The 54576-nt window shown below is 70.0% G+C and carries 55 protein-coding genes and 1 riboswitch (2 of these 56 running past the window's edge); of the genes, 32 read left to right on the forward strand and 23 right to left on the reverse strand.

Features of this window, described 5'->3' with window-relative positions; translation table 11 throughout:
* Window positions 1-82: the final stretch of a nuclear transport factor 2 family protein gene (locus ACQHIV_RS33335; protein ID WP_427888002.1), read on the forward strand. It extends 347 nt beyond the left edge of the window; the window shows 82 of its 429 coding nt (coding positions 348-429); its start codon lies off the left edge, out of view; its stop codon occupies window positions 80-82.
* A complete protein-coding gene (locus ACQHIV_RS33340) occupies window positions 79-627 on the forward strand; it encodes an AAA family ATPase (RefSeq protein ID WP_427888004.1) in 549 nt (182 codons plus the stop codon). Before ACQHIV_RS33335 ends, ACQHIV_RS33340 begins: the two co-directional genes overlap by 4 nt.
* On the opposite strand, the gene ACQHIV_RS33345 is transcribed toward ACQHIV_RS33340, so the two are convergent.
* The gene (locus tag ACQHIV_RS33345) at window positions 565-1881 is read right to left on the reverse strand and encodes a Gfo/Idh/MocA family protein (RefSeq protein ID WP_427888006.1); all 1317 of its coding nucleotides are present in this window, start codon (window positions 1879-1881) and stop codon (window positions 565-567) included. The two genes, ACQHIV_RS33340 and ACQHIV_RS33345, sit on opposite strands and share 63 nt — an antisense overlap.
* Window positions 1882-1959: 78 nt before the next feature.
* On the opposite strand from ACQHIV_RS33345, the gene ACQHIV_RS33350 reads away from it, so the two are divergent.
* Entirely contained in the window at window positions 1960-2919 is a 960-nt protein-coding gene (locus tag ACQHIV_RS33350) for a LacI family DNA-binding transcriptional regulator (protein ID WP_427888008.1), read from the forward strand.
* Here the strand turns inward: ACQHIV_RS33350 and ACQHIV_RS33355 are convergent.
* On the reverse strand, window positions 2916-3404 hold the full coding sequence (locus ACQHIV_RS33355) for an Lrp/AsnC family transcriptional regulator (RefSeq protein WP_380194899.1): 489 nt from the start codon (window positions 3402-3404) through the stop codon (window positions 2916-2918). The genes ACQHIV_RS33350 and ACQHIV_RS33355 overlap by 4 nt on opposite strands.
* Window positions 3405-3522: 118 nt before the next feature.
* Between ACQHIV_RS33355 and ACQHIV_RS33360 the strand changes: the two genes are divergently transcribed.
* Genes ACQHIV_RS33360 through ACQHIV_RS33370 form a run of 3 tightly spaced genes read left to right on the forward strand, consistent with a single transcriptional unit; the run spans window position 3523 to window position 6919 of the window.
* Entirely contained in the window at window positions 3523-4614 is a 1092-nt protein-coding gene (locus ACQHIV_RS33360; RefSeq protein WP_427888011.1) for a thiamine pyrophosphate-dependent dehydrogenase E1 component subunit alpha, read from the forward strand.
* Between the two features lie 2 nt (window positions 4615-4616).
* On the forward strand, window positions 4617-5603 hold the full coding sequence (locus ACQHIV_RS33365; RefSeq protein ID WP_427888013.1) for an alpha-ketoacid dehydrogenase subunit beta: 987 nt from the start codon (window positions 4617-4619) through the stop codon (window positions 5601-5603).
* The gene (locus ACQHIV_RS33370) at window positions 5600-6919 is read left to right on the forward strand and encodes a dihydrolipoamide acetyltransferase family protein (protein WP_427888015.1); all 1320 of its coding nucleotides are present in this window, start codon (window positions 5600-5602) and stop codon (window positions 6917-6919) included. Before ACQHIV_RS33365 ends, ACQHIV_RS33370 begins: the two co-directional genes overlap by 4 nt.
* Here the strand turns inward: ACQHIV_RS33370 and ACQHIV_RS33375 are convergent.
* Entirely contained in the window at window positions 6916-7617 is a 702-nt protein-coding gene (locus tag ACQHIV_RS33375) for a TetR/AcrR family transcriptional regulator (RefSeq protein ID WP_427888017.1), read from the reverse strand. The genes ACQHIV_RS33370 and ACQHIV_RS33375 overlap by 4 nt on opposite strands.
* Window positions 7618-7722: 105 nt before the next feature.
* On the opposite strand from ACQHIV_RS33375, the gene ACQHIV_RS33380 reads away from it, so the two are divergent.
* Complete coding sequence (locus ACQHIV_RS33380) at window positions 7723-7935, forward strand: hypothetical protein (RefSeq protein WP_427888019.1); 213 nt, start codon at window positions 7723-7725, stop codon at window positions 7933-7935.
* A gap of 72 nt (window positions 7936-8007) precedes the next feature.
* Window positions 8008-8811 (forward strand): hypothetical protein, encoded by an 804-nt coding sequence (locus ACQHIV_RS33385; RefSeq protein ID WP_427888021.1) that lies wholly within the window; start codon window positions 8008-8010, stop codon window positions 8809-8811.
* On the opposite strand, the gene ACQHIV_RS33390 is transcribed toward ACQHIV_RS33385, so the two are convergent.
* Together ACQHIV_RS33390 and ACQHIV_RS33395 are read right to left on the reverse strand one after the other, a co-directional pair.
* Complete coding sequence (locus ACQHIV_RS33390; RefSeq protein WP_427896618.1) at window positions 8808-9629, reverse strand: aldo/keto reductase; 822 nt, start codon at window positions 9627-9629, stop codon at window positions 8808-8810. The two genes, ACQHIV_RS33385 and ACQHIV_RS33390, sit on opposite strands and share 4 nt — an antisense overlap.
* Window positions 9626-10804 (reverse strand): MFS transporter, encoded by a 1179-nt coding sequence (locus ACQHIV_RS33395; protein ID WP_427888023.1) that lies wholly within the window; start codon window positions 10802-10804, stop codon window positions 9626-9628. Before ACQHIV_RS33395 ends, ACQHIV_RS33390 begins: the two co-directional genes overlap by 4 nt.
* Before the next feature lie 124 nt (window positions 10805-10928).
* Between ACQHIV_RS33395 and ACQHIV_RS33400 the strand changes: the two genes are divergently transcribed.
* A complete protein-coding gene (locus ACQHIV_RS33400; protein WP_427888025.1) occupies window positions 10929-11378 on the forward strand; it encodes a MarR family winged helix-turn-helix transcriptional regulator in 450 nt (149 codons plus the stop codon).
* 1 nt (window position 11379) lies between these two features.
* Window positions 11380-11568 carry a DUF3099 domain-containing protein gene (locus tag ACQHIV_RS33405; RefSeq protein WP_427888027.1) on the forward strand — a complete coding sequence of 63 codons (189 nt, stop codon included), beginning with the start codon at window positions 11380-11382 and terminating at the stop codon, window positions 11566-11568.
* On the opposite strand, the gene ACQHIV_RS33410 is transcribed toward ACQHIV_RS33405, so the two are convergent.
* Window positions 11553-12425: a LysR family transcriptional regulator gene (locus tag ACQHIV_RS33410; protein ID WP_427888029.1), complete on the reverse strand. Its 873-nt coding sequence runs from the start codon at window positions 12423-12425 to the stop codon at window positions 11553-11555. The two genes, ACQHIV_RS33405 and ACQHIV_RS33410, sit on opposite strands and share 16 nt — an antisense overlap.
* Window positions 12426-12496: 71 nt before the next feature.
* On the opposite strand from ACQHIV_RS33410, the gene ACQHIV_RS33415 reads away from it, so the two are divergent.
* From ACQHIV_RS33415 to ACQHIV_RS33445, 7 genes are all read left to right on the forward strand, one after another.
* Complete coding sequence (locus ACQHIV_RS33415) at window positions 12497-13549, forward strand: SDR family oxidoreductase (RefSeq protein WP_427888031.1); 1053 nt, start codon at window positions 12497-12499, stop codon at window positions 13547-13549.
* Between the two features lie 27 nt (window positions 13550-13576).
* A complete protein-coding gene (locus ACQHIV_RS33420) occupies window positions 13577-14161 on the forward strand; it encodes a helix-turn-helix domain-containing protein (protein WP_380195504.1) in 585 nt (194 codons plus the stop codon).
* 110 nt (window positions 14162-14271) lie between these two features.
* Window positions 14272-15432: an NAD(P)/FAD-dependent oxidoreductase gene (locus ACQHIV_RS33425; protein ID WP_427888032.1), complete on the forward strand. Its 1161-nt coding sequence runs from the start codon at window positions 14272-14274 to the stop codon at window positions 15430-15432.
* Entirely contained in the window at window positions 15429-17894 is a 2466-nt protein-coding gene (locus ACQHIV_RS33430) for a 2Fe-2S iron-sulfur cluster-binding protein (RefSeq protein ID WP_427888034.1), read from the forward strand. Before ACQHIV_RS33425 ends, ACQHIV_RS33430 begins: the two co-directional genes overlap by 4 nt.
* Window positions 17891-18793, forward strand: a complete 903-nt coding sequence (locus ACQHIV_RS33435; RefSeq protein ID WP_427888036.1) for a dihydrodipicolinate synthase family protein — start codon at window positions 17891-17893, stop codon at window positions 18791-18793. Before ACQHIV_RS33430 ends, ACQHIV_RS33435 begins: the two co-directional genes overlap by 4 nt.
* A gap of 7 nt (window positions 18794-18800) precedes the next feature.
* Complete coding sequence (locus tag ACQHIV_RS33440; RefSeq protein WP_427888038.1) at window positions 18801-19802, forward strand: proline racemase family protein; 1002 nt, start codon at window positions 18801-18803, stop codon at window positions 19800-19802.
* A gap of 31 nt (window positions 19803-19833) precedes the next feature.
* The gene (locus tag ACQHIV_RS33445) at window positions 19834-20430 is read left to right on the forward strand and encodes a nitroreductase family protein (protein ID WP_427888039.1); all 597 of its coding nucleotides are present in this window, start codon (window positions 19834-19836) and stop codon (window positions 20428-20430) included.
* Window positions 20431-20442: 12 nt separating this feature from the next.
* Here ACQHIV_RS33445 and ACQHIV_RS33450 read toward each other — a convergent pair whose 3' ends face one another.
* The gene (locus ACQHIV_RS33450; RefSeq protein ID WP_380194927.1) at window positions 20443-20790 is read right to left on the reverse strand and encodes a UBP-type zinc finger domain-containing protein; all 348 of its coding nucleotides are present in this window, start codon (window positions 20788-20790) and stop codon (window positions 20443-20445) included.
* Window positions 20791-21154: 364 nt separating this feature from the next.
* Here ACQHIV_RS33450 and ACQHIV_RS33455 point away from each other — a divergent pair, with 364 nt between their 5' ends.
* Window positions 21155-21352 carry a hypothetical protein gene (locus tag ACQHIV_RS33455; protein WP_427888041.1) on the forward strand — a complete coding sequence of 66 codons (198 nt, stop codon included), beginning with the start codon at window positions 21155-21157 and terminating at the stop codon, window positions 21350-21352.
* Window positions 21353-21401: 49 nt separating this feature from the next.
* Here ACQHIV_RS33455 and ACQHIV_RS33460 read toward each other — a convergent pair whose 3' ends face one another.
* Window positions 21402-22034, reverse strand: a complete 633-nt coding sequence (locus ACQHIV_RS33460; RefSeq protein WP_427888043.1) for an HD domain-containing protein — start codon at window positions 22032-22034, stop codon at window positions 21402-21404.
* A 66-nt stretch (window positions 22035-22100) separates the two neighbouring features.
* Here ACQHIV_RS33460 and ACQHIV_RS33465 point away from each other — a divergent pair, with 66 nt between their 5' ends.
* Both ACQHIV_RS33465 and ACQHIV_RS33470 read left to right on the forward strand, forming a co-directional pair.
* The gene (locus ACQHIV_RS33465; protein ID WP_427888045.1) at window positions 22101-23135 is read left to right on the forward strand and encodes a GlxA family transcriptional regulator; all 1035 of its coding nucleotides are present in this window, start codon (window positions 22101-22103) and stop codon (window positions 23133-23135) included.
* Window positions 23132-23623, forward strand: a complete 492-nt coding sequence (locus tag ACQHIV_RS33470; protein ID WP_427888047.1) for a VOC family protein — start codon at window positions 23132-23134, stop codon at window positions 23621-23623. The genes ACQHIV_RS33465 and ACQHIV_RS33470 overlap by 4 nt, the downstream gene beginning before the upstream one ends.
* Here ACQHIV_RS33470 and ACQHIV_RS33475 read toward each other — a convergent pair.
* From ACQHIV_RS33475 to ACQHIV_RS33485, 3 genes are read right to left on the reverse strand one after another with little or no spacing between them, the layout of a single operon-like run.
* Window positions 23616-24452, reverse strand: a complete 837-nt coding sequence (locus ACQHIV_RS33475) for a biotin-dependent carboxyltransferase family protein (RefSeq protein WP_427888049.1) — start codon at window positions 24450-24452, stop codon at window positions 23616-23618. The genes ACQHIV_RS33470 and ACQHIV_RS33475 overlap by 8 nt on opposite strands.
* Window positions 24449-25054 carry a 5-oxoprolinase subunit B family protein gene (locus ACQHIV_RS33480; protein WP_427896620.1) on the reverse strand — a complete coding sequence of 202 codons (606 nt, stop codon included), beginning with the start codon at window positions 25052-25054 and terminating at the stop codon, window positions 24449-24451. Before ACQHIV_RS33480 ends, ACQHIV_RS33475 begins: the two co-directional genes overlap by 4 nt.
* Window positions 25054-25806 carry a LamB/YcsF family protein gene (locus ACQHIV_RS33485; RefSeq protein WP_427888050.1) on the reverse strand — a complete coding sequence of 251 codons (753 nt, stop codon included), beginning with the start codon at window positions 25804-25806 and terminating at the stop codon, window positions 25054-25056. Before ACQHIV_RS33485 ends, ACQHIV_RS33480 begins: the two co-directional genes overlap by 1 nt.
* Before the next feature lie 79 nt (window positions 25807-25885).
* Here ACQHIV_RS33485 and ACQHIV_RS33490 point away from each other — a divergent pair, with 79 nt between their 5' ends.
* From ACQHIV_RS33490 to ACQHIV_RS33500, 3 genes are all read left to right on the forward strand, one after another.
* Window positions 25886-26620 carry a GntR family transcriptional regulator gene (locus tag ACQHIV_RS33490; RefSeq protein WP_427888052.1) on the forward strand — a complete coding sequence of 245 codons (735 nt, stop codon included), beginning with the start codon at window positions 25886-25888 and terminating at the stop codon, window positions 26618-26620.
* 40 nt (window positions 26621-26660) lie between these two features.
* Window positions 26661-28079: an aminopeptidase P family protein gene (locus ACQHIV_RS33495; protein WP_427888054.1), complete on the forward strand. Its 1419-nt coding sequence runs from the start codon at window positions 26661-26663 to the stop codon at window positions 28077-28079.
* Window positions 28080-28221: 142 nt separating this feature from the next.
* Window positions 28222-28449 carry a hypothetical protein gene (locus tag ACQHIV_RS33500; RefSeq protein ID WP_427888056.1) on the forward strand — a complete coding sequence of 76 codons (228 nt, stop codon included), beginning with the start codon at window positions 28222-28224 and terminating at the stop codon, window positions 28447-28449.
* Here ACQHIV_RS33500 and ACQHIV_RS33505 read toward each other — a convergent pair.
* Window positions 28407-29912, reverse strand: a complete 1506-nt coding sequence (locus ACQHIV_RS33505) for an alpha/beta hydrolase (RefSeq protein ID WP_427888058.1) — start codon at window positions 29910-29912, stop codon at window positions 28407-28409. The two genes, ACQHIV_RS33500 and ACQHIV_RS33505, sit on opposite strands and share 43 nt — an antisense overlap.
* 97 nt (window positions 29913-30009) lie before the next feature.
* Here ACQHIV_RS33505 and ACQHIV_RS33510 point away from each other — a divergent pair, with 97 nt between their 5' ends.
* The 4 genes from ACQHIV_RS33510 (at window position 30010) to ACQHIV_RS33525 (ending at window position 33549) form a co-directional block, all read left to right on the forward strand.
* Window positions 30010-30363, forward strand: a complete 354-nt coding sequence (locus ACQHIV_RS33510; RefSeq protein ID WP_427888060.1) for a DUF3817 domain-containing protein — start codon at window positions 30010-30012, stop codon at window positions 30361-30363.
* Window positions 30361-30453, forward strand: a riboswitch (glycine riboswitch). It overlaps the preceding gene by 3 nt.
* Before the next feature lie 79 nt (window positions 30454-30532).
* Complete coding sequence (locus ACQHIV_RS33515) at window positions 30533-31906, forward strand: L-serine ammonia-lyase (protein WP_427888062.1); 1374 nt, start codon at window positions 30533-30535, stop codon at window positions 31904-31906.
* Window positions 31907-31959: 53 nt separating this feature from the next.
* Window positions 31960-32790: a helix-turn-helix transcriptional regulator gene (locus tag ACQHIV_RS33520; RefSeq protein WP_427888064.1), complete on the forward strand. Its 831-nt coding sequence runs from the start codon at window positions 31960-31962 to the stop codon at window positions 32788-32790.
* Window positions 32791-32919: 129 nt separating this feature from the next.
* Entirely contained in the window at window positions 32920-33549 is a 630-nt protein-coding gene (locus ACQHIV_RS33525) for a hypothetical protein (RefSeq protein ID WP_427888066.1), read from the forward strand.
* Here the strand turns inward: ACQHIV_RS33525 and ACQHIV_RS33530 are convergent.
* Both ACQHIV_RS33530 and lysX read right to left on the reverse strand, forming a co-directional pair.
* Window positions 33546-34466: a hypothetical protein gene (locus ACQHIV_RS33530; protein ID WP_427888068.1), complete on the reverse strand. Its 921-nt coding sequence runs from the start codon at window positions 34464-34466 to the stop codon at window positions 33546-33548. The genes ACQHIV_RS33525 and ACQHIV_RS33530 overlap by 4 nt on opposite strands.
* A gap of 42 nt (window positions 34467-34508) precedes the next feature.
* Window positions 34509-37865, reverse strand: coding sequence for a bifunctional lysylphosphatidylglycerol synthetase/lysine--tRNA ligase LysX (lysX, locus tag ACQHIV_RS33535; RefSeq protein ID WP_427888070.1), 3357 nt, complete (start codon window positions 37863-37865; stop codon window positions 34509-34511).
* Between the two features lie 108 nt (window positions 37866-37973).
* Between lysX and ACQHIV_RS33540 the strand changes: the two genes are divergently transcribed.
* The 3 genes from ACQHIV_RS33540 (at window position 37974) to ACQHIV_RS33550 (ending at window position 39630) form a co-directional block, all read left to right on the forward strand.
* Window positions 37974-38717 (forward strand): DUF998 domain-containing protein, encoded by a 744-nt coding sequence (locus ACQHIV_RS33540; RefSeq protein ID WP_427888072.1) that lies wholly within the window; start codon window positions 37974-37976, stop codon window positions 38715-38717.
* Complete coding sequence (locus ACQHIV_RS33545; RefSeq protein WP_427888074.1) at window positions 38635-39387, forward strand: alpha/beta fold hydrolase; 753 nt, start codon at window positions 38635-38637, stop codon at window positions 39385-39387. The genes ACQHIV_RS33540 and ACQHIV_RS33545 overlap by 83 nt, the downstream gene beginning before the upstream one ends.
* A gap of 75 nt (window positions 39388-39462) precedes the next feature.
* Window positions 39463-39630 carry a hypothetical protein gene (locus ACQHIV_RS33550; protein WP_427888076.1) on the forward strand — a complete coding sequence of 56 codons (168 nt, stop codon included), beginning with the start codon at window positions 39463-39465 and terminating at the stop codon, window positions 39628-39630.
* On the opposite strand, the gene ACQHIV_RS33555 is transcribed toward ACQHIV_RS33550, so the two are convergent.
* The 4 genes from ACQHIV_RS33555 to ACQHIV_RS33570 form a co-directional block, all read right to left on the reverse strand.
* Window positions 39623-40852: an ROK family transcriptional regulator gene (locus ACQHIV_RS33555; RefSeq protein ID WP_427888078.1), complete on the reverse strand. Its 1230-nt coding sequence runs from the start codon at window positions 40850-40852 to the stop codon at window positions 39623-39625. The genes ACQHIV_RS33550 and ACQHIV_RS33555 overlap by 8 nt on opposite strands.
* 163 nt (window positions 40853-41015) lie before the next feature.
* A complete protein-coding gene (locus tag ACQHIV_RS33560) occupies window positions 41016-43940 on the reverse strand; it encodes a helix-turn-helix transcriptional regulator (RefSeq protein ID WP_427888080.1) in 2925 nt (974 codons plus the stop codon).
* A 100-nt stretch (window positions 43941-44040) separates the two neighbouring features.
* The gene (locus ACQHIV_RS33565; protein ID WP_427888082.1) at window positions 44041-44214 is read right to left on the reverse strand and encodes a hypothetical protein; all 174 of its coding nucleotides are present in this window, start codon (window positions 44212-44214) and stop codon (window positions 44041-44043) included.
* A gap of 14 nt (window positions 44215-44228) precedes the next feature.
* Entirely contained in the window at window positions 44229-47123 is a 2895-nt protein-coding gene (locus tag ACQHIV_RS33570) for a type 2 lanthipeptide synthetase LanM family protein (RefSeq protein WP_427888084.1), read from the reverse strand.
* Window positions 47124-47301: 178 nt separating this feature from the next.
* Here ACQHIV_RS33570 and ACQHIV_RS33575 point away from each other — a divergent pair, with 178 nt between their 5' ends.
* Both ACQHIV_RS33575 and ACQHIV_RS33580 read left to right on the forward strand, forming a co-directional pair.
* Window positions 47302-48276: an MsnO8 family LLM class oxidoreductase gene (locus ACQHIV_RS33575; RefSeq protein WP_427888086.1), complete on the forward strand. Its 975-nt coding sequence runs from the start codon at window positions 47302-47304 to the stop codon at window positions 48274-48276.
* A gap of 31 nt (window positions 48277-48307) precedes the next feature.
* Window positions 48308-49762, forward strand: a complete 1455-nt coding sequence (locus tag ACQHIV_RS33580) for an NAD-dependent succinate-semialdehyde dehydrogenase (protein WP_427888087.1) — start codon at window positions 48308-48310, stop codon at window positions 49760-49762.
* On the opposite strand, the gene ACQHIV_RS33585 is transcribed toward ACQHIV_RS33580, so the two are convergent.
* The 5 genes from ACQHIV_RS33585 to ACQHIV_RS33605 form a co-directional block, all read right to left on the reverse strand.
* Window positions 49749-50612 (reverse strand): polysaccharide deacetylase family protein, encoded by an 864-nt coding sequence (locus tag ACQHIV_RS33585; protein WP_427888089.1) that lies wholly within the window; start codon window positions 50610-50612, stop codon window positions 49749-49751. The two genes, ACQHIV_RS33580 and ACQHIV_RS33585, sit on opposite strands and share 14 nt — an antisense overlap.
* 4 nt (window positions 50613-50616) lie before the next feature.
* Complete coding sequence (locus ACQHIV_RS33590; protein ID WP_427888091.1) at window positions 50617-51345, reverse strand: 3D domain-containing protein; 729 nt, start codon at window positions 51343-51345, stop codon at window positions 50617-50619.
* A 91-nt stretch (window positions 51346-51436) separates the two neighbouring features.
* Complete coding sequence (locus ACQHIV_RS33595) at window positions 51437-53878, reverse strand: glycoside hydrolase family 2 protein (protein ID WP_427888093.1); 2442 nt, start codon at window positions 53876-53878, stop codon at window positions 51437-51439.
* 73 nt (window positions 53879-53951) lie between these two features.
* Window positions 53952-54554: an SGNH/GDSL hydrolase family protein gene (locus ACQHIV_RS33600; RefSeq protein ID WP_427888095.1), complete on the reverse strand. Its 603-nt coding sequence runs from the start codon at window positions 54552-54554 to the stop codon at window positions 53952-53954.
* On the reverse strand, window positions 54551-54576 hold the end of the coding sequence (locus ACQHIV_RS33605) for a Gfo/Idh/MocA family protein (protein WP_427888097.1). Its footprint extends 1072 nt past the window's final position; only the last 26 of its 1098 coding nucleotides appear in the window; its start codon lies off the right edge, out of view; its stop codon occupies window positions 54551-54553. The genes ACQHIV_RS33600 and ACQHIV_RS33605 overlap by 4 nt, the downstream gene beginning before the upstream one ends.

A 54576-nucleotide genomic window follows, 5' to 3' on the forward strand; every position in this document is an offset into this window, starting at 1 on the left:
CCGTGACGGCAGCTGGCGCTGGACGGAACGTACGGTCAAGATCCGCCTGGTCGGCGACGTCAGCAAGCACCTGCGGTCGTGAAGCCGAAGCTGATCGTTCTACGGGGCAACTCCGGCTCCGGCAAGAGCTCTGTGGTGGAGGCGTTGCGGGAGCGCTACGGCCACGGGATTGCCTACATCGAGCAGGACTACGTACGGCGTACCGTCTTCCAGGAGCTGGCCGAGCCGGACGGGGCGAACATCGCGTTGATCGGCCAGATGGCGGGCTATGCACTCGCCCGTGGCTTCCATGCGGTCGTGGAGGGCATCCTGCCGACCGTGAGGTACGCACGGATGCTGCAGCAACTGCACCGTGACCACGGCGGCCACTTCTACTACCTGGACATCCCGTTCGAGGAGACCGTGCGGCGGCATGCGACCCGTGACAAGGCGACTGCGTTCACGGCCGACGACATGGCTGCCTGGTACCGCTCGAAGGATCTGCTGGACGAGCCGCGCGAGACGGTCATCGACGAGACCAGCTCGCTCGACGCGACCGTCCGGCAGATCCTCAACGAGACCGGACTACTCCGACCAGCCACCCAGCCGCAGGTCGGCGACGACGACAGGCTGACCGGTAGCGAGTGACTGGTTTGCGGCGATCCCGACCGCGACCGCCCGAACGCCGTCGTGCACGTCCGCGGCCCGCCCGAGCGGATCGTTGCCCGCGCCAACGAACAGGTCGTCGTACAGCAGCTTGTCGCCGCCGCCGTGGCCGCCCTCGCCGCGTGGGATCTCGACCTCGACGGCGGTCGCCCAGTGCTTCTGGAGGACGAGCCGCTCGCCGTTGGTACGGACGTCGCCCGCGATCACCCGGTCCGACGGGTAGCTCGGGTCGATCTGGTCGTCGACGACCGCGGCCCGCTCGACCACTTCGAGCTCGGCGCGACCGAGCGTGCCGTTGACCGAGACCCGGTAGCCCTCCCACGGCGAGTGCGCGTTCAGTGAGTAGCTCAGCCGGGCGCCGTTCGCGTACTCCGCGATCACCGACATGTTGTCCTCGATCGTGATCCCCGGCGCGAACACGTCCTGGTCGCGCAGGTACCCGTCGTACTTCTCAGCCTCGTAGTACAGCTGCCGGTTGGTGTCGTCGGTGCGCAGGTCGAGCAGCCACGGGTCGTTGGCGGACCCATCGATCGTGCCGCGCGCCGGCCGCTCGCCCAGACCGCGGGCGGTGGCGTTCTCGGAGCCGTAGAACGACAGCCCGCCGGACGCGAACACGCGGGTCGGCTGGGAGGCGATCCACCAGTTCACCAGGTCGAAGTGGTGGGACGCCTTGTGGATCAGCAGACCGCCGGAGTTCTTCTTCTCGCGGTGCCAGCGGCGGAAGTAGTCCGCGCCGTGCCGGGTGTCCAGCACCCACTGGAACTCGACGCTGGTGACCTGGCCGATCTCGCCGTCCTGGATGACCTGGCGGAGTGCGCTGTTCCGCGGTGAGTACCGGTAGTTGAACGTGACGACCACGGACTTGCCGGACTCGTTCATCGCGTCGACGATCTGCCGGGTGCCGTCGGCGTCGATGGTCAGCGGCTTCTCGACGATCACGTCGGCGCCGGCGCGCAGCAGTCGCGACACCACCGCGGCGTGGGTGTAGTCGGGGCTGGTCACCACGACGCGGTCGACGGACTGCTCCTTGACCATCCGCTCGAGGTCGTCGGCGCCGTACTGCGGAAGCTCGGGACCGCCGAGCTCGGTCAGCTTGGTCTGGTGGAACGCGAGCCGGCCCGGGTTCGGGTCGAGCAGGGCGACGAGCTCGGCCTCCTCGGGGTGCTCCTGGAGGATGGCGCGGATGTACGACTGCGCTCGCGATCCGGTTCCGGCGACTGCGTAGCGTCTGGGCACGGCGGCTCCTTCTACTCGTGTAGATCGACAACGCTAGCAACCGCTTTCCGACCCGGTCAACCGTCGTACCATCTCTGCATGCCGAAGGAACCGGTCACCCGGAACGACGTCGCGGAGTACGCCGGCGTGAGCACCGCCGTGGTCAGCTACGTCGTGAACGAGGGCCCGCGGAAGGTCGCGCCGGAGACCCGGGACCGGGTGCTGGCGGCGATCCGCGCGCTCGGCTACCGGCCGAACGCGACCGCGCGGGCGCTCCGGATGGGCACCACGCGGACGTTCGGGCTGATCACCCCGGACGGCGGGAACCCGCTGTTCGCGGAACTCGCGAAGGCGATCGACCGGGAGGCGGCGGCGCGCGGGTACGTCGTACTGCAGACCAGCGCCGACGGCGACCCGGAGACCGAGAACGCGAAGATCGCCGAGCTGCTCGCCCGCCAGGTCAGCGGCCTGATCCTGGTGGCGCCGACCGAGGACCCGAACCTGCGGGACGTCGAGGTCCCGGTGATCGCGGTCAACCGGCGGCTGCCGATGGTCAGCTCGGTGCGCCCGGCGTACCTCGAAGGGGCCCGGCTCGGCGTCGAGCACCTGATCTCGCACGGCCACCGGCGGATCGGGCTGGTGATCGGCGGCGCCGGCCATCCCGAACGCGAGCTCGGCTGGCGTATGGCGCTGGCGACCGCGGGGTTGCCGGAAGGGCCGGTCATCCGGGCCCCGTTCTCCCGCGAGGGCGGGTACCGGGCCGGGCAGGTCATGCTCCGGCACGAGCCGACCGCGATCTTCGCCAGCTCCGACCTGCAGGCGATCGGCGTACTGCGGGCCCTGCACGAGTCGGGCGTCGACGTGCCCGGGGACGTGGCGGTGGTGGCGTTCGACGGTACGCCGGAAACGGAGTACACCTGGCCGCCGCTCACCGTCGTACGCCAGCCGGTCGAGGGCCTTGCGCGGGAGGCGGTCCGACGGCTGATCGAAGGTGAGGAGTCGGTCGAGGCCGTGGCCGTCCCGACGGAGCTGATCCGCCGGAGGTCGTGCGGCTGTTAGAGGGTGCCGACGTCCTCGAAGATGAGGGCGGTGCGGGTCGCGAGGACCTCGGGGATCGCCTGGAGCTTCTCCAGCACCAGACGGCGCAGGCCCTCGTTGTCGGCCGCGCGGACCAGCAGGATCGCGTCGAAGTCGCCGCCGACCAGCGCCATGTGCTTGATCTCCGGGATCGCCTGGAGCTGCTTGCGGAGCGTCCGCCACGAGCTCTGCCGGAGACTCAGCGTGACGTACGCCGACGTGCCGAGGCCGAGCCGGAGCGGGTCGACGGTGACCGTGAAACCGGTGATCACGCCGGTGTTCGTGAGCCGCTCGACCCGCGCGTACGCGTTCGCCCGGGAGATGTGCACCTCGTCGGCGAGCGCCCGGATCGACAGCCGTCCGTCCCGGCCGAGCGCCTCGATGATCAGCCGGTCGACCTCGTCGAGCGCCGGGGCGACGACAATCTGTCCAGGACCGGCCCGGTGGACCATCACCTCGTCAGACATTTCGAGCGCCCAATCTGTCGTCGGAAACCAAACGTCTCGCGATTCTCCCAGCTATGGATCCACTTGACCAGGAGGTACGACGATATGGCTACCGTCCGTCTCCTGCGCTGGAGGGTCCATGACCACCGTCTCGGAGCAGCAGCTGCTCCCCTCCGCGGAACCCGTCTGTCTGATCGACCAGAACGGCGTACCGCACGAGAACCCGTCGTACGAGCTGCCCGCGAGGGAGCGGCTCGTTGACGGCTACACACAGTTGATCAAGGCCCGGCGGTTCAACGACCAGGCGAGCGCGCTGGTCCGCCAGGGACGGCTGGCGGTCTACCCGTCGTCGTACGGGCAGGAGGCCTGCCAGATCGCGGCCACGATGGTGCTCCGCGAGGACGACTGGCTGTTCCCGACGTACCGCGACTCGGCCGCGATCATGAGCCGGGGCGTCGACCCGATCGAGACGCTGACGCTGCTCCGCGGCGACTGGCACTCGGGCTACGACCCGTACGAGCACAAGGTCGCGCCGCAGTCGACCCCGCTCGCGACCCAGCTCCCGCACGCGGTCGGGGTCGCGCACGCGGCCCGGCTGAAGGGCGAGGACACGGTCGTGATGGCGCTGGTCGGCGACGGCGGCACCAGCGAGGGCGACTTCCACGAGGCGCTCAACTTCGCGGCGGTGTTCCGGGCGCCGGTGGTGTTCTTCGTCCAGAACAACGAGTACGCGATCTCCGTCCCGCTGTCGAGGCAGAGCGCCGCGCCGTCCCTTGCGCACAAGGGCATCGGGTACGGCGTTCCCGGTGAACGGGCCGACGGCAACGATCTGGCCGGATTGCTCGCGGTGCTCGGGAAAGCCGTTGAGAAAGCGCGGTCCGGCGAAGGACCGCAGCTGATCGAGGCGCACACGTACCGGGTCCAGGCGCACACGAACGCCGACGACGCGACCCGGTACCGCGAGGACGCCGAGGTCGCGCCGTGGCTCGACCGCGACCCGATCGACCGGCTGGTCAGCTATCTCTCGGCGAACGGCGGGTTGACGGACGAGGTGAAGCAGCGCGCGGAGGAAGGATCTACACGAGTAGCCGCGCAGCTACGGGACGGGCTGATGCCGGAGCCCGAGGTGGAGCCGGCCGAGATGTTCGCCTACCTGTACGCCGAGCAGACGCAGCAACTGCGCGAGCAGGCCGCGTTCCTGCGCGACGAGCTGGCCCGAGAGGAGGCCTGACGATGACGCACACGAAGATCTCGATGGCGCAGGCGCTCAACCAGGCGCTCCGCGACGCGATGGCCGCCGACGAGACCGTGGTGATGTTCGGCGAGGACGTCGGCGCGCTCGGCGGCGTGTTCCGGATCACCGACGGGCTGACCGCGGAGTTCGGCGAGAACCGCTGCTTCGACACGCCGCTGGCCGAGGCCGGCATCGTCGGGATGGCGGTCGGGATGGCGATGAACGGGCTGCGCCCGGTGGTCGAGATGCAGTTCGACGCGTTCGGGTACCCGGCGTTCGAGCAGGTCGTCTCGCACGTCGCGAAGATGCGCAACCGGACCCGCGGGAAGGTCACGCTGCCGATGGTGATCCGGATCCCGTACGGCGGCGGCATCGGCGGCGTCGAGCACCACAGCGACTCGTCGGAGAGCTACTTCGCGCACACGCCGGGCCTCACCGTGGTGACGCCGGCGACGGTCGCGGACGCCTACGGGTTGTTGCGTAAGGCAATCGAGTTCCCGGATCCGGTCGTGTTCATGGAGCCGAAGAAGCTCTACTGGGCGAAGGAAGAGGTCGACCTCACCGAGTCGCAGCCGCCGATCGGTAAGGCCGTCGTACGGCGGGAGGGCGCGGACGCGACGCTGATCGCGTACGGGCCCGCGGTGCCGGTCGCGCTGGAGGCGGCCGAGGTCGCGGCGGCCGAAGGGCGGCAGCTGACCGTGGTGGACCTGCGGTCGGTGGTGCCGTTCGACGACGAGACGGTGTGCGCGGCGGTCCGGCGTACCGGGCGGGCCGTGGTGGTCGCGGAGGCGAGCGGGTTCGCGAGCGTGTCGTCGGAGATCGTTGCCCGGGTCACCGAGAAGTGCTTCCACTCGCTGGCCGCGCCGGTACGGCGGGTGACCGCGTTCGACATCCCGTTCCCGCCGCCGAAGCTGGAGAAGTACCAGCTGCCCAGCGTGGACCGCATCCTCGACGCGGTCGACGACCTGCAGTGGGAGGACTCGTGAACACCTTCCTGCTCCCGGACCTCGGTGAAGGGCTGACCGAGGCGGAGCTCGTGCGCTGGCTGGTGAAGGTGGGCGACGTGGTCGCCGTCGACACCCCGATCGCCGAGGTCGAGACGGCCAAGTCGATCGTCGAGCTGCCCTCGCCGTACGCCGGGGTGATCGAGGAGCTACACGGTGAGCCCGGTACGACGGTCCCGGTCGGGAAACCGCTGATCACCGTCGGGGACTCGGCGGGGGCGGCGGGGCGCGAGGATCCGGCGGGGTCGGCGTCCCGTGGGGATCTGGCGGGGTCGGCCTACCGTGAGGAGGAGCTGGCCGGGTCAGGGAACGTGCTGGTCGGCTACGGGACGGTGGAGTCGACCGGGGCCGGTCGCCGTCGGAAACCACGGGTTTCCGGCGTCTCCGGTGGTTCCGGTGCTTCCGGGGGTTCGGAATCGCCGGCTCGGGTGCCGCTGGTGATCTCGCCGCTGGTGCGGCGGATGGCGCGGGACGCGGGGATCGATCTACACGAGTTGACCGGGTCCGGGCCGGACGGGCTGATCGTGCGCCGGGACGTGGAACACGCGATCTCCTTCCGTACCGCACCTGTGCCCCAGCCGGCGCTTGAGGATCGGACCGGTCTACACGAGTTGCGCCGTACCCCGATGAGCGGCTTCCGGAAGGCGGTCGTCGCGACGCTGACCCGGAGCCGGGCGGAGATCCCCGAGGCGACCACCTGGGTCGACGTCGACGCGACCGCGCTCGTGGAGCTCCGTGCATCGTTGCGGACGGCAACGGACCCGGGACCGGGTCTACTCGCGTTGATGGCCCGCTTCGTGGTCGCCGGGCTGCTCAAGTACCCGGAGCTCAACGGGTACGTCGACACCGCGCGCGAGGAACTCGTCCAGTACGACGGGGTGAACCTCGGGCTGGCGGCGCAGACGGACCGCGGTCTCGTCGTACCGGCGGTCGGCAACGCGCACACGCTGACGACGCGCGGGCTGGACGCGGAGATCCGCCGGCTGACCACGTCCGCACGGGACGGGCGGCTGACCCAGCAGGAGCTGACGTCCGGGACGTTCACGCTGAACAACTACGGCAGCTTCGGCGTCGACGGCAGTGCCGCGATCATCAACCACCCGCAGGTCGCGATCCTCGGCGTCGGCCGGATCATCGACCGGCCGTGGGTGGTCGACGGCGAGATCGCCGTCCGCAAGCTGACCCAGCTGTCCCTCGTCTTCGACCACCGGGTCTGCGACGGCGGCACCGCGGCGGCCTTCCTACGCTTCGTCGCCGACGCGTTCGAGAACCCGGCGTCCGTGTTCGCGGATCTCTAGAAGATCTGTCGCGGCCTGAGGCCGACGAGGATCACCCGCAGCCCGGAGGCGAAACGAGCCTCCGGGCCGGCGGTGCTCTCCCGGCTCAGGTACGCCGTCAGATGCCCGGCGTCGACACCCATCCGGTCGGCCGACCTCGACGCCCAGCGCGGCTCGCTCAGGCCGCTGCGGCGTACGACCGAGAGCCAGGCCGAGTCGGCGACGGCCGAGCCGATCAGATAGTGGATGACGGCGGACACCGCCGAGTCCAGGTGCGTGCCTTTGAAGCCGGCCGTGACCAGGATGTGCTGCACGCGGTCTGTGAGGGCCTGGTAATTCGGACCGAGTCCGGCGTGCGTCGGGAGGAGCCGCGCGGCCCACGGGTGTTCCCACAGCGCCTGGTACGCGGCCGTCACGACATCGGTCACCTGCTCGCGCCAGTCGCCCTCGGTCTCGACGAATGCCTCGGCGAACACGGTGTCGACGATCAATTCGAGTAGATCGTCCTTGGTCGCGATCCGCCAGTACAGCGCGGACGTTGCCGCCGTACCCAGCTCGGCTGCCATCGCCCGCATCGAGAACGCGTCCAGCCCGTCCCGGTCCAGCACCCGGATCGCGGCCGCGACGATGTCGTCGCGGCTCAGCCGGTTCCGCGTCGGCTCCGGCTCGTCCCGCAACCACACCGATCCGAGCGCTGTCCGTCGATCTGCCTCACGCACTGAAACAGTGTGTCACAGTCGAGAACATCGTTTCACGACCAAAGTCGGGCAGCCCGCGACCTCGGTACGACGACCTGTCGGCCGTACCGGCGAAGACTCGAAGGCATGACGATCAACCGCGCCCAGTTCCTCGCTCTCGGAGCAGCCGCAGCGACAGCAGGAGTGGTGACACCTGCCGCCGCGACACCGAACCGGCTCACGCTCAGGGGCGTCGCGTACGACACCGGTGGTGGTCCCGACGACAGCCGCGCACGGTGGCGGCACAGCCTGATGCGCGGCGAGATCCACGCCGTCCGGCACCGGCTGCACGCGAACTAGGTCAGCTTCTACGGCAGCGACGTACGCCGGCTGATCGACACCGCGACGGTCGCGCTCGAGGAAGGGCTGACGGTGTCGATCCAGCCGCGGTCGTTCGACGAACCGCAGGCGGCGGAACTGGAGAAGCTGCGGCAGGTCGCGGTCGAGGCGGAGCGGTTGCGCCGCCGGTACGACCAGGAGGTGATCCTGGTCGTCGGCTGCGAGTTCATGCTGTTCACGCCGGGGATCGTGCCGGGCGCGAGCTTCTACGAGCGGGTCGAGTACCTGACCAAGGGTGGCTTCGACATGGCCGCGCTACAACGGAAGTTCCGCGCGTTCACCGCCCGCATGGTGAAGGTTGCCCGCAGCAACTTCCACGGCCGGGTCACGTACGGCGCGGCGTCGGACCTCGAGCAGGTGGACTGGTCGATCTTCGACATCGTCGGGCTGGACTACTACTCGTACCACGCGGACCACGCCGGGCACGCGAAGGAGCTGGGCCCGTTCAGGCGGTGGAACAAGCCGATCCTGGTCCTGGAGTTCGGCTGCTGCACGTTCACCGGCGCGGCGAAGCTCGGTGGGATGGGGTGGGACATCGTCGACTACAGCGGCGACGTCCCGGTCATCCCACCGCAGTACGTGCGCAACGAGCAGGAGCAGGCGGACCACCTGACCGACATGCTGCAGGTCTTCACCGAGCAGGGCTTCCTAGGGGCGTCGCCGTACACCTTCATCTCACCCGACGCCCCACATCGCCCCCACGACCGCCCCCACGACGAGGACATAGCCGCCTTCAGCCTCTGCAAGGTCCTCCGCTACGAAGACCAAAACCCGGCCTCCCGATACCACTGGCTACCGAAGAAGTCCTTCCACGCGGTCGCCAGGACCTACCGCTAGGCCACGTTGAAGGTGTCGGGGTCTGGGCCGGTGCGTTCGTTGCGGTCCAGGGAGCTGAGGGTGGTCACGTCGTCGGGGGTGAGGGTGAAGTCGAAGACGTTGAGGTTCTCGCGGATGCGGGAGGGGGTGACCGACTTCGGGATGACGATGTTGCCGAGCTGCAGGTGCCAGCGGAGTACTACCTGGGCCGGTGTGCGGTCGTACTGCTTGGCCAGCAGCTCTACGCCCGGTTCGGCGAGCAGCGCGCCGCCCTTGGCCAGCGGGCTCCACGCTTCCGTACGGATGCCGAAGTCGGCGTTGTACGCGCGTACGTCGGTCTGCTGCAGGTACGGGTGCAGTTCTACCTGGTTCACCGCGGGGGTAATGCCGGTGAGGCGGTCGAGGTGGTCCGGCTGGAAGTTCGACACCCCGATCGCACGGACCCGACCGTCGGCGTACAGCTTCTCCAGCGCGCGCCAGCTGTCGGCGTAGAGGTCACGGGCAGGCGTTGGCCAGTGGATGAGGTACAGGTCGAGGTAGTCGAGGCCCAGCAACGACAGGCTCTGGTCGAACGCCTTGAGCGTCGAGTCGTAGCCCTGGTCCGCGTTCCACAGCTTGGTGGTGATGAACAGCTCGCCCCGGTCGATCCCGGAGGCGGCAAGCGCCTGCCCGACACCTGCCTCGTTCTGGTACGCCGCAGCCGTGTCGATGCTCCGGTACCCGGCCTCGAGCGCGTGCGTCACGGCTGTTGCGGTCTCGTCGTTCGGGACCTGGAAGACGCCGTACCCGAGCTGGGGCATCTCGACGCCGTTGTTGAGCTTCACGGTGGGGATCATCAGTGGCTTCCTTCAAGAACGAGCGCGGGCGTGTGGCTGGTGCGGTCCAGCAGGCCCGAGATGAGTGCGACAACCAGGCCGGCGACAGCGAGCGCAGCGCCGACCCAGTTCGGGGCGGTGTAGCCGAGGCCGCGCTCGATGGTCAGCCCACCGAGGTACGCGCCTACAGCGTTGCCCAGGTTGAATGCGGCGATGTTGGCGGCAGACGCCAGCGCGGGAGCGCCCTGCGCCTTGTCCATGACGCGCTTCTGCAGCGGAGCGACCGTCGCGAAGCCGGCTGCACCGAAGAGCGCGATCGTGACGGCGGAGGGGATCTTGGCGTGCGCCGTGAAGACAAACACGACCAGTACTGCGGCCAGCAGAGTAAGGATCAGGTACAGGCTCGGCATCAGCGATCGGTCCGCTGCCTTGCCGCCCAGCAGGTTGCCCACCACGAGCCCCCCGCCGAACAGCACCAGCAGCCAGGTCACCGCTCCGGTTGAGAAGCCCGCGACCTCAGTCATCATCGGTGCGATGTAGGTGAACGACGCGAACACACCCGCGAAGCCCAGTGCAGTCATGGCGAGCGCCAGCCACACCTGCAGGCTCTTGAACACCGCCAGCTCGCTACGCAGACCAGGACCTTCCGCAGAACCCTGCCGCGGTACCAGGAACACAATGCCCAGCAGCCCGACCACCCCGAGCGCAGTGACGGCCCAGAACGTCGACCGCCACCCGAAGTGCTGCCCGAGCGCAGTCCCACCCGGTACGCCGAGCACGTTGGCGATCGTCAGCCCGGTGAACATCAGCGCGATCGCACTTGCCTGCTTCGCCTTCGGTACCAGCGACGCGGCCACGACCGATCCGACACCGAAGAACGCTCCGTGGGACAGCGCTGCCACGATCCGCCCGGTCATCAGCACGCCGTACGACGGGGCGACCGCGGAGAGCAGGTTGCCCGCGATGAAGACGCCCATCAGCGCGATCAGCACGGTCTTGCGGGAGATCTTGGAGCCGATCGCGGTCAGCAGCGGGGCGCCGACCACGACGCCCAGTGCGTAGCCGGAGATGAGCAGTCCGGCGGACGGGATGCTGACGCCGAAGTCGGTGGCGACCTCGGGGAGCAGTCCCATGATGACGAACTCGGTGGTGCCGATCCCGAAAGCGCCGATAGCGAGCGCGAGGAGGGCCGCGGGCATGGGTTCTTCTCTCTTCCGAATGTAGTCTTACAACTGTTACCGGCGTGCGCGATAGTTGCACACGCGGACTATTGCATAAGCGCTATGATTGCGCATGCAAGCGTGATGTTCAAGTGGAGGTGTCGTGGGACTACCGGATGACGCCGCGGAGGCGCGGGCGCAGGGGTGGCGCACCCTGGCGGCGCTGCATGCCCGGATCGAGGACGAGCTGGAGCGTGCGCTGCAGAAGGAGCACGGGCTGTCCGTGAGTGAGTACAGCGTGCTGGACGTGCTGGCGCGGCAGGACGACTACCACCTGCGGATGAACCAGCTCTCGAACGCGGTAGTGCTCAGCCAGTCCGCTACTACTCGCCTGGTGAACCGCCTGGAGGACCGCAAGCTCCTGCAGCGGTACCTGTGCCCGACTGACCGGCGCGGGATCTACACAGAGGTCACCGAGGCCGGCCGCGACCTGTTGGACCAGGCCCAGCCGACACATGACGCCGTGCTGACGTCTGCTTTGTCGAACGCCGCCGAGCTACCTGAGCTGTCCCCACTGGTGCGTGCGCTGGGGAAGCTTCCGCTGACGGTGTGACATGGCCCGCAAGTACGACAACCGCAAGCTGTACATCCTGCTGATGGGCACCTGCGCCACGCTGATCATTCTGGCCTGGTTCGTAGTGCGGCTGTTCTCGATCCCGGCCGCGGTCGCGATGAGTGCGGTCGCCGCCGTACTGCCCCCAGCTGCCGCAATCGTCGCCAACTGGGGTCAGGACAAGCGCTGACCTGCCAGCACGTCGATGAACGCGGCGGCCAGAGGGTCGGGGGTGCTTCGGGTGTACGCCGTGAGCGTGCGGTGGACGGGTGGGTCCGTGTGGAGGACGTGGCCGTCGAAGTCCTTCGGGAGGATGTTGTCCGGGACCAGGGCTGGGCCTAGCCCGGCCGCTGCCAGTGCGGGCGCCGCCGCTGTCTGCTCCGTGCGTACGGCGATGCGTGGTTCGAAACCGGCTTGTGCACAGGCGTTGTCCAGGACGTCCGCGAGTCCATGGCCAGGCGCGTAGTGCACCCAGGAGCGGTCCGCTAGGTCCTGCAGCTTGACCGTGGTCCCGGTTGCTGCCGGGTCGTCGGCGGCGACCACGACGACGAGCTCCTCGCTGCCAAGTATGTGCGTCATACCTGGCCAATTCGCGGGCTCGGGGCCGACGGCGAGGTCGGCCTGGCCGGCGTGCATCGCGTCGACGAGTTCGTCGGTATGGCGATGTTCGAAGAGGCGGATGCCGACGTTCGGACGGGTCTGGCGCCAGCGGCGGAGCGCTGCCGGGAGCACGCCGAGCGTGATCGAGTAGAGCGTCGCGATCTGCAGCTCGCCGACTTCGAGGCCCGCGGCCTGCCGGGCGGCGCACCGGGCGCGCTCCGCGTCGGCGAGCGCGGCGCGGGCGTGCGGGAGCATCGCTCGGCCGGTCGGGGTGAGGCGGACGGTGCGAGGTAGTCGTTCGAGGAGCGGGCCGCCCGCGGAGCGTTCGAGCGCGCGGATCTGGTGGGAGAGGGCGGGCTGCGTCACGTGGAGGAGCTCGGCGGCCTTCGTGAACGAGCCTTCGGCGATCACGGTGACGAAGTACTCGAGCTGCCGTAGCGTTGTCATGAGCTGAGTTTATGGCTTCGGTGAAAACTATGCCTTGGCTTTATCTCTGCAGGTCAGCGAGGCTGTTTGGTATGGAGAACGTTGCGTTGGTGGTGGGAGCCCGAGGTGTGATCGGGACGAATCTGGTCGAGCATCTGGCGTCGCTGCCGGACTGGCGGGTGATCGGACTGTCGCGCCGCGGCGGTACTGACGTACCCGGCCGGGTGCGGCACGTCGCGGTGGATCTGCTCGATCCGGACGACACCCGGGAGAAGCTGTCGGGGTTGTCCGACGTGACGCACGTGTTCTACGTCGCCTACCAGGACCGGCCGACGTGGGCCGAGCTGGTCCCGCCGAACCTGGCGATGCTGGTCAACGTCGTGGACGCGATCGAGCCGGTCGCGCGCGGGTTGCGGCACGTCAGCCTGATGCAGGGATACAAGGTGTACGGCGCGCATCTCGGGCCGTTCAAGACGCCGGCCAGGGAGGACGATCCGCCGCATCTGCCGCCGGAGTTCAACGTCGACCAGCAGCAGTTCCTGACGGCACGCGCGGAAGGGAAGGCGTGGACGTGGTCGGCGCTGCGGCCTTCTGTGGTTGGCGGTTCGGCCCTCGGGAACCCGATGAACCTCGCGGTCGCGATTGCCGTCTACGCCTCGCTCTCGAAAGAACTGGGCGTACCGCTGCGGTTCCCGGGCAAGCCGGGGGCGTACCACTCGCTGCTGGAGCTGACCGACGCCGGATTGTTGGCCAAGGCAACGGTATGGGCGGCGACCGCGCCGGCTGCGGCGAACCAGGCGTTCAACATCACGAACGGCGACCTGTTCCGGTGGAGCGAGCTGTGGCCGAAGCTCGGCGCGTGGTTCGGGCTGGAGGTCGCGCCGCCGCTGCGGATGTCGTTGCAGGACGTGATGGCCGACAAGGAGCCGGCCTGGAAACAGCTGCAGGCTACGCACGACCTGGCCGCCACGTCGTTCGCCGAGGTGTCCTCGTGGCCGTTCGCGGACTTCGTCTTCGGCTGGGACTACGACTTCTTCGCCGACGCGTCGAAGTCGCGCCGCGCCGGCTTCCACGAGTACGTCGACACCGAGCAGATGTTCTACCGCATCTTCGCCGACCTCCGTCGGCGGCGCGTCATTCCGTGATGTGGCATGGTTCGGGCTGTGACTGCGATGGGTGCGGGGAAGCTGCTCGGGACGAACCTTCGGGCGCGGCGGGACGAGCAGGGCATCTCGCTGTCCGAGCTGGCCCGGCGGTCCGGGATCGCGAAGGGCACGCTGTCCCAGCTCGAGTCCGGCGCGGGCAACCCCACGATCGAAACAGTGTTCAGTTTGTCGAACGCTCTCGGGATCCCGGTGTCGGCGCTGCTGGCCGAGTCACCCGCCTCCGGCGTGGTCCTGGTGCGGTCCGCGGACGTCGACGTACTGTCCGGTGACGCCATCGACCTGCGGATGCTGCGGCGGCTCGAGCACCCGGGCGGGCTGTTCGAGATCTATCACCAGGAGGTCCGGCCGGACGCCGTTCAGCACTCGGACGGGCACCCGGGGACCGAGCACCACGTCGTACTGTCGGGGTGCCTGCGCATCAATACCCATGGGCAGAACGCGGAACTCGGCCCGGGGGACTACCTCGCGTTCCGGGCGGCCGGGGAGCATTCGTACGAGGCCGTGGACGGTCCGGTCCGATCGGTCCTGCTGCTCGAGTACCCGCCGGACGTGTACCCGACGGCGGCCGGCGGGCCGCATCTGCCGGGATAGTTCCGGAAAAGGTCCGGGAGAGGTCCGGTTGGGTGCATTGACCGGTCGTCGGAACCGCGCGTAATCTCGGTATCGTTCATTTTAGCGAACGTCCAGCCGAGGAGGCCGTCATGCACCGGTCCGCGACACCCGACGTGGTGGTGGTCGGTGCGGGCATGGTCGGGGCCGCATGTGCGGAGGCGTTGTCGGCGGCCGGCGTCCGGGTGCTGGTGATCGACCGCGACGGGCCGGCCGCGGGGACGACGGCGGCCGGCGAGGGCAACGTGCTGGTCTCCGACAAGGAGCCGGGCCCGGAGCTGGAGCTGGCGGTCGCGTCGCGCGCGGAGTGGGACGTCGTGCGCGGCCGATTGCCCGCGCCGGTGGCGGACGTGGAGTGGGAGGCGAAGGGCGGCGTCGTGGTGGCGACGGGCGACCCCGAGCCGCTGACCGCGTTCGCCGCGAAGCAGCGTGAGGCCGGGGTCGACGCGCGGGTGGTCACGCCCGCGGAGGTCTTCGAGCTCGAGCCGCTGCTCACCCCGCGGGTGACCATCGGGGTGCACTATCCGGACGACGCGCAGGTGCAGCCGGTGCTGGCGGCGACCGCGTTGCTGGCGGCGGTCCGCGAGCGCGGCGGCGAGGTGCGATCGGGGGTCACCGCGCTCGGGATCCGGCAGTCCCGCGGCCGGGTCGTCGGCGTCGACACGTCGGACGGCGACATCGCCTGCGGCGCGGTGCTGAACGCCTGCGGTCCGTGGGCGGGCGCGTTCAGCGAAGCGGCCGGCGCGCGGATCGAGGTGCTGCCGCGGCGCGGGATGATCCTCGTGACCGCGCCACTGCCGGAGTGCGTGCGGCACAAGGTGTACGACGCGGACTATGTCGGCGCGGTGGGCAGCGGGGACGCGGACCTGCAGACGTCGACGGTGGTCGAGTCGACGCGGGCCGGGACGGTGCTGATCGGGTCCAGCCGGGAGCGGATCGGGTTCGACGACACGATCCGGGTGCGAGTGCTGCGGGAGCTGGCGCGGAAGGCCGTCGGGCTGTTCCCGTTCCTGGGCGACGTTCCGGTGATGCGCGCGTACGGCGGGTTCCGTCCGTACGCGCCGGATCATCTGCCGGTGATCGGGCCGGACCCGCGGGTGCAGGGGCTGTGGCATGCGACCGGTCACGAAGGAGCGGGCATCGGGCTGGCACCGGCGACCGGGCGGCTGATCACGGAGCAGTTCCTCGGGCTCGCCCCACATCTCGACCCGGCGCCGTTCCGGGTGGATCGTCCGGCGGTGATCGCGGCATGACCGCCTATCAGCGTCCCCGTGCGGGTGACCCGGCCGAGGTCGGTACGCCGCCAACGTTCGAGGTGAAGGTCGACGGCCGGCCGGTCACGGCGCAGGCGGGTCAGACCGTCGCCGCCGTACTCCTCGCGAACGGCCACGACACCTGGCGGACCACCCGAATCCACAACCGTCCACGCGGCGTCTTCTGCGGAATCGGCGCCTGCCAGGACTGCCTCGTCACCCTCAACAACACCCCCAACACCCGAGCCTGCCAACGCACCATCACCCCAGGCGACACCATCAGCACACAACCGCTCCCCCTCCTCCCCACACCGACCGGCACCACCGCACCCGACGCCGCATCCACCCCCGCATCACCACCCGACCAGACCGTCACGCCATCCGACGAGACCACCGGCGCCTCCGCCCATACGGGTGGACAGGCGGGCGGAACCCCCGCTCAGGCGAGCGGAACCCCCACCCCCGGAGACACCATCGGCACGCGACCGGTCTCGCTCCTCCCCACACCGAACGGCACCACCGCACCCGGAGCCGCATCCACCTCCGCATCACCATCCGACCAGACTGGCGCATCATCGAACGAGACCGGCGGCGCCTCCGCTCAGGCGGGTGGACAGGCGGGTGGAACCACCGCTCAGGTGGGCGGGGCGTCCGGGCAGGTGGGTCGGGACTCCGACCAGGTGGGCGGGGCGTCCGGTTCGCTTGGTTCGGTGGGGGTTGGGGCGCGGGCAGCGGATGTTGTTGTGGTGGGGGCTGGGCCTGCGGGGGTTGCTGCTGCGTTGGCGGCTGCTGATGGTGGGGCGGAGGTGCTGGTGGTTGACAGCGGGCGGGCTGTCGGCGGGCAGTACAACCGGCAGCTACCGGAGGAGTTCGCCGCACGGCGGCCGGATCGGCTGCAGCACGAGTGGAAGGCGTTCGAGGTGCAGCGGGATCGCCTGCTTGAGCACCCACGGATCGCGTACCTGCCGGAGACCTCGGTCTGGGCCCTCGAAGGACTCCGGCTCTGGGCGCAGACCGGCCCCGCGGACGCCCCCGGCCGGCAACCGTTCGCCATCGACGCCAAGGCCGTCGTGCTCGCGACCGGCGCGTACGACCGCGTACTTCCCTTCCCTGGTTGGGATCTCCCCGGCGTCTACACCGCCGGAGCCGCACAAGCTCTCGCCAAAGGCCAGCGCATCGCGGTCGGCCATCGAGTGCTCGTCGCGGGCACCGGCCCGTTCCTGCTGCCGGTGGCCGAGTCGCTGATCGGTGTCGGCGCGCACGTCGTCGCCCTCCTCGAAGCCAACACGTTGAAGACCGTCCGCGCCGGTTGGTCCACCGACGTACTGGTTGCCCCGAGCAAGTTGAGGGAGGCCGCCGGGTACGGCGCTCTCCTCGCCCGGCATCGGGTCCCGCTCAGGCACGGCTGGACTGTCCTCGCTGCCCACGGCTCCGATCATGTCGAGGCCGCCACGATCGCCCGCCTCGACGAGAACTGGCACCCGGTGCGGGGGACCGAACGACGGGTCGCCGTCGATGCGATCTGCCTCGGTTTCGGCTTCACCGCCAATCTGGAGCTGGCCGTCTCCGCCCGCTGCGCCCTCGGCACCGGCCCTGACGGCGGACCGGCCGTGACCGTCGACGCCAACCAGCAAACAACCACCCCCGGGTACTTCGCCGCCGGCGAGCTCACCGGCATCGGTGGCGCCGCCCTCTCCACCGCGGAAGGCGCCGTCGCCGGCACCGCCGCCGCCCGCCAAGCCCTGTCCGCCACCCAACCCCCGCGACGGACCACGCCCGACCCAACCACCACCCAGCCACCGGTCCGCCCCACGACGGACCCAGCAGTTGCTCGTCGGCCGGTGGGAGCGACGGTCGGTCCGGCCGTTGTTCAGCCGCCGGCGCGGGCCACGGTGGACCCAACCGTCGCTCAGCGGCCAGTCGGCGCCACGGCCGACTCCGCCGTAGTCCAGCCGCCGCTGGGTGCTGCGGCGGACCCAGCAGTTGCTCAGCCGTCAGTCGGCGCCACGGTCGATCCAGCAGTTGCTGAGGGGGCGGTGCCGGCCACGGCCGACTCCGCCGGCGTTCGGCCGTCGGTGGGGGCGGCGGTTGATCCGGCGGTTGCGAAGGGGCGTCGGTTTGCGGTGGCGCTGGCGAAGGCGTATCCGGTTCGCGACGGCTGGAAGGACTGGAGTACGGCGGAGACGCTGGTCTGCCGGTGCGAGGAGGTGACCCGCGGCGAGCTCGAGGCCGCCGCGGACGATCGCGGTCTGCGGGACGGCCGCGCGATGAAGCTGAGTAGTCGTGCCGGGCTCGGCATGTGCCAGGGACGGGTGTGCTCGCGCACCGTCGCCGCACTGCTGGCCGGCCCGGGCGACGTACCGGATCCGAGCATGAAACGACCGATCGCCGTACCTGTGCGGCTGCGGGACCTGGCCGCCGCCGAGGTCGCGGAATCAGCAGAAATGATGGAGGAACAATGACCGAGAAGCTGGACGGCGTGATCGTCGCGACCGCCCTCCCGTACGCCGAGGACGCGTCGGCGCCGGCCGGGCTGCGCCCGGATCTGGACAAGTACGCCGAGCACTGCCGCTGGCTGGTGGACAACGGCTGCCGTGGTGTCGGGCCGAACGGGTCCCTCGGCGAGTACTCGTCGCTCACCGACGACGAGCGTCGCGCCGTCGCGAAGACCGCGATCGAGGCGGTCGGCGACGACGGCATCGTGGTCGTCGGTGTGCACGGTGTCGGCTCGCACCAGGCCCGGTCCTGGGCGGAGAAGGCGGCCGAGGACGGTGCGCACGGCGTACTGTGCCTGCCGCCGACGATGTACCGCGCGAACCGCGGCGAGGTGATCGCGCACTTCACCGAGGTCGCGAAGGCCGGGCTGCCGGTGATGGTCTACAACAACCCGCTGGACACCAAGGTCGACCTGACGCCGGACCTGCTCGCCGAGATCGCGCAGATCGAGAACGTCGTCGCGGTGAAGGAGTTCTCCGGCGACGTCCGGCGGATTCTCGAGATCCGTGAGCTGGCGCCCGACCTGGCGGTGATCGCAGGCGCCGACGACCTCACGCTCGAGGCGCTGCTGATGGGCGCGACCGGCTGGTTCGCCGGCTTCCCGAACGTGTTCCCGAAGGAATCGGCGCAGTTGTTCGAGCTTGCCACGCAGGGCAAGCTGGAGGAGGCCCGGGCGCTGTACGAGCCGCTCGTCGCGGCGTTCCGGTGGGACTCGCGGACCGAGTTCGTGCAGGCGATCAAGTACGGCATGGACTACGTCGGACGGTTCGGCGGACCGTGCCGGCCGCCGCGCGGGCCGCTCGTTCCCGAGCACGTCGCGCAGCTGGAGCAGGACATGAAGAAGGCAGTGGAGTCGCTGAGATGAGGTCGGCATGAGGTCCGTTCGGACGATCAGCGCGATCGACTCGCACACCGAGGGCATGCCGACCCGCGTCGTCACCGGCGGCGTCGGCGTGGTCCCGGGCGCGACGATGGCCGAGCGCCGCGAGTACTTCGTGAAGCACCTGGACGACCTGCGGTTGTTCCTGGTGAACGAGCCGCGCGGTCATGCCGCGATGAGCGGCGCGATCCTGCAGCCGCCGACCCGGTCCGACGCGGACTGGGGTGTGCTGTACATCGAGGTTTCCGGCTGCCTGCCGATGTGCGGCCACGGGACGATCGGGGTCGCGACCGTGCTGGTCGAGTCCGGCATGGTCACGGTCACCGAGCCGGTCACGCAGGTCCGGCTGGACACGCCCGCCGGCCTCGTCGTCGTTGACGTTGCCGTGAGCAACGGCCGGGCGGAGCACGTGACGCTGCGGAACGTCGCGTCGTACGCGCACGCGCTGGACGCCACGGTCGACGTACCGGGGCTGGGCAAGGTCACGTACGACCTGGCGTACGGCGGGAACTACTACGCGATCCTGCCGCTGGAGCAGCTCGGGATCCCGTTCGACCGCGCCGAGAAGGACCGCATCCTGAAGGCGGGCCTGGACATCATGGACGCGATCAACGCCGGCGATCGGCCCGTGCATCCGCTCGATCCGGGGATCAACGGGTGCAAACACGTCCAGTTCACCGCACCGGGTGCGGACGGCGCCGACTCCCGGAACGCGATGGCGATCCACCCCGGTTGGTTCGACCGCTCACCGTGCGGCACGGGTACGTCGGCCCGGATGGCGCAGCTGCACGCTCGCGGCGAACTCGCCCTCGGCACCGACTTCGTCAACGAGTCGTTCATCGGCACCCGCTTCACCGGCCGCCTGATCGAGGAGACCACGGTCGGTTCGCACTCCGCCGTTATCCCCACCGTCACCGGTCGAGCCTGGATCACCGGGACCGCCAACTACCTGTTGGACCCCGACGATCCGTTCCCGACCGGATTCGTCCTCTAGCCGGAAGGCGCCGGATCGTATAGTCCGGCGCATGGAGTTCGCCGAGATACTGCGTCGTCGCCGGACGGTCCGGGAGTTCGAGGATCGGCCGATCGCGCCGGAGGCGGTCGAGCGGATCCTGGCGAGCGGGCAGCGCGGGCCGTCGGCGGGATACATCCAGGGGTTCGCGTTCCTGGTGCTGACCGAGGCCGAGGACCTGCGGCGGTTCTGGCCGTTCGCGCCGAACCAGACGCGGTACAAGCCGCGGGTGATGAACGCGCCGCTGGTGATCGTCCCGCTGGCGGATCGGGCGAGCTACCTGGAGCGGCGCGCGGAGCCGAGATGGCCGGCGCCGTACTGGCAGATCGACACCGCGATGGCGGCGATGCTGATCCTGCTCGCCGCGGTCGACGAAGGGCTGGACGGCTTCCTGTTCTGGTTGATGCCCGATGCGAAGGAGGAGTTTCCGGACTCCGAGATTCCTGCGCATGTGCAGCGGTTCCGGGACGAGTTCGGGGTTCCGGAGGGGTGCGATCCGATCGGTGCGATTGCGGTCGGGCATCGGGCTGACGACCTGCCGCCGCAGCGCGCGGGCATTGCGGCGGAGCGGCGGGAGTACGAGACGTTCATCCACCGCGGCCGTTGGTAGACCCCTCCGATCTCAGCGGTGGAGGTGGGACTGCCAGTCGGTGGGGACGTTGCCGCCGGGGACGGGTTGGGTTTCGGGGCGGGAGGCTGGTGGGGCCAGGGTGGGGCCGTCGTAGTACTGGGACTCGCCGTAGTGCCAGAACCAGTCCTCGCCGGGTTCGAAGCTGCGGACGATCGGGTGGCCGGACTCGGCGGCGTGGGCCGAGGCGTGCTGGGCGGGGGACGAGTCGCAGCAGCCGATGTGGCCGCACTGGGCGCAGCGGCGCAGGTGGAACCACCAGCCGCCGGCGTCCAGGCACTCGACACAGCCGGTGCCGCTCGGCGGGACGGTGCTGTCGATACCCGGCGTTCCAGAAGTCATACCGCACATCCTGTCCCGTCCCCGCCTCCCGAACAAGCAACCCCCTCCAGCCCGCCGAACCGCCGCCGGACCGCCGCCGAACCGCCGCCGAACCGCCGCCGAACCGCCGCCGGGACTTCCGCCGAGCCGCCGCGAGCCGCGGCCGGTCCGCCGCCGGGTCGCCGCCGGACTGCCGCCGGACTGCCGCCGGACTGCCGCCGGACTGCCGCCGGACTGCCGCCGGATCGACGCCGGTCCGCCCAGCTGCTCACGAGCTGCTCTGAGATGTGCGGCGGCTACTCAGATAGACGTCGGGCGTGATGTGGGCGCTGTGTGGGGCGGGTGGTGGGGGTGGGCCGCGTGTGTGTGGGGTGGGTGCTCGGGTATGCGCTGGGTGTGGGGCGGGTGGTGGGGCTGGGGCTGGGCGCTGGGTGTGGGGTGGGTGCTGGGGTGGGTCCTGAGGGCGCTGGGTGTGGGGCGGGTGCTCGGGTGGGCGCTGGGTGTGGGGCGGGTGCTCGGGTGGGCGCTGGGTGTGGGGTGGGTGCTCGGGTATGCGCTGGGTGTGGGGTGGGTGCTCGGGTAGGCCCTGAGTGTGTGGCTGGTGGTCGGGTGTGGGCCGGGTGTGGGGCCGGCTACTCGGACCACGGGGAGGTTTTGATGAGGTTGACGAAGTTTGTGCGGTGGAAGTCGGGGACGGAGTGTTCGAGTACGTCGGCTTTGACGTTGCCGAAGGTGGTTGTGGGGCGGTCCTGGAGGCCGGTGGTGAACGCCGCAAGGATGCGCGGTTTGAAGTCCGGACGTGGATGCGCGGCGGTGACGGCGGTGCGCTCGGTGTCGGTGATCGCGTCGTACCCGATGCCGAGGACGTCGAGTTCGACGCCGCGGGTGACGAGGGCGACCTCGGCGGACATGTGGAGCGGGATCTCCGGCGTGGTGTGCAACGCGATCGCCGTCCACACCCGGTCCGCGGGGTCGCCGGAGATGCCGTGGGTGTTGAGGAAACGGCGGGCCTCGTCGGCGCCGTCGAGTTCGAAGCGCTGGTCCGTACGGCGGTACCGCTCGGTGAGGCCGAGGTCGTGGAACATCGCGCCGACGTACAGGAGTTCCGGGTCGTAGGTGAGGTCGCGGCCGCGGAGGGCGCCGAAGAGGAAGACGCGGCGGGAGTGGTCGAACAGGAGCGGGGTGGCGGCGGCGCGGACGAGTTCGGTGGCTTCGCGGGCGAGTTTGCTGTCGGGGATCCGGATGCCGGCGATCTCCTCGGTCATCGGTGCGTCCTGCCTTTCCTGAAGCGGTGGGAGTTCCAGGTTCGCGGGCGCGGGTACGCTGCCGCCATGTCCTTCTCGCCGGGTAAACCACAGATTCGGACACGCCGGGTCGCGTTCGTCGTGTACGACGGGGTGACGCTGCTCGACGTCACCGGACCGCTCGAGGTCCTCCACCAGGCGAACCTGGTCGGGCGTCCAGGGCGGCGCGGTGAGGCCGAGCGGTACGAGGTGTTGTTGGTGTCTGCCGCGGGTGGGGACGTGCGCAGCGCGTCGGGTGTCTCGTTGGCTGGGGCGGTCACCGCGGCAGCGGCCGGGGTGGTGCACACCGTAATCGTGGCAGGGGCGGATCACCTGGTAGACGGCGTACCGGAGGACGTGCTGGAGGTGACCGCGGCGCTGGCGCGGGACGCCGAGCGGGTCGCGTCCGTATGCAGTGGGGCGTTCGCGTTGGCCGAGCTCGGGATGCTGGACGGGCGGCGGGCGACCACCCACTGGCGGCATGCGTCGGCCTTGGCGCGCCGGTACCCGCGGGTGCGAGTCGAGCCGGACGCCCTGCACCTCACCGACGGGCGGTATGTGACCTCGGCCGGGATCAGCGCCGGCATCGACCTCACTCTCGCGCTGGTCGAGGCGGACCACGGCCCTGACCTGGCCCGCGCGGTGGCTCGCGAGCTCGTCGTGTTCATGCAGCGCCCGGGCGGCCAGTCGCAGTTCTCGACCGCGATCGCGACTCCACCGCCGCGGACCGGCCAACTCCGGGCGATCACCGACCTCGTCGTCGCCGACCCAGCCGCCGAGCACACCCTTCCGAACCTCGCGGCCGCGGCCGCGGTCAGCCCGCGCCACCTGACCCGGCTGTTCCAGAGCGAGTTCAACACCACCCCGGCCCGCTGGGTCGAACGCGTACGCCTGGATCGCGCCCAACAACTCCTGCTCGACGGCCACAGCATCACCGCCGCCGCACGCCTCAGCGGACTGGGCAGCGACGAGACCCTCCGTCGCGCGTTCGCGCGCCACCTCGGCGTCACGCCGACGGAGTACCTGCGCCGATTCAGAACAGGACACAACCTGTCCGCTACCTCCGCCAGAGTGGAGGCATGACAACACACCAGATCCCCGGCGGTAAGTCGACCATCACTCCGTACGTCGTCGTGAAGGGCGCCGACAAGTTCCTGGACTTCGTGGAGCAGACGTTCGAGGTACGGGCGTCCGGGCGGTTCCCGAACGAGGACGGGACTGTCGGCCACGCGGAGATCACCGTCGGCGGGTCGGTGCTGATGACGTTCGACGCGGCGCCCGGGTGGCCGGACACGCCCGCGTTTCTGAGCGTGTACGTCGACGATGTCGAGCGCACGTACCGGCGGGCGGTCGAGGCGGGTGCGACGGTCGTGACCGAGCTGATGTACTCCGGGATCACAGGCGACCGCGGCGGCCGGGTGAAGGACCCGACCGGCAACATCTGGTGGCTGCAGACACACATCGAGGACGTCGACCCGAGCACCCTCCCGGCCCTGTTCGCGGACCCGGCCGAGGCCGAGCTGATGCGGCACGCGCAGCAGACGTTCGCCGACGCGATGGAGCTCAGCTGACGAGGCGCACCGGCTGCCCTGGGCGGAGCTGGGCGCAGGCGTCCAGGTCGGCCGCGGCGACGTACGCGATGACCGGGTAGCCGCCGGTCACCGGGTGGTCGGCGAGGAAGATGACCGGCGTGCCGGACGGGGGGATCTGGATGGCGCCGTGGGTCATGCCCTCGCTGGCCAGCTCGCCGGTGCGGGCGCGTTCCAAGGGAGCGCCGTCGAGGCGTACGCCGACCCGGTTGCTGTTGGTGCTGACCTCGTAGACCTGTGAGGTCAGCGCGGCCCAGCCGGCGTCGGTGAACCAGCCCCGGCGCGGGCCTGGTGTTACTCGGAGGACGACTTGACCGGCGGCAGGGTGCCGTACGGGAGCCTGGTCCACTCCAGGCATCGGATGCGCCGGCGGGCCGACGTGCAGGGTTTGCCCGGCCGTCAAGGGCGAAGGGCCGAGGCCGGACAGCAGGTCGGTGGAGCGCGAGCCGAGGACCGGCGGTACGTCGATGCCGCCGCGGACAGCCAGATAGGTCCGCAGACCGCTGACGGGCGGCCCGAAACGCAACACCTGCCCGGACTTCAGCACGGTCGGAGCGTTCAGCGGTACGCCGGTGCACGGGGCGCCGGTGATCGCGACGAGGAGGTCGCCGTCCGCGTGCACGGACAGACCGCCGTACGTGACCTCCAGCGCGGCCGCGCCGTCGACGTTGCCGACCAGGCGGTTCGCCAGCGCGTACGAGGCCCGGTCGCAGGCGCCCGACGCCGGGACCCCGAGGGCGGCCTGGCCGGCCCGTCCGCGGTCCTGGATTGTTGCCAACGGCCCCGTTGTCAGAACGGTCAGGCTGCTCATCCACGACCCGCGTCGACGAACCGGACCCTGCCGCCGGGGTGCAGCAGAGCGGCGGGCTCCCGGGCGGCGTCGAAGGTCCGCACCGACGTACGGCCGATCAACTGCCAGCCGCCGGGGGACTCCCGCGGATACACGCCACTGAACTCGCCGGCCAGCCCGACAGCACCGGCCGGCACCTTCGTCCGCGGCGAGGTGCGCCGCGGGATGTTCCAGTTGTCGTCGGACGTCAGATACCCGAAGCCGGGCGCGAAGCCGGAGAAGGCAACGGTCCACACAACGCCGGTGTGCCGAGCGATCACCTCGGACGAAGTACAGCCCAGGAGCGAGGCGACGTCGCCGAGGTCCTCCCCATCGTAAACGACCGGGATCTCGACCAGGTCGCCCGTGGCCCGACTGTCCGGGGCGGGCACCAGCTCCCGGAGGCTGCGGGACAGGCCGGCGAGGTCGCCCCGTGTGGTGACGAGGATCGTCCGCGCCGCCGGGACGATGTCGACGACGTCCGGCGGCGGGTCCGCGGCGAGGGCCGCGTAGTACCCGAGCACCTGGTCGAGGTCGTCGAGCTCCAGCAGCAGCGCCCGATCACCCGACGGAAGGATCCGCATCACCCGGTGAACGGGCGTACGTCGACGCCCGCTCCCTCCAGCGCGCTCCGCACCCGCCGGGCGATTTCCACCGCACCAGGGGTGTCCCCGTGCACGCAGATCGACGCCGCCTCGACGACGAGCGAACCGCCGTCCGCGTCACGGATCGCCTGCCCGCGGGCGATCGCCGTACACCGGGCAGCGATCTCGTCCGCGTCGTGCAGGACCGATCCAGGCAGCCGCCGCGACACCAACGTGCCGGCAGCCGTGTACGCACGGTCCGCGAAAGCCTCGTGTACGACGTTCAGCCCGGCCTCGGCTGCGAGCCGTAACCACTCCGACCCGGGCAGCCCGAGCACCGGAAGCGTCTTGTCGTACGCCGCAACCGCCGCGACCACCGCGCCCGCCTGCTCCGTGTGATGGCCGATCGTGTTGTACAGCGCCCCGTGCGGCTTCACGTACCGGACCCGGTCGCCGGCGATCCGCGCGAACGCGTCCAGCGCGCCGAGCTGGTACACGACCTCGTCGCGCAGCACGGCCGGCTCCACGTCCAGGAAACGCCGCCCGAACCCGGCCTTGTCGGCGTACCCGACATGCGCGCCGATCGCGACGCCGCGCTCGACCGCCTCGGCCGTCACCCGGCGCATGATCGACGGGTCGCCGGCGTGGAACCCGCAGGCCACGTTCGCGCTGGTCACGACCTCGAGCAGCGCCGAGTCGTCACCCATCGACCAGGAACCGAAGCCCTCGCCCAGGTCCGCGTTGAGGTCCATGCGCCCGAGCGTAGAGATTGTTGAACAATCCTGCAAGAGGCTTGTTCCACTTTTCCCGCCCACCTGGGATGATGCAGAGATGACTGAGACCGGCCGCCAGGCCTGGCTGCGGACCGTCGCCGCCGACGTCGCGCGGCTGGACCGGAGCAGCTCGGCGGAGCGCGCTGCCGACATCCTGCGCCGCAGCATCACCGAGGGCGCGCTGCCGCCCGGCGCGCAGCTGTCCGAGGTCGAGCTGACCGAGGTTCTGGAGGTCAGCCGGAACACGCTGCGGGAGGCGTTCCGGCTGCTCACCCACGAAGGGCTGCTGGTCTACAAACTGCACCGCGGCGTCTTCGTCCCGGAGCTCGACGAGAACGACGTGACCGACCTGTACCGGCTGCGCCGCGTGCTCGAGGTCGACGTCGTCCGCGGACTGTCCGGCCGCGACCCGGAGCTGCCGGCGAGCCGGCTGGAGCCGATGCACGACGACGTCGAGGTGGCCGAGGCCGCCGCCCGCGCGGACCGCTGGCCGGCCGTGGGTACCGCGAACATGCGCTTCCACCAGCACCTGATCGGCCTGGCCGACAGCTCGCGGATGGACGCGATGACCGGCCGGCTGCTGGCCGAACTGCGGCTGCTGTTCCACGTGATCGCGGCGCCCCGCGAGCTGCACGAGCCGTACATCGAACGGAACCGCGGCCTGCTCGAACTGCTCGAGGCCCGCAAGTACGACGAGGCCGCCGCGGACCTGCACCAGTACCTGCTCGACTCCGAGGAAGGCATCCTGGCCGCCTTCCGGGATAAGGGCTTGCGAACCCCGGCCGCAACCTGAATTGATGAGCTGACACCGTCAGTAGCAAAGGGGAGCAGGCATGACCGACGACGACCAGACGCCGAAGTCCTACCGCCCGATCGACGCCAAGGGGTTCCGGGAGTTCATCTCTCGCGGCTGGGGGCCGGTCGACCGGTCGGTGGTGGTGCCGGAGGGGCTCGCCGAGGCGGCCGCGGAGCACCGGCGGAAGCTCGCCGCCGCGTTGCCGGGCCGCCGGATCGCGCTCGGCGCCGGCCGGGCGCCGGTCCGCTCGAACGACACCGACTACCAGTTCCGCGCGGACAGCGACTTCGTCTGGCTGACCGGCTGCCAGGCCGAGGGTGCGGTCCTGGTCATCTCCGGCGACGGCGACGCGACGCTGTACCTGCGCGAGACCGCCGGCCCGGACGAGGCGGACTTCTTCGCGAACGCCCGCGACGGTGAGCTGTGGATCGGCCCCGTGCCGGGCCTGAAGGACTGGTCGGACGCGCTGCAGATCGCCTGCCGCCCGATCGACGAACTGCCCGCGGCGGTGCGCGGCGCCGTACCGTTCATGCTGTCGGTGCCCGGGGTGGAGCCGATGCTGGACGCTCTCGTGCGTACGTCGCCGACCGACGGCAACGCGCTCCGGCAGAGCATCGCCGAGCTGCGCCGGATCAAGGACGACTGGGAGCTCGACCAGCTCCGCGAGGCGGTCGCGGCCAGCGTGCTGGCGTTCGGCGACGTCGCGAGCGAGCTGCCGGAGGCGATCCGCGGCGGTGGCGAGCGCTGGCTGCAGGGCACCTTCGACCGGCGTGCGCGGACCGCGGGCAACGGCGTCGGGTACGCCTCGATCGTTGCTGCTGGCAACCACGCGCCGGTGCTGCACTGGGTCCGCAACGACGGCCCGGTCAACGAGGGTGACGTGATTCTGCTGGACGCCGGCGTCGAGACCCGCACGCTCTACACCGCCGACGTGACCCGGACGTTCCCGGCCACCGGCGAGTACAGCGCGGCGCAGCGGCAGGTGCACGACCTGGTCCACAAGGCCCAGCTCGCCTCGCTCGACGCGGTCAAGGTCGGGGCGCCGTACCGCGCCTTCCAGCACGAAGCGCTGCGGGTGCTGGCCGAGGGCCTGCGGGACTGGGGTCTGCTGGACGTGTCGATGGACGAGCTGCTCGGCCCGGACGGGCAGCAGCACCGCCGGTACATCGTCTGCGGCACCGGCCACTACATCGGCCTCGACGTGCACGACTGCGACGCGTCCCGGCCGGAGGCGTACTTCGCCGGCACCATCGAGGCCGGGATGGCGCTCGCGGTCGAGCCGGGCCTGTACTTCCACCCGAACGACGAGACCGTGCCGCCGGAACTGCGCGGGATCGGGATCCGGATCGAGGACAACGTGGTGGTGCACTCCGACCGGCTGGAGATCCTCACCGAGGACCTGCCGATCAGCACCGACGGTCTCGAGCAGTGGACCCGCTCGCACCTCGGGAAGTAATCAAGATTACCGATCACGAACAGTAACGTTCGTCGCTCCCTGCCGATGTACAAGGCGGGGAGGGCTGAACTCGGCCCGGCGCGTGGCAGTGGGGGGCCGCGATCCACGCGCCCGGCCGGGCCGGCCCCGTACGGGGGGAATCATGAACCTACGAGTGCGTGTACTGAACTGCGGCGACCGGCACTGGTACGCCGACATCGACGACGCGGACGATCCGCAGCCGGACGACCCGTTCTGGTACGTCGACAACTGCCGGACCCAGGCGCAGGCGCTGGAAACCGCCTGCTCCGAGCTCCGGCTGCTGGCGAACCGGCTGGTGCACGGCGATCAGCTGGACCGGGTGCTCGAGATCACCGGCGTCCCGATCTGACCGATCAGCCGGCCGGGGGGTACGGCGGGGCAGCTGCTGCCGCGCTTCGGTACGTCGCGCCCGACCAGGTAGTCGTCGATCGTCGACTGCATGCAGGGGCTCGTGGTGTAGCTGCCATGACCCCAGCCCTCGTATGTGACGAGTACGCCGTTCTCAGCGAGCTGGCGTGCCACGCTCTTGGCCCAGTTGTAGCCGGTTGCCGGGTCGTGGAGCGTGCCAGCGAGCAGGATCGGTGTTTTGAGGCCATGGACGTCCAGAACGTGCTGTGGGTTGTCGGCAGGCGGCTGGCCGAGACACATGGACACTGCTGTCAGCTGACCCGGATAGCGCATGTCCGGGGTGTTCCGGGCCAGCCGGGCGAGCTGAGCGGCGTACTCACGGTAGGAACGCACCGGGAGGTTCCAGTCCTGGCAGAACACGGCTAGTGGGTACGACGCGAGTCCCGTTGGCGTCGGTGACTTACCCGTTGGCGGGGCGCTGGTGTCCAGTTGCTTCAACGTGTCGGCAAGAGCGACCCACTCCGGGTCGTAGAGCAGCTTGAACACGCGGAAGCTCAGGTTGAACGGTGTAATGGGGACGGTCGGGTGCTGCGGGTCCGGTACCTCGCCACGGTCGGCCCGGGCGAGCAGCCCGGACCACAGCGCGTGGATGTCGCGACCGTGCAGCGCACACGTGTCCGTAGCGTCGCACCACTTCACGAATTCGCTGAACGAGTCCTGCGCCGCTTCCGCCTGCTGGTCGACGAACGTGCGGGCCGGCGCGGCGCTGTGGTCGCTGATGCCTTCCAGGACCATCGCGCGAACCCTGCCCGGGTACGTCTCGGCGTACTGTCCACCGAGCACAGTGCCGTACGAGCTGCCGTGGAACGAGATCGTGGACTCACCGAGTGCCCGGCGTACGGCCTCCAGGTCGTGCACCGTCTGCCAGGTGTCGAGATGGTCGTACACCGGGCCGGTGTGTTCGCGGCAGTCCGTGGCGAGCCGGCGGTTGTCGCTGATCGTCGCGGTGAAGTCGGCCGCGCTCCCGATGATCGGCGACGGCTGCTTCGCGAGCAGTTCGGCCGAGCACCTCACCGGATTGCTGCGGCCGACGCCGCGCGGGTCGAAGCTGACGATGTCGAACCGGTCCTGCAGGTCCGCACTGAACCGCGACATCCCGGTCCTGATCCGATCGACCCCGGAGTCACCGGGCCCGCCCGGGCCGAACACGAGTACTCCTACGCGTTCGCCGGGCACCGCGGCCTGCCTTCGCGCTACGGCGAGGCCGAAGGTCGGTCCGCTCGGGTTCCGCCAGTCGACGGGCACCTGGAGGGTCGCGCACTGCGATCCCTTCACTTCGGCGGAATCGGCTGGTTGGCAATCGGTCCACCGCAGGCGCGGACCGGCAGCGGCGGCGGTCGACAACCCGGCCGCCGTCACGCCGAGTACTACAGCGCCCACCAGGGCGCGTCGGATGAATTTCATGCGAACGATCGTTCGGCAATCGCTTGCTGACGGCATCCGGGATCGACCCCGCGGACACCCCGGAACGGACTTGGGGGGCTTGTTAGGGTCGGCGGTGATGAGTACCAGACACGCACGGTGGTTCCGGACGGTGGCGATCGCCGAGGCGGTCTCGTGGACCGGGTTGCTGATCGGGATGCTGTTCAAGTACGTGCTGTCCGACAACGAGGCCGGGGTGAAGATCTTCGGGCCGATCCACGGTGGGATCTTCGTCGCGTACGTCGTCACCGTGCTCGTCGTGCGGGGTCCGCTGCGCTGGTCGTGGCCGGTCACGCTGGCTGCGCTGGCAGCGTCCGTTCCGCCGTTGTTCACCTGGTTCTTCGAGATCTGGGCGGTCCGCACCGGCCGGATTGACGGCGCCCGGCAGACCGCCGTACCGTCCACAACGTCAGTCAATTCAACAGCCGCATGAACCCGTGCGGGAGAGACCCGGCCACGAACCGGGCGCCGTAGGAGCAACTCTCCCCAAGAATCTCTCAGGCACCTTCACCGCGCGGGCGAGGCACCTCTGGAAGACATCCGTCTGACAGAGCGGGGAGGACACCAAACGGTCAACGGCGACCGGAAGGAACCTCCGCACGATGGCGATCAGTGTCTTCGACCTGTTCAGTATCGGGATCGGCCCGTCGAGCTCCCACACCGTGGGGCCGATGCGCGCCGCCCGCACGTTCGCACTCGGTCTCGCCGACGACGGCCTGCTGGCCGCGACGGCGACCGTCGAGTCCCAGCTGTTCGGGTCGCTCGGGGCCACCGGCCACGGGCACGGCAGCAACAAGGCGGTCATCCTCGGGCTCGAGGGCGAGGACCCCGAGACGATCGTGACGCATTCCGTCGACGCCCGGGTCGAGACGATCCGCGAACGCGGCCGGCTGCTGCTCGCGGGCGTCCGGGAGATCGCGTTCGACGAGCACCGCGACCTGGTGATGCACCGCCGCAAGGCGCTCCCGTACCATCCGAACGGGATGATCTTCGTCGCCCGCGACGACCAGGGCGACGTACTGCGGGAACGTACCTACTACTCGGTCGGCGGCGGCTTCGTCGTCGACGAGAACGCCGCCGCGGGCGACCGGATCGTGCCGGACACCACTCCGCTGAAGTACCCGTTCAGCACCGGCGCCGAGCTGCTCGACCGGTGCCGCGAGTCGCAGCTGCCGGTCAGCGAGGTGATGCTCGCGAACGAGCTGGCCTGGCGGACCGAGGACGAGATCCGCGACGGCCTGCTGCGGATCTGGCAGGTGATGCAGGACTGCGTCCGCGAGGGCTGCGAGACCGAGGGCATCCTGCCCGGCGGCCTGAAGGTGCCGCGCCGCGCGCACGCGCTGCACAAGAAGCTCAGCCAGGACCCGTGGTCGGTCGACCCGCTCAAGGTGATGGACTGGGTGAACCTGTTCGCGCTCGCGGTCAACGAGCAGAACGCGTCCGGCGGCCGGATCGTCACCGCCCCGACGAACGGTGCCGCGGGCATCATTCCCGCGGTCCTGCACTACTACCGGCGGTTCGTGCCCGGCGCGACCGACGACGGCGCGGTCCGGTTCCTGCTCACGGCAGGCGCGATCGGCGTGCTGTACAAGGAGAACGCGTCGATCTCCGGCGCCGAGGTCGGCTGCCAGGGCGAGGTCGGTTCCGCCTGCTCGATGGCCGCTGCCGGTCTCTGCGAGGTGCTCGGCGGTACGCCGCAACAGGTCGAGAACGCCGCCGAGATCGCGATGGAGCACAACCTCGGGCTGACCTGCGACCCGGTCGGCGGCCTCGTCCAGATCCCGTGCATCGAGCGGAACGCGATGGCGTCGGTGAAGGCGATCAACGCGGCCCGGATGGCGATGCACGGCGACGGCGTCCACGTGGTCACGCTCGACAAGGTGATCAAGACGATGCGCGAGACCGGCCGCGACATGAAGGTCAAGTACAAGGAAACGTCCCGCGGCGGCCTCGCGGTGAACGTCATCGAGTGCTGACCAGGTAACGGCAGTACCAGGCTGCGGCCGGCCGTGCACGTGATACTGGGGGTATGGCTGAGCTCGGGAGGACGTTGCACGCCTGGCGGGATCGGGTGACGCCGGCTGAGGTCGGGTTGCCGGCCGGTGGGAAGCGGCGGGCGCCGGGGCTGCGGCGGGAGGAGTTGGCGCTGCTCGCGGGGCTCTCGGTGGACTACATCGTGCGGCTGGAGCAGGGGCGCTCGGACTCGCCGTCCGCGCAGGTGCTGACCGCGCTCGCCCGGGCGCTCCGGCTGACGGATGCCGAGCGCAACCACCTGTTCGTGCTGGCGGGCGAGGTGGAGCCGTCACCCGGGCGGATCTCGACGTACATCCCGGCCGGGGTGCAGCGGATCGTGGACCAGTTGGACGGTGCGCCGCTGTGCGTGTGCGACGCGGCCTGGACGATCATCACCTGGAACCCGATGTTCGCCGCGCTCGCCGGCGACCCGTCGCTGAACCAGGGCCGGCAGCGCAACATCATCTACCGGCACTTCCTGTCCGCGGGCGACCGGTTCGAGCAGACGCCCGAGCAGCGGCGCGACTTCCGGGTCGCGATGGTCACCGACCTGCGTGCGTCGCTGGCCCGGTACCCGAACGACACGGACCTGCGGGCGCTGATCGAGGAGTTGCGGGCCGCGCCGGAGTTCGTTGAGATCTGGGACCAGCCGGTCGTCGGGTTCCACCGGTCCGAGCGGAAGGTCGTGCACCATCCCGAGGTCGGCACGTTCGCGATCGACTGCGACGTACTCGCGGTCCCGGGCAACGATCTGCGGATCGTGGTCCACACCGCGGCACCGAACAGCGAGGCCGCCGAGAAGCTCCGGTTGTTGTCGGTGATCGGCCTGCAGGAGCTGACACGTTGACGCACCGCATTGCTACGGACGCGTAACCAGTACCGGAATTCCCGGAAGGTCTCGCTTTGGCGTGGAATTTCTTCCAAGGGCTGTTTGAAACGACTGGTCACCCGATACCCTGCGGGACTTGTGAACGCGATGTCTGCCACGGCTACCCGCCGCCTGCCCTGGCAGCACCCGCGGCGTCGTCAGATCGCCGCAGGCGTCGGCATTCTGCTGCTCGCGTACGCCGTGCTGTTCTTCGTCGCGCTGCTCGGCGGTCCGCGGATCGGTGCGTCGTTCCTGCCGCTCCCGGGCGGCGGCCCGGACCCGGCCGCACCGGTGGCCGGCCTGCAGCCCGGTCAGCCGACCCAGAACGTCGCGGTCCCGCACCAGACCACGTCGAGCCCGACGATCACCCCGGCGACGACGCCCACCGCCGTACCGACGCCGTTGCTCAGCGCAACCGATCCGCCGGAGGTCGTACGGTCGGCCGGCAGCACGTTCACGCCGTACCCGACCCGGCCGGGGGAGACGCCGACGCCGGAGATCGTCGAGTCCACGGGTCCGACGCAACCGCCGGTCACCGAGCGCCCGCCGACGGCCCCGACCACAACCGCACCGACGACCGCACCGACAACCGGCCCGACGACGGCGCACCCGACGGTCCCGCCGACCACGGATCCGACGGCGCACCCCACCACGCCGACCACCTCACCGACCACCCCGGACGACCCCGGCAGCATCGGCGGTTTCCTCGGCAAGCTACTGCACAAGCTCGGGCTCTAGTACGCCTCGACCTCGGTCATTGTGGTGTTGCCGGTTGGCTGGGGCTGGAGGTTGAGTTGCCAGCCCTGGTCGGGGGTGAAGGTCTGCTCGAACTTCTTGAACGAGCAGTCGGAGCGGAACCTGCGGGTCTTCGGGTCCCAGTCGGAGCCGCTCTTGAAGTACAGGTGGTAGGTGCCGCCGATCCGGTTCACCGTGACGGTTCTGCCGGTCTGGATGTAGACCATGATCTGCGGGGTGCCCGGTGGTTTGCCGTCGTCGACGATCGAGATCGCGACGTCCTTCGCCGTACCGTTGGTGATCTTCAGCCGGCCCGATCCCGCGGTGCCGCGGCGGACCAGGACGTCGCCGCTCGGCGGCCGCTCGTCCTTCGGCGCCGGGCCCGGATCCGGCAGCGTGGTGCCGAACTTCAGCCTCAGCTCCTTCAGTTGGGTGAGCGCCGCACTCAGGTCGGTGCGCAACTGCCGCTGCACCTTCTGTGAGGTGTACGCCGCCCCGCCGCAGCGCGCGTCGTCCTCGGTCTGGCCCAGGGCGCTGGTCAGCCGTGTCGCCGCGACCCCGATCCGTGCCTGCAGCAGCTCGTGTACGGCGCTCAACCGGGACGTCACGGTCAACGCCGCCAGCCGGACCGCGGCCGTGTTCAGCGACTGCGCCAGCGTGGTGATCGCCTCGCCCAGCCCCTCCGCGGTCCGGACCCGGGTCAGCGCCCGCGCCGATCCGCCCAGCACCTGGTCGATCCGGGTCAGCTCCGCCTGGTACGCCGACGCGCTCAGCGGCCCCGCCGGCGGCACACTCGGCACCGGCGCCGGCAGCGAACTGTTCGACGCCGACACCTGCGGATCCGGCCGCTCCGGATCCGCACCACAGCCCGTCACCAGGCCCACCCACACACAGACGAACAGCGCACCCCAGCGCCTCATCCCCACCCCCAGGTCCCCACCCGAAGCCCCAAGCCTAAGCCATCATTCCCGGACTGCCGGGCGGACGAACGGGAAGGCGAGGGTGCTGCGGATGTTCTGGCCGGTCAGCATCATCATCACCCGGTCGACGCCGATGCCGAGGCCGCCGGTCGGGGGCATCGCGTACTCGAGGGCGGACAGGAAGTCCTCGTCCAGGGACATCGCCTCGGGGTCGCCGGCGGCAGCCTTCAGGGACTGTTCGGTGAGCCGGCGGCGCTGCTCGACCGGGTCGACCAGCTCGGAGTACGCCGTACCGATCTCGGCGCCGAACGCGACCAGGTCCCAGCGCTCGGCGAGCCGTGGTTCGGTGCGGTGGTTCCGGGTGAGCGGAGAGGTCTCCAGCGGGAAGTCCGTGTAGAACGTCGGCAGCATCGTGTTCGGCTCGACCAGTTCGTCGTACAGCTCCAGCACCAGCTCGCCCGCGGTCATGTCGAAGGTCGTGTGGACGCCGTGTTCCGCGCACAGCTCGCGGAGCCGCTCGACAGGAGTGTCGACATTCACGCACACCCCGGCGGCCAGCCCGACCGCGGCGTGCACGGTCACCACCGGCCACTCGCCGGAGATGTCGAGCTCCTCGCCGTCCCGCCGTACGACGGGCTTGCCGTACACCGCGGTCGCCGCCTCGATCAGCAGCTCGCGGGTCAGCTCCCGCATCACCACGTAGTCGGCGTACGGCTGGTAGGCCTCGACCGAGGTGAACTCCGGGTTGTGGGTCGCGTCCGCGCCCTCGTTGCGGAAGTTCCGGTTCAGCTCGAAGATCTTGCCCATCCCGCCGACGCTCAGCCGCTTCAGGAACAGCTCGGGCGCGATCCGCAGGAACAGGTCGGTGTCGTAGGCGTTGATGTGTGTGACGAACGGCCGCGCGTTCGCGCCACCGTGCACCGCCTGCAGCATCGGCGTCTCCACCTCGACGAAGCCGCGGCTCTCGAAACCGTTGCGCAGGGCCCGTACGGCGGCACTCCGCTGCTGCATCATCCGCAGCGAGTCGGGGTTCATCACCAGGTCGATGTGCCGCTGGCGGACCCGCGCCTCGGGGTCGGTGAAGCCCTTCCGCTTGTCCGGCAACGGGTGCAGGCACTTCGCCGCCATCGTCCAGCCGGTGGCCGCGATCGACAGCTCGCCGCGCCGGGTGGTGACGATCTCGCCGGTCACGCTGACGTGGTCGCCGATGTCGACAAGCCGCCGCCACTGGTCGAGCGGTACCTCGCCGCAGGACTCGGTGGTGAGCATCACCTGCAGCTGCGTCAACCCGTCCTGCAGCTGCGCGAACGACAGCCCTCCGTGGTCGCGCATCCGCATCACCCGGCCGGTCAGCGAGACGACATGGCCCGTGTGATGGTCGGGCGCCAGGTTCGGGTACAGCTCGCGGACCCGTTCCAGCGTTTCGGTCCGCGGCACGCTGACCGGGTACGGGTCGATGCCTGCGGCAACGAGTTCGGCGAGCTTGGTCCGCCGGATCTGCTCCTGCTCGGTGAGCTTGCGGGCCGGCAGCACGGGCCGCAGCAGCTCGTCCTCCTGCTCGCGGACCGCGGCGGCGAAGGCCCGGCCGTCCGTGGCCATGACCGCGTGCCGTTCGCCCGCCTCGACGGTGTCGACCCGGGTCCAGGGGCGCGGCGCGGGCAGGAAGCCTTCCGCCGTACCGGCTGCGAGGACGACCTGCGCGAGCGACGCGCCGCGCGAGTAGCACATCAGCCGCGGCGACCAGCGGGGCAGGTACTTCTCGTTCGACTGGTAGAGACTCTCCAGCTGCCAGAACCTGGACGCCGCGGTCAGCAAGGCGTTCGTCGCCCGCAGGACCGGACCGGCGCCGACCCGTTCGGCGTCGCTGAAGATCTCCCGGAACATCGCGAAGTTCAGCGAGATCCGGTGGATGCCGAGGTCGCTGCTCGCGTCGATGAGCGCCGTGACCATGAACTCCATCAGGCCGTTCGCGGACTCCGGGTCGCGGCGCATCAGGTCCAGCGACACACCACGCACACCCCACGGAACGAACGACAGCAGCCCGCGGACGACGCCCTCGGCGTCCCGCGCGATCACCATCACGCAGCGGGCGTCGGCCGGGTCGCCGAGCCGCCCGAGCGCCATCGAGAACCCGCGCTCGGTCCGCGCCCCGCGCCACTTCTCGGTGAGATGGACGTACTCCGCCAGCGCGTCGGGGGACAGGTCGCCGTGCCGGACCACCTCGGCGTGGTACCCGGCCCGCTGGACCCGGGTCACCGCCTGCCGGACCGGGCGCATCGTCCGGCCCTCGAGGGTGAAGTCCGCCACGTCGATGATCGCCTCGTCGCCCATCGACAACGCCCGCAGGCCGGCGTCGACGTACGCCTGCGCCGCCTCCTCGCTGGCCGACAGCACCGCGGGGGACCAGCCGTACCGCCGGGCTTCGGCGATCCAGCGCTGGATCGCGGCCGGCCAGGCGACCGGGTCGCCGAGCGGGTCGCCACTGGCCAGGCTGACGCCGTTCACCACCCGGTACGCGATCGCGGCGTCGTTGCCCGGCGCGAACACGACCGCCTTGTCCCGGCGGGTCGCGAAGTACCCGAGGGAGTCCCGCTCGCCGTGCAGCAGGAGCAGGCGGCGTACTTCGAGCTCCTCGGGCTGGGTCAGGTACCGGACGCGTTGCACGGAGCGGAGGAAGATCCAGAACGCGAGCACCAGCGAGGCCGCGGAGATCGCGCCGACGGTGAGGCCGATCCAGCCGTGGCCCTCGTGCCCGCCCATCTTGTTGCGGGACTGGCCGAGGGCGGCGATGACCGCCCAGCCGATCTTCTGCCGTTGCCCGCTGAGCGTCCGCGGGAAGAGCTGGGTGAGCGTGATGCTGACCGCGATCGAGATCAGCATGCCGAACACGAGCGCGCCGATCGCGAGCCGCCGGCTGCCGGGCGCGAGCCGGGCCGGGAACGCGCCGCGGATGGTCCACAGCAGGACGACGATGCCGGCCACCACGACCGCCTGAACGATGCCCCACTCGAGGTCCTGCACGCTGGCCGGACCGAAGTCGCGGAGCAGTTCCGCGTCCGTCGGGTTCGCCAGCCGGACACTGGTGAAGGCGATCCCGGCGACCTGGGCGAGCAGCCACAGCGCCTCGAAGACCCACAGCACCCAGAGCAGGGCGGCCCGCTTGCCGCGCAGCAGGGCGCTGCCGACGACCGCGAGGTAGACGGCGGAGAAGATCGTGTGCCCGGCCGGGATCCCGACGAAGTCGAAGGCGATGTCGACGTGTTTGACCAGTCGCGGGGCCCCGAACCGCAACGGGATCGCAACAAACGACCACACCGAGGCCAGCACGACGATGCGGCCTACCCAGACCGCTGCCCGGTGCTTCCAGACCGGCACTACTACAACTTGTTCCGACCGCACCAGCCGATCATCCCATTAGTTTGCTGAGACTTTGGTCGACCTAGCACTACCCCAACAGTACAGCTGACGCCACAGTCAAGACTTTGGTTGACGTGCGACGGTGTTGACATGGTTGATGTGCCCTATCGCCTGCTCCGCAATCTCATGCTCGCGGCCGCCGTGCTGTACTGCAGCCTGCTGCTGGAGGCTGCCGCGGGGTTTCCGCTGGACGTGCGTCACTCGTTCCTGAGCGAGCTGGGTGCATTGGACCAATCAACGAGTTTCCTGGCCAGGGCGATGGATCTGACCACGGGCGTGTTGCTGGTGGTCGCCGTACTGGTCTCGCGTCCGGCGGTGCGCGGTCGGCGAGGGCTGATGATCAGTACGGCGGCGTTCGCGCTCGGGACGCTGTTTGACGCACTGTCGCCGATGGACTGTGCACCGTCGGCCAGTGAGGTCTGCAGGACGACCGAGGCGAACGGGCAGACCGGTGTGGGCCTGGTGCTGCACGAGGTGACGTCCACGATCGCAGGACTCGGCAGCATCGCCCTGGGCGTCTATGCGGTGCGCGCACTCCGGAAGGCCGGCTGGGGTGGCGCCTGGGGTCGTACGGTCGCCGTACTGGCGGCTGGGGTCGCGGTGACGCAGGCCTGGCTCGGTCTTCAGACCGGGAGCGACGTACTGACCGGTGACGACGTGGATGCGCCGGGCATCCTGCAGCGGGTGTCGGTGCTGCTTGTTTGCCTGCTGCTGGGGTCGTTGTTACCAGCCCTGAGGCACGCTGGTGTCGATGAGGATGACGTGGATCGTGGTGCCCGGCTTGGCCGTAGCCCCGGAGGAGTTCGGGCGGGTAGCCGAGCTGCTGCCCGCTGAGGACCTCCGCGTCATCGATCCGTGGCGTACGCCGGTCACCTCGGACGTGGACGCGCTGCGGGCGGCGGCCCGGGTGCCGTTGGGGGTGCCGGTCGGGCTGATCGGGCACTCGATCGGCGGGCTCGCCGTACTGCGGTGGGCCTTGACGCGTCCGGGGGAGGTGTCGCGGCTGGTGCTCGTCGACAGCAGCCTCCCGTCGGAGACCGGGTGGCAGCCGTTCTACCCGGGGCAGCGGGGCGACCAGGCGACGCGGTCGGTGGTGCGGTTCCTCGGGCAGGTCGGCGTACCGCAGGTGGTCGGGCCTACGGTACGACGGCTCAGCGTGCGGTTCGGGAGTACGTCGAACCGCGACCCGTTGTCGAGGGCAACCGCCAAGGAACGGTACGGCGGGCAGGACTCGTGGCTGCTCTTCTGGGACGAGCTGTCCGCCAGTTGGGAGCTGGCTGCCGAGGTCGCGAAGCTCGTGTCCGCACCCGTCTCCACGGCCCCGCCGACCGTCCTCCTGGTAGCCACCGGCGGCATGGCCCGTTTCACCGCCAAAAGCTGGCTCTCCGGCCAGCAAGAACTGGCCACCACCCTCGGCGCCACCCTCGAAGTCCTCCCCGACTCCGAACACCTGGTCCACCTCGACCGCCCAGACGCAATCGCCGCCGCCGTCCGCCGGCAATAGGAACCCCTTCCATTACCGGTTCCGGATGCCGTACGCTCCTTCTACTGAAACAGTCGTGTCAGTAAAGGATCTGCCGTGATCGTCATCACCTGTTCGGCGTGTGATCGGCGCATGCTGCTGCCGTTGAGCATGGTGACGGGGCTGGACCGCCGGCTCGATCTGGCGGGGCAGGTCCACTACGAGCTCAGCTACACCTGCTGGTGCGGCGTCCCCGGTGTGAAAGTGGTGACAGGGCCTAGGTAGTGCTGGTCATCGCCGGGGTCGGGAGCTTTCGCTGCCACACCTCGTCCAGCGCCATCCGCATCGCGCCCGTGACCACCGCGTCCTCGGCCAGCGCGGACAGCTCCAGCTTCGGGTGGTTGAGCGTCAGCAGCCGCAGCTGGTCCGAGATCGCGTCCAGCAGTACGGCGCCGGCGCGGGCGACACCGCCGCCGATGACGACCGCGGTCGGGTCCAGCACGAGTACGGACGGAGCCAGCGCCCGCGCGAACGTCCGAGCCACCTGCTGTACGACGGACTGCGCGACCGGGTCACGCTCCGCCGCCGCGGCGAACACGTCCGCGGTGTCGAGTTGCTCGCCGCCCAGCTCCGCCAGCCGCGACTTCGGGTTGTCCAGCGCCGCCTGGCGCCCGAGCGCCGCGATCGCCTCCGAGCCGACCGCACGCTCCAGCGGCCCGCGGCTGTCCTCCGGGTTGATCACGTCGTCGTTGTCGGTCGCGATGAAGCCGATCTCACCGGCAGCGCCGGTCCCTCGGTGCAGCCGTCCGTCGATCACGATGCCCGCACCGAGCCGCTCGCCCCACTGGACCGCCAGCAGCGTCCCGGTACCCCCGCGCGCGGCCGCGATCGCCAGCGCCGCGAGGTTCGCGTCGTTGTCCAGCATCACCGGGCAGTCGAGCAGGCCGCGCAGGTGCTTGATCAGGTCGACCGCCGACCAGCCCGGCACGCTCGGGACCAGCTGGACGCGGCCGGTGTGCTCGTCCACGATGCCAGGGCTCGCGGCGACCACCGCGGCGACATCCTCGGCCGGCACCTCCGCCTCGGCGAGGGCCTCGTCGATGACCTCGCCGATCACGCCGAGCAGCTCCTGCGCGGACCAGCCCGGCCCGGAGCGCCGTACCAGCGAGAGCTTCCGACCGGCCAGGTCGGAGACGCCGACGGTCACCCGGTGCGGTCCGACGTCCAGCCCGAGCACCGGCGCGGCGCGGCCGCGCAGCGAGACGCGGATCGCCGGGCGGCCGAGCGAGCGGTCCGCGGAGTCCGGTCCGTGCTGCTGCAGCCAGCCGGCGTCGAGCAGCTCGTCGACGGCCTGGGCGACGGTCGGCCGGGCCAGCCCGGTGCGTTCGACCAGCTCGGCGACGCGCAGCGGTGCGGGCGCGGACCGGCGGACCGCGTCCAGGACCGAGGCGACATTGATCCGCCGCAGCATCGTCGTACCGCCGCCGCCGACCGTTCCCTTGCTCATGTCCGACCCCTTGCCTGCCACCCGCACAGTATAGAGAGCGAGCGTTCGTAATTACTGTCCATTCTGCGCGCCGACTGGCGGATGCCGGTGCGTGCGTCGACAACTATCACCCCGGGAGGGCCGGATGCTCCAGTACACGCACCCTGCCCGAAATCAGCACTGATCAGTCCTGTAGCACGGTCCTGGCGAAACTGCTCAGTGCCTCCCGGTCCGGTTGCTGGGTCTTGGTCATCAGACTGGCCACGTGTTTCTCGACCGTCCGCGGTGAGATGTGCAGCCGGGACGCGATCGACTTGTTCCCGATCCGGTCCACCAGCAACCGGCACACCTCGTACTCGCGGGTCGTCACGCCGAGTTGCCGCAGGTACGCCGGAACCTGGTCGGACCCGGTCCGCCGCTGCGAAACCGTCGCGCCGAGTTGCCGCAGCAACCCACGACAGGCACTCGCGACCGGCGCGATACCCGCGGTATGGAAGTACTCCTCAGCCAGCCGCAACCACGCCACCGGCTCACCCCACCCGTCCGCGGCCGCCGGCTCGGCCACCAGCCGCAACCCGAGATGATGCGCCAACGGGAACAGCGATGCCGTCTCCAGCGCCTCCTGCAGCTTGGCGTTGGCCGCCTCGACCTGACCGTCCCGGCCGAGCAGTACGGCGTGGGCGAACTGGACGAACTGCTTGTTCCACCGCATCCCGCTCGCCGCGGTCGCGGTGACCGCCTCGAAGTGCGCCCAGCCGTTCTGCCCGGACAGCACGCCGAGCAGCAGCGCCAGCCCGTTCTTGCCGGTCAGATGCAGGGTGGTCGGGTTCTGGGCGTCGAACGCGAGTGCCTGCGCCAACTCGGAGTCGGCCAGATCGCGGTTCTCCTCGAGCAGCGCGCAGAACGTCCGGGCCAAGCCGTAGGAGTACGGCAGCTCGTACGACGCACGCTCGCCACCCCAGTGCGCGACCTCGGCCAGCGCCGCCTCCATCGCGGACCGCCGGCCCTGGTGCGCCTCCAGCATCGCCTTGATCGCGAGGAAGTACGTCGCGGGCCGGCCCATCCGCAGTCGCCGGGTGACCTCCACACCCCCGGCAATGATCTCGGCGGCCCGCGCGTATTCGGACCGCAGGATCGCCTGCTGACCGAGGGCGTTGTCCACCTCGTACATCAGCTGGATAGCGCCGATCCGGAGCGCCTGCTGCCGGGCCCGCTCGAGCTCCACGATGCTGCCGTCGGCGAGGCACATGGTGCCCGCCTGGAAGTAGTGCGAGGTGACCCGCTGGACCGTCAGCCCGTGGTCCTCGGCGATCTGCCGAGCCCGGTGGAAGTAGTCGATCGATCGGTCGAGGTCGTGCTCGCGGGCCAGGATGCCGAGCAGCTGGAGGGCTTCGCAGGCAACCTCGGGCAGCGCCGCACGTTCGGCCGCCGCGGCCGCGCGGGTGGCCAGCTCGGTCGCGGCCTGGATCCGCCGGGGGCTCTGGCGGGCCAGCTCGAGGTTCGCGGCGACCCCGTCGACCGGTGCGAGATCGGCGTCCCCAGGATCGCTACCGAGCAACGAGCGAGCGGCCGTGACGTGGTCGAGTGCGACCGCGGTGCGCCCTGCCATCATCTCGGCGTTCGCGAACTGGACGTGTAGTGCGGCGAGTTTCCGGCTGTCCAGATTCCGGTTGGCCAGTTCGTCGACGGTCGCGGCGTGTGCGGCGATCTGCTCGAAACCGCCGGTCGCACTGAGCGCGAGCAGCAGCGATCCGAGCACCTCGGCTCGGTAGCCGACGTCGGGATCGCCGGCGAGCAGCGTGTTCGCGCGGCCCAGCAGGTTGGCCGCCGACCCGGTCGAGCCGTCGTCGTACGAGCGGCGCCCGGCCAGCGCGAACAGCCGGCCGGCACGGACCGTGTCGCCGCCGGTCTCGGCGAGTTCGGCGACCATCGGGCACCACTCGCCGGGCAGCCCCGGATGCAGTTCCTCGACCGCATCCGCGCACCGCCGGGCCAAGGTGGAGCGCTCGGTAGGTGTCAGACCGGCGAGCAGCGATTCGGCGGTGAGCGGGTGCCGGAACGCGTACCAGTCCGGCGCCGGTTCGTCCGGACCGACCAGCTGGGCGGCGACGCCGGCCCGGAGCGTTGCCAGCAGCAAACGTTCGTCTGTCCCGGTCGCCGCGCGGACGACGCTCAACGGGAACCGGTGCCCGATCACGGCCGCCAGCACGAGGATGTCCCTCGACTGCGGCCCGAGCTGTGCCGTACGGCTGCTGATGCTGCGGACGACGGCGGGCGGCACGTTCGTGTGCAGGTCGTCGACCACCAGCACGCTGCCGTCCGGCCCGGACACCAGCTGTCCGCTGCGGTTCGCCTCCTGCAGCAGTTCCTCGACGATGAACGGGATCCCGGCGCTGTCGTTCCACAGCTGGTCCGCCAGTTGCTCCGGTACGCCGTCGACCGGAACCTCCAGGCACCCCGCGGCGAGCTCGGCGACCTCGCTCCGCACCAGCGGCCGCAGCTCGGCGAGTTCGGCGGCACCGCGCTGCGCCGACAGCTGGGCCAGTTCGTACGCCGGACACGTCTCGGAGCGCAGCGTCGCCACCAGTGCGATCGGCTGGTCCTCCAGGTTGTCGAGGAGGTACTCGATCACGGCCAGCGTCTCCGGGTCGGACCCGTGCAGGTCCTCCAGTACCAGCAGGCAGCCGCGGTCCTGGCCCACCAGTGCAAGGAGTCGCAGTACTGCCTCTCCGAGTACGACCGGTGACGCAGCGGTGTCATGGGCCGTGCCGTCGTCCCAGTCCGGGACGAGTCGGCCGAGCACCTGCCGGTACGGCCCGAGCCCTTCTGTCGTGGGCATCTCGCCGCGCCGGATCAACGACAGCAGGGCCTCGGTGAACGGGCGGAAGGCAACCATCGTGCCGATCGCGCCGACCCGGCCGCGCAGCATCGCCATACCGGTGTCGAGAGCCTCGGTGGTGGCCGTAGCGGCCAGCCGGCTCTTGCCGATCCCGGGCTCGCCGACCAGGAAGATCGCACCACCACGACCGCCGCGGGCGCCGGCCAGCAGGCGGTGAAGGCTCTCGATCTCCCGGTCTCTGCCGACCACCGTAGGCGAACGGGTCTGCATGGTTGCCAACTTTAACGACTGAAGGTTGTCGGTGCAGGCAGTCGACCAGTGGCCGGCCGCTCAGACGAGCGACCGGCCACTGTGTCAAACGTTCGCCGGACTAGATGCTGCCGTTCGGCCAGCCGTTGGCGGTCATGACGGTGGCCGCTGCTGCGGCCATGCCGACGAATCCGGCGAGGGCCATCGCCCGGGCGCGGATCCGACGCCACCTCGACGTCGTGATCGGAGCGGACTGGTCGTCGTGCTGCTGTACCTCGTGGTGCTGGGCGGTCATGCTGTAACCCCTTGTCACACAGTGGGCTCCGGTGCTGTGCCACACCTCGACCCGGCGGTTGGTTGGAGCAGCAGCACGGACGGAACCCGCTCGGGGAACGCAAGACGGAGCAGCCCGTACCCGATCCCTGCCAGACCGGTCAGCAGGCCTGGAGACGGTACGTAGTTGGGCGTCCCGCACTGCGGTCCGTACTGCTCTACTGCCGCGAGCACCAGCCCGGCACGACGTCGTCGCGCCGCCTCTGTGGCCGGATACCCACGTGCGGCGAGCCACAGCAGTGGCTCCACCGCGCCGAGCTCGCCGTGGCACAGACTCAGGTCGGCGAGCACCGGACGTTCGGTTGCGGCTCTCACGTAGGTGTCGAGATCCGCGGGGACTCCTGCCGAGGCCCTGGCCAGGGCGGTGCCGGCATCGCCCCAGCACCACCCGTGGCCAGCTGGACCGTTCCGGCGGTCCAGATCGGCAGCCGCGCGCGCAGCATCGAGGTACCGGTCGCCGGGTACGCCGTACTGGCCGAGCGCCCACGCGATTCCCTGGAAGCCACGAGCGAAGCCATGGTCCGCTGCTACTCGGCCATGGAGGCCGCTTTCTACTGTGGCAACCAGGTGGTCGGCGTAGCGCTCGGCCAGCCGGCCGGCGGCCGGAAAGCCTTGTACTGCTTGCATCGCGGCCAGTCCGCCCGCCGCGCCATCGGCGTACGACGGGAACTCTGTGGGGTCGTGCACCAGCCGCTCACTGAGCTCCAGTGACGCGGCCAGCCAGTCGGTGAGGTCCTTGTCGTCGAGGAGCGCGGCCAGCCGGCTGAGGCCGTAGCTGAGGCCGCCGAGCCCGTGGAAGCCGGACGTGGCGCACTCCGGGTCCTCGGCGAGGGTCTCGAGCAGTCGGGGGATCGGCCGGATCGCGTCGCGAGCCAGCTCGCAGTACTTCTGTGCCCCGGTCAGTACGCCGATCTGCGCGAGGAACAGCGCCGTACCGGTGTAGCCGTTGGCCAGGCCGGCGCCCAGCTGGCGGACGGACCAGTGGCGGTCGTCGAGCAGCTCGAGGCCGAGCCAGTTCGCCGCGCCGCCGGGTTCGCTGACGACCTGCGCCATGGTCTCGTCGGCGATGTCCGCGGCCGCCGCCAGGAACTGCTCGGGGTCCGCCTCGCTGGTCCCGGCGTGCGGCCGGACCGCCGTACTGGCGTGGGTGATCGGCTCGGGCCGGATCGCGAGCGACGCGGAGATCAGCCAGGTCTGCCGGTGCTCGTCGATGTCGCCGAGGTTCGCGATCTTGGCCCGGACCGCGGCCAGGCCGTCGACGGCCAGGACGTCGGCGATCCGCGAACCGTCCGAGGCCCAGACGTCCCGGCTGTCGGGGCGCGTGGTGAACAGCGGTACGTCGCCGGCCCACAGGTCGGACAGCTCGAACGGGACGAACGCGTGCAGTGACTCGTCCGCGTCCCACAACGGATCCAGCAACTGACTCCGGCCGGCCGCGTCCTGCAGTACGTCGGGATGCGTCGCCTCGTCGAGCAGACCCGTGTAGAGACTGGTCGGCCGCGGTACGAAGCGGACCTGGTCGGAAGCGCACTGCGCCAGCAGCCCGTCCAGGTCGTCACGGCCACGGACGATCGCCTCGTACGCGGTCCGGAATCCCGTGAGTACGGCGTTCTCGTGCTCGTGCGGCTCGATCGCGGACCCGTTCAAGGACGGCCGGTTGACGGCCCGGTCCGTCCGGTCGGGACGGCGTACCAGGTGCATCGAGTCCAGGCCGGCGTCCGCCCAGTCCACCACGCTCCGGGACGCCAGCGCACTGGCGTCCGGCCCGCGGTAGACCGACTGCAGGAGCGCCCGGTACGCCGGGTCACTCGTCGACGCGACCTGGCTGGGGTGGAACAGTGTCTCCACGTCCACCAGCACCGGCTGGTCGCCTGCCGTGATCAGGTTCCCGAAGCGCAGGTTCGTGCCGTCCAGCACGTACAGCAACGCCAGCAGCGCGCCCTGGCGGTGGTAGAACCGCCGTACGCCGGACAGGTCCTCGCAAGGCTCGTCAACGACGAACTCGAGCCAGCCGTAGCCGTCACGGGGGAGAAGGCGCACTGTGCGGAGGCCGAGCGCGGTACGGGCGTTCAGCCAGTCGACGAAGGCGTTGAAGTGTTCTTGCAGCCCGAGCGGCCGGGGCTTGTAGACCAGGCGCTGCCCGCCCGCGAAGGTCAGGATCGCGGTCGACCGCCCGCCCTGGTGGGCATCGCCCGCAGGCTCGATCGCGACCAGTACGCCGGGGTCGCGGCCGTCGAACAGCCCGGCGACGAGGGCACCCCGGTCGTCGGCGAGCCGGGCCAGCAGCTCGAGGTGACCTTCGACACCCTGCCGGCACGATTCGCCCAGGACCCGGGCCAGGACCGGGTAAGTGGCCAGGAACTCCGCCAGCTCGCTTCCTCCGACTAGGTGGTCGGTGAAGTTGAGGAAACGTGCAGCGGAGGTGTCCCCGGCCAGCTCACCGCGGTCTCTGGCCCGGGCCAGCTCCCGGACGAGCGTCCGCGCCGCCAGCTGGACGAGCCGGAGGCCGAGACGCTGCAGGAACGCCTCGGCCAGTGCGCCGCTGTGGCCCGCCGCGGCCAGGTCCTGCCGGGCGGAGTCCAGCAGCGGCTGCAGGCAACGCATGAGCGCCTGCCGCCAGTCCGTGCCGGACCCACCCGCTGCCGCGGCCGCCCCACCTGATGTGTGGCCGCCGCCGGCACCGGTCCCTGCGGGGTCTCGACCGGCGGCAGGCGCGCTCGGTGGGAGGGAAGTACTGCGTTCCACGTACTCGGCCCAGGCCGGCGCCGACTGCGTCGGTGCGGTGCCCAGCTCCTGCGGCCGCAGGCCCGCCGACCACCAGGTGTTGCAGCGTTCGGTCCTGGTGGGCCGGGTGGTCGCGGAGTCGAGCACGCGCTCAGGCTGTCATCGCGGGCAGGGGCGGGGCATGGGTGATCAGCACCCATATTTAGGCGGGTGCGCCGCTCCGAACTTTGGGTGACGACTCCCCATGCGCGAGCCGGACCCGCGCTGTCACTGTGGGTGTGTGCTCACCACCGTCGCTCCCGGACTGCCCGTCTCGGCTCACTCTGTGTTGGACGTCGTACCGCAGCTGCCCGGTCAGTCGGCTGCGGCCGCGCTCCGGGAGACCGCGGAGGTGGCACTGGCTGCCGACAACCTCGGATACCGTCGCTTCTGGCTCGACGAGCAGCACGGTGTCCGAGGAGTCGGCGGCGCAGCACCCGCGGTGATCGCGGCGGTGCTGGCCGCGCGTACCGACCGGATCCGGCTGGGCGCCGGCGGGCTCCCACTGACCAACCACCGGCCGCTCGTCGTCGCGGAGCAGTTCGCCGCCCTCGCCGCGGCGTACCCGAGCCGCATCGACCTCGGCGTGGCCGTACTCGAACCTGATGCGCATGCGACGTTCCAGGAGCGGCTGGACGAGCTGTGCGGGTTGCTGCAGGACGGTACGCCGGGCGCAGGCTCAGGAGACGTACGGCTCGCGCTTGCCGGTCCACCGCCGCCCGTCTTCGTACTCGCGGATGACCCGGGTACTGCAGCGGCTGCCGCCGTACGCGGACTTCCGCTCTTCGTGGCGCACCACCGGGCGCCTGCGGTGACAGCTGCCGCTGTGGCGGCGTACCGGGAACAGTTTGAGTCGAACGGCCGGCCCTACCTCGCTCTCACGGTCGGTGTGGTGGCGGCTGACTCTGACGAGGAGGCTCTGGCCCGTTTTGCGGAGTACGTCCGCGTCAGCTCGCGGCTGGCCGCGGCTGGGCCGGATGCGTCGTCAGCCGAGCTGGTGGCGTTGCTGAGGCCTGCACTGACCGCTCCGGAGCGCGCCCTTGCCGAACGGTTGCGGGAGGATCCGGGTCATGTCGTCGGCTCCCGTACGACGGTGGCTAGCCGGCTGGGCACCCTGGTCGCCGAGACTGCGGCCGACGAGGTGATGCTCGTCCCACTGGCCTTCGACGGACTGATCCGGTCAGCGATCCTCCGCACCGTCGCGGCCGGCCTGACCAAGGTCGTTCGTACAGGCGGGAGGCCCTTGGCCGCCACGGCCTAATGTGGGTACACACCCATCGAAAGGCTGGCTCATGTCCCGAGAGCGCGAAGTCGTCGAGGCTTGTCCGACCGGGCTGTTCATCGGCGGAAAGTGGATCGCAGGCGGCAAGACCTTCGCCGTCGAGGACCCGGCCACCGGTACGACGCTTGTCGACGTGGCTGACGCGACTCCGGCCGACGGGAAGGCCGCGCTCGACGCGGCCGTCGCCGTACAGGAGGAGTGGGCCGCGACGCCGCCGCGGGAGCGCGGGGAGATCCTGCGCCGGACGTACGAGCTGATGACTGCGCAGGCCGACGACCTGGCGTTGCTGATGACGCTCGAGATGGGCAAGCCGGTTGCCGAGTCGAAGGGCGAGATCGCGTATGCGGCGGACTTCTTCCGGTGGTTCGCGGAGGAGGCGGTGCGGATCGACGGCGGCTATCAGATCGCGCCGAACGGTGCGAGTCGCTTCCTCGTGATGCGCCAGCCGGTCGGGCCGTGCCTGCTGATCACGCCATGGAACTTCCCGGCCGCGATGGGCGCCCGGAAGATCGGTCCGGCGGTCGCGGCCGGCTGCACGATGGTGATCAAACCGGCCGCGCAGACGCCGCTGTCGATGCTGAAGCTGGCCGAGCTGATGACCGAGGCGGGTCTCCCGGCGGGAGTGCTGAACGTCGTCACCACGCAGGACGCCGGCGGTGTGATGGAGCCGCTGATCCGCGACGGGCGGGCCCGGAAGTTGTCGTTCACCGGCTCGACACCGGTCGGCCGGAAGCTGCTCGAGCAGGCCTCCGGCCAGGTGTTGCGGACCAGCATGGAGCTGGGTGGGAACGCGCCGCTGCTGGTGTTCGAGGACGCCGACCTGGACAAGGCGGTCGACGGCGCGATGCTGGCCAAGATGCGCAACGGCGGCGAGGCCTGTACGGCGGCCAACCGGATCTACGTGCAGTCGTCGGTGATGGACGCGTTCGCGGCGAAGCTGACCGCCCGGATGTCCGCGCTGAAGGTCGGCCGGGGGACCGAGCCGGGTGTCGACGTCGGGCCGCTGATCGACGGGAAGCAACGCGACAAGGTGGCCGATCTGGTCGCCGATGCGATCGCCCGCGGCGCCCGGACGCTGACCGGCGGCTCGGTTGCCGAGGGCAACGGGTACTTCTACCGGCCGACGGTGCTGGCCGACGTACCGGAGACCGCGCGACTGCAGAAGGAGGAGATCTTCGGCCCGGTCGCACCGCTGACCCCCTTCGAGACCGAGGCCGACGCCGTACGGATGGCGAACGACACCGAGTTCGGCCTGGTCTCGTACCTCTTCACCGAGAACCTCAGCCGAGCCCTCCGCGTCTCCGAACGCCTGGAGGCCGGCATGATCGGCCTCAACCAAGGCATCGTCTCCAACCCCGCCGCCCCCTTCGGCGGCGTAAAACAATCCGGCCTCGGCCGCGAAGGCGGCACCGTAGGCATCGACGAGTACTTGGACATCAAGTACGTCGCAGTCAACGTCGACTGACGAGTTGGGTGACGGTGACGAGTTTGTAGCCGCGGGCTCGGAGTTCGCGGACTATGGGGCCTACGGCTTGGGCGGTGAAGGGGGCGTTGTCGCCGCCGTGCATGTGGAGGACGACTATTGAGCCGTTCTGGACGTGGTCCAGGACCTGCTTGATGATCGGCTGTGCCGACTTGGTGAACCCGTCTCCACCCGGCACGTCCCCGCCGACCGCGGTGACGCCGGCTGGTGCGAGTTCGTGCAGGGCGGTCGTGTCGTAGCAGTCACCGGGGAAGCGGAACCACCTGGTCGCGTGTGCATCCGCGCGGTCCAGCTCCACGATGGCCCGCCGAACGTCGGACAGCATCTGGCCGGGTGGCACTGTCCCCAGGCCGTAGCAGTTCTTGGTGAATCCGCGGTGATCGTACGTGTGCGTGCCCAGCTCGAAGAGCGGATCTGCTGCCAGCTCCTTGGTCACCTGCGGGTACTGCTCCATCCACATCCCAGTCAGGAACAGGGTGGCCGGAGCGTGCAGTGAACGAAGCTCCTCGATCAGTGCCTTGTTGTAGTACGACTTGACCGTCCCGGAGACCAACCGTCGCCGCATGAGAGCCGTGAGGTCCGCGTCGAACGTCAACGCGATCTCTTTCCGGTCCCGCGGCCCGTGGTCGAGCACAGGCATCACCTGAACGTTCATGGACGTACCAGGCTTCACCTGCACCGGTGCCAACGTCGGCCGCACCGGTTTCGCCGTACGGACCGGCTCAACAGGTGCCCGGGTCTGTGGCACCACGCCGGCCGACTGTTTGGCGTCACTGCACCCGACAAGCGTCAGTACCAGGGCTCCGACCGCAACACGCTTCCCCCAAGTCACCTGCTCACTCTACGGTGAGCGTCAGCCGCTGGATGCCCCAGTTGTCCGCATCCGGGCCCGGCGGGAACCACACGTCGACAATGTCGTCCTTGATCCAGCTCCCGATGTCAGCCGCGTAGCAGTGCCCGTAGCCGGGAACGTACAGCCGCGTACCCCACGGAATGTTCCGCGCATCCACCGCACAGATCCCAGTCCCCGCGTTGTACCCGAGCGCCGTCTGAGCAACGTCGTTGTACGCCGACACCCGATACGTCAGCGTCGTACCAGCGGGGAGCCGGTACGCCGCCAGGTGGTTCGAGGAGTCCAACCGGTACGACGTACTGATCTGGCCGATCGACGACGCGGCCGTGTCCTCGGACGACATCGCGTACACCTGGTAGTGCGCGCCGTCGCACGGGCTCGCGTCCGTGACCTGCAGCGTCGGCTGACCCCAGTCGCTGATCCACTGCAGGGCCTGCCCGTTCCGGAACGCCCGGTACGCCTTCGCGCCCGGTACCCGGTCGAACGTGAACGTGACCTTCCCGTCCGCCCCGAGACCACCCGTGATCCCACCGGGCGCCGGCAGCCGGCCGCTGACGTCGTACGACGGTGCCGTGGTCCCGTTGCCGTGACCGCCGGACACCGGCCGGTCGGGGATCGGACCGGTGTAGAAGTGCTGGCAAGCCGGTAGAGAAGCAGCCGGAGCAGCAACAAGAGAGCTGAAGCTCAACAAGGCAGCGGCAAGAAGATGCATGATGACAAGACCTCCGAGGTGGGGCGGGACCTAGGGGTTTCACCCACCAGTAACGGTCCCGCCGCACCTTTAGTCAAGGTCTTGACGTAAATCAGTTCAGCAGATCGTTTGCCGACCGCAGCACCGGTACGGCGACCTGCTCCGGAGCGCTCGCACCGGTCACGTGGAACGTGTGGCTCTCGCCCGCGGACAGCGTGACGAGGCACGAGTCCACCCGCGCGCCCGCGTCGAGGCGGTCGGGGAACAGCGCCAGGTCCTTCGCCAGCGCGGTCGCGGTCACCGTCACGTCGTATCCACTGCCGGTCGGCGTGACCGCGGCGGTGTAGGCGTCGGCGGCGAGCTGCAGTTCGGTGTCCTCGACGAAGTACCAGTACGCCGTCTCGCCGTCGCCCGCTCGCACCTCGACGTACTCCTCCGAGGGCTTGCCCGCAACGGTCACCGACTCGGGAAGCTCGTTGACGACCGCGGACCGCGCCGCGATCTCGATCGCGAAGGTCTCCTGTGCCAGCACGTCCGCGCCGGTGGTCGACCGCCGGCGGACCGTGATCTCCGTCGTCCAGGGCGAGTCGGTGTCGTTGTGCGCGGCAACGACCAGCCCGTCCTCGCGCGGCTGCACGGTGAGCAGCCGGTCGGCGTACACACGCTTCAACGCGTACCACAACGGCTTCCGGATGCCGTGACCGTCGACGGCAGCCCACGAGACGACCGGCCAGTTGTCGTTCAGCTGCCAGACCACCGCGCCGGTGTTCAACGGGAACAGCGACCGGAAGTGCTCGATGCCGTAGGCAACCGCCCGCGCCTGGTTGAGCTGCGTCGTCCAGTGCCAGTCGTCGATGTTCTTCCACACCGGCAGGTGATCCCCGAGCCCACGCTCCAGCTTGAGGTTGCCCTCAAAAGCCTTTTGGTGCACGAGCATCTGCGAGCCGTAAGGATCGAGCGGTACGTCGTGCACGACCGACGTCAGCGTCGACCACGCCGGCGGCCCCTGGAACCCGAACTCGGAAACGAAACGCGGCTTGTACTTGCGGTACGTGGTGTAGTCGACCTGGTTCCACACGTCCCAGATGTGCATGGTGCCGTGCCGGTCGTCGTTCGGGTGGATGAACTGGTCGAACGAGTACGGGCTGCCCGCCGAGTACGGCGTCCGCGGATCGAGCTCCGCCACGATGCGCGGCAGCAGGTCCAGGTAGTACCCGGCGCCCCACGGCCGGCCGGCGAGCGGGACCCGCCAGCTCCACTCGACGTACCCCCAGATGTTCTCGTTGTTGCCGTTCCAGACCGCGAGGCTCGCGTGCTTGCTCAGCCGGGTGACGGCCTCCCGCGCCTCGGCCTCGACCTCGCTCCGGAGCGGCTCGTCCTCGGAGTACGCCGCGCACGCGAACAGGAAGTCCTGCCAGACCAGGATGCCCAGCTCGTCGCAGACGTCGTAGAACTCCTCGCTCTCGTAGATCCCGCCGCCCCAGACGCGGAGCAGGTTCATGCCCGCGCCGACCGCGTCCTCGATCGAGGTGCGGTACGTCGATGCGTCCAGCCGGGTGACGAAGGCGTTGTCCGGAATCCAGTTCGCGCCGCGGACGTAGATCGGCTTGCCGTTCACCGACAGCACGAACGGGGTCCCGTCGTTGTCCGGGGCGACGTTCACGGTGATGTTCCGGAACCCGACCCGGCCGTGCCAGTCGTCCTCGTTCAGCGTCACGGTCACGTCGTACAGCGGCTGCTCGCCGTGGCCACGCGGCCACCAGACGTCGACCGCGGAGACCGTGTTCAGAAGCTCGGCAGTCTCGGTTCCGGGGGTGACCGTGACGGACTGCTGCGTGCCGCCGACCTCGACAGTCACGGTAGCGTCGGCCGCACCTTCTGCCCAGGCCAACGAAACGAACGTCTTGAGTACGCCGTCGGTGCCCTCCACCTGCGCCAGCGGGCGGACCGCGGAGATGCGGACCCCGGACCAGGACTCGATCCGGATCGGCCGCCAGATGCCCGCGGTCGCGACGTCTGGCCCCCAGTCCCAGCCGAAGTTCGAGGCCATCTTGCGCAGCTCGTTGTACGGGTGCAGGTTGGTGTGCGGCCAGTTGCCGCGCTTCTCCCGCTCCGCCTCGGCCGCCGTCACCGGGCCCTCGAACTCGATCACCAGCTCGTTGTCCCCGGCAACCAGTACGCCGGTCACGTCGAACCGGTACGACCGATGCTGGTTCGCCGTCCGGTCCAGCTCCTGCCCGTTCAGCGTGACGGTCGCGACCGTGTCGAGGCCGTCGGCCACCAGCTCCTGCCGGTCGTTGCCGTCGGCAACCCAGGAGAATCTGCTCGTGTAGCTCCACCGGGTCCGGCCGATCCAGTGCAGCTTCGACTCGTTGTCGCCGTCGAACGGGTCCGGGATCTCGCCGGCCGCGAGCAGATCGGTGTGCACCTCACCGGGCACGGTGGCGGCCACCGCGCGGCCGATCAGGCCGTCGGGCGCCGGGCCCTCGACCGCGTGCACGGTCCAGGCGGCACCGCCGGCGGTGGTCAGGTCGAGGGTCTTGAGCGATGTCACAGTGAGGCTCCAGGGGAGATGAACCGGTTTAGTGAAACTGCACTGCTCCCCCTGCAGAACAAGGGGGAGCAGCTCAGTCGAGAACGTACTGGCGCCAGAGATCGGCGAGCGCCCGATGGCCGGCCGGCGACGGATGGACGCCGTCACCCGCCAGTGCGGCCGGTCCGGTGGACGCGGCCTGCTGGTTGAGTTCGACGTCGGTCGGCACCAGGATCGCGCCGTACTCGACCGCGAGCTTCCGGACCACCTCGAGCTTCGGGTCGAGGTCCTCGCGCCATTCCTGCTGCCCGTCCTTCACCGGCAGCAGGAACGGTTCCATCAGGACGACCGGGCAGGACAGCGGATCGAGCAGCGACCGGTACGACGCCTCGAAGGACTCCGGTGTCGTCGGGTCGTTCTCGTCGTACCGCCGCCAGGTGTCGTTGATCCCGATCAGGATCGACACCAGCGCCGGGTCGTTGGCCAGCACGTCGTCGGCCCACCGGGCGGCCAGCTCGACCGCCCGGTTGCCGCTGATGCCGGCGTTGACGACCGTCGGCCGGTTGGCGCCGAAGTCGTCGTACAGATTGCGGACGTACCCGTCACCGAGTCCGGAAGGGTCGGTACGGCGGCCGCAGTCGGTCACCGAGTCCCCGGCGAACACCACGGTCCGCCGGGGGTCCAGAACGATGGTCACAGGGTCGCCGCCGTCACGTCCC

It is taken from the genome of Kribbella polygonati, from assembly GCF_050320105.1.
Lineage (GTDB): Bacteria > Actinomycetota > Actinomycetes > Propionibacteriales > Kribbellaceae > Kribbella.

What these genes read in the sequence shown, in the direction of transcription:
- ACQHIV_RS33450 (WP_380194927.1), bottom strand. Translation starts at nt 20,790, where the DNA reads ATGACTTCTGGAACGCCGGGTATCGACAGCACCGTCCCGCCGAGCGGC.
- ACQHIV_RS33395 (WP_427888023.1), bottom strand. Translation starts at nt 10,804, where the DNA reads ATGCCCGCGGCCCTCCTCGCGCTCGCTATCGGCGCTTTCGGGATCGGC.
- ACQHIV_RS33580 (WP_427888087.1), top strand. Translation starts at nt 48,308, where the DNA reads ATGTCCCGAGAGCGCGAAGTCGTCGAGGCTTGTCCGACCGGGCTGTTC.
- ACQHIV_RS33465 (WP_427888045.1), top strand. Translation starts at nt 22,101, where the DNA reads ATGTCCTTCTCGCCGGGTAAACCACAGATTCGGACACGCCGGGTCGCG.
- ACQHIV_RS33565 (WP_427888082.1), bottom strand. Translation starts at nt 44,214, where the DNA reads ATGACCGCCCAGCACCACGAGGTACAGCAGCACGACGACCAGTCCGCT.
- ACQHIV_RS33485 (WP_427888050.1), bottom strand. Translation starts at nt 25,806, where the DNA reads ATGGACCTCAACGCGGACCTGGGCGAGGGCTTCGGTTCCTGGTCGATG.
- ACQHIV_RS33525 (WP_427888066.1), top strand. Translation starts at nt 32,920, where the DNA reads ATGTCTGCCACGGCTACCCGCCGCCTGCCCTGGCAGCACCCGCGGCGT.
- ACQHIV_RS33440 (WP_427888038.1), top strand. Translation starts at nt 18,801, where the DNA reads ATGAGGTCCGTTCGGACGATCAGCGCGATCGACTCGCACACCGAGGGC.
- ACQHIV_RS33545 (WP_427888074.1), top strand. Translation starts at nt 38,635, where the DNA reads ATGAGGATGACGTGGATCGTGGTGCCCGGCTTGGCCGTAGCCCCGGAG.
- ACQHIV_RS33360 (WP_427888011.1), top strand. Translation starts at nt 3,523, where the DNA reads ATGACCACCGTCTCGGAGCAGCAGCTGCTCCCCTCCGCGGAACCCGTC.
- ACQHIV_RS33475 (WP_427888049.1), bottom strand. Translation starts at nt 24,452, where the DNA reads ATGAGCAGCCTGACCGTTCTGACAACGGGGCCGTTGGCAACAATCCAG.
- ACQHIV_RS33590 (WP_427888091.1), bottom strand. Translation starts at nt 51,345, where the DNA reads ATGCATCTTCTTGCCGCTGCCTTGTTGAGCTTCAGCTCTCTTGTTGCT.
- ACQHIV_RS33470 (WP_427888047.1), top strand. Translation starts at nt 23,132, where the DNA reads ATGACAACACACCAGATCCCCGGCGGTAAGTCGACCATCACTCCGTAC.
- ACQHIV_RS33520 (WP_427888064.1), top strand. Translation starts at nt 31,960, where the DNA reads ATGGCTGAGCTCGGGAGGACGTTGCACGCCTGGCGGGATCGGGTGACG.
- ACQHIV_RS33425 (WP_427888032.1), top strand. Translation starts at nt 14,272, where the DNA reads ATGCACCGGTCCGCGACACCCGACGTGGTGGTGGTCGGTGCGGGCATG.
- ACQHIV_RS33365 (WP_427888013.1), top strand. Translation starts at nt 4,617, where the DNA reads ATGACGCACACGAAGATCTCGATGGCGCAGGCGCTCAACCAGGCGCTC.
- ACQHIV_RS33480 (WP_427896620.1), bottom strand. Translation starts at nt 25,054, where the DNA reads ATGCGGATCCTTCCGTCGGGTGATCGGGCGCTGCTGCTGGAGCTCGAC.
- ACQHIV_RS33405 (WP_427888027.1), top strand. Translation starts at nt 11,380, where the DNA reads ATGGCCCGCAAGTACGACAACCGCAAGCTGTACATCCTGCTGATGGGC.
- ACQHIV_RS33350 (WP_427888008.1), top strand. Translation starts at nt 1,960, where the DNA reads ATGCCGAAGGAACCGGTCACCCGGAACGACGTCGCGGAGTACGCCGGC.
- ACQHIV_RS33455 (WP_427888041.1), top strand. Translation starts at nt 21,155, where the DNA reads ATGCGCTGGGTGTGGGGCGGGTGGTGGGGCTGGGGCTGGGCGCTGGGT.
- ACQHIV_RS33515 (WP_427888062.1), top strand. Translation starts at nt 30,533, where the DNA reads ATGGCGATCAGTGTCTTCGACCTGTTCAGTATCGGGATCGGCCCGTCG.
- ACQHIV_RS33380 (WP_427888019.1), top strand. Translation starts at nt 7,723, where the DNA reads ATGACGATCAACCGCGCCCAGTTCCTCGCTCTCGGAGCAGCCGCAGCG.
- ACQHIV_RS33410 (WP_427888029.1), bottom strand. Translation starts at nt 12,425, where the DNA reads ATGACAACGCTACGGCAGCTCGAGTACTTCGTCACCGTGATCGCCGAA.
- ACQHIV_RS33540 (WP_427888072.1), top strand. Translation starts at nt 37,974, where the DNA reads ATGGTTGATGTGCCCTATCGCCTGCTCCGCAATCTCATGCTCGCGGCC.
- ACQHIV_RS33500 (WP_427888056.1), top strand. Translation starts at nt 28,222, where the DNA reads ATGAACCTACGAGTGCGTGTACTGAACTGCGGCGACCGGCACTGGTAC.
- ACQHIV_RS33460 (WP_427888043.1), bottom strand. Translation starts at nt 22,034, where the DNA reads ATGACCGAGGAGATCGCCGGCATCCGGATCCCCGACAGCAAACTCGCC.
- ACQHIV_RS33560 (WP_427888080.1), bottom strand. Translation starts at nt 43,940, where the DNA reads ATGCAGACCCGTTCGCCTACGGTGGTCGGCAGAGACCGGGAGATCGAG.
- ACQHIV_RS33495 (WP_427888054.1), top strand. Translation starts at nt 26,661, where the DNA reads ATGACCGACGACGACCAGACGCCGAAGTCCTACCGCCCGATCGACGCC.
- ACQHIV_RS33415 (WP_427888031.1), top strand. Translation starts at nt 12,497, where the DNA reads ATGGAGAACGTTGCGTTGGTGGTGGGAGCCCGAGGTGTGATCGGGACG.
- ACQHIV_RS33430 (WP_427888034.1), top strand. Translation starts at nt 15,429, where the DNA reads ATGACCGCCTATCAGCGTCCCCGTGCGGGTGACCCGGCCGAGGTCGGT.
- ACQHIV_RS33445 (WP_427888039.1), top strand. Translation starts at nt 19,834, where the DNA reads ATGGAGTTCGCCGAGATACTGCGTCGTCGCCGGACGGTCCGGGAGTTC.
- ACQHIV_RS33555 (WP_427888078.1), bottom strand. Translation starts at nt 40,852, where the DNA reads ATGAGCAAGGGAACGGTCGGCGGCGGCGGTACGACGATGCTGCGGCGG.
- ACQHIV_RS33355 (WP_380194899.1), bottom strand. Translation starts at nt 3,404, where the DNA reads ATGTCTGACGAGGTGATGGTCCACCGGGCCGGTCCTGGACAGATTGTC.
- ACQHIV_RS33530 (WP_427888068.1), bottom strand. Translation starts at nt 34,466, where the DNA reads ATGAGGCGCTGGGGTGCGCTGTTCGTCTGTGTGTGGGTGGGCCTGGTG.
- ACQHIV_RS33505 (WP_427888058.1), bottom strand. Translation starts at nt 29,912, where the DNA reads ATGAAATTCATCCGACGCGCCCTGGTGGGCGCTGTAGTACTCGGCGTG.
- ACQHIV_RS33420 (WP_380195504.1), top strand. Translation starts at nt 13,577, where the DNA reads ATGGGTGCGGGGAAGCTGCTCGGGACGAACCTTCGGGCGCGGCGGGAC.
- ACQHIV_RS33435 (WP_427888036.1), top strand. Translation starts at nt 17,891, where the DNA reads ATGACCGAGAAGCTGGACGGCGTGATCGTCGCGACCGCCCTCCCGTAC.
- ACQHIV_RS33490 (WP_427888052.1), top strand. Translation starts at nt 25,886, where the DNA reads ATGACTGAGACCGGCCGCCAGGCCTGGCTGCGGACCGTCGCCGCCGAC.
- ACQHIV_RS33510 (WP_427888060.1), top strand. Translation starts at nt 30,010, where the DNA reads ATGAGTACCAGACACGCACGGTGGTTCCGGACGGTGGCGATCGCCGAG.